The 57,671-nt window shown below is 71.9% G+C and carries 52 protein-coding genes (1 of these 52 running past the window's edge); 15 read left to right on the top strand and 37 right to left on the bottom strand.

What is annotated here, in order from left to right:
- From ACFQUZ_RS28120 to rimP, 13 genes are all read right to left on the bottom strand, one after another.
- Window positions 1–525, bottom strand: partial view of a bifunctional riboflavin kinase/FAD synthetase gene (locus tag ACFQUZ_RS28120; RefSeq protein ID WP_377447537.1) — the 5' portion only. The gene continues 423 nt to the left of window position 1, outside the view; the window shows 525 of its 948 coding nt (coding positions 1–525); its start codon is at window positions 523–525; the stop codon falls past the left edge of the window.
- A gap of 105 nt (window positions 526–630) precedes the next feature.
- The gene (gene truB / locus ACFQUZ_RS28115; protein WP_377447535.1) at window positions 631–1,518 is read right to left on the bottom strand and encodes a tRNA pseudouridine(55) synthase TruB; all 888 of its coding nucleotides are present in this window, start codon (window positions 1,516–1,518) and stop codon (window positions 631–633) included.
- A gap of 108 nt (window positions 1,519–1,626) precedes the next feature.
- Entirely contained in the window at window positions 1,627–2,931 is a 1,305-nt protein-coding gene (locus ACFQUZ_RS28110) for an MATE family efflux transporter (protein WP_377447564.1), read from the bottom strand.
- A 586-nt stretch (window positions 2,932–3,517) separates the two neighbouring features.
- Window positions 3,518–3,730: a DUF6186 family protein gene (locus ACFQUZ_RS28105; protein WP_377447562.1), complete on the bottom strand. Its 213-nt coding sequence runs from the start codon at window positions 3,728–3,730 to the stop codon at window positions 3,518–3,520.
- Between the two features lie 22 nt (window positions 3,731–3,752).
- Window positions 3,753–4,157, bottom strand: coding sequence for a hypothetical protein (locus ACFQUZ_RS28100; RefSeq protein WP_377447533.1), 405 nt, complete (start codon window positions 4,155–4,157; stop codon window positions 3,753–3,755).
- Window positions 4,158–4,198: 41 nt separating this feature from the next.
- Window positions 4,199–5,245, bottom strand: a complete 1,047-nt coding sequence (locus tag ACFQUZ_RS28095; RefSeq protein WP_377447560.1) for a bifunctional oligoribonuclease/PAP phosphatase NrnA — start codon at window positions 5,243–5,245, stop codon at window positions 4,199–4,201.
- A gap of 80 nt (window positions 5,246–5,325) precedes the next feature.
- The gene (rbfA, locus tag ACFQUZ_RS28090; protein ID WP_377447531.1) at window positions 5,326–5,829 is read right to left on the bottom strand and encodes a 30S ribosome-binding factor RbfA; all 504 of its coding nucleotides are present in this window, start codon (window positions 5,827–5,829) and stop codon (window positions 5,326–5,328) included.
- Between the two features lie 129 nt (window positions 5,830–5,958).
- The gene (locus tag ACFQUZ_RS28085) at window positions 5,959–6,252 is read right to left on the bottom strand and encodes a DUF503 domain-containing protein (RefSeq protein ID WP_377447529.1); all 294 of its coding nucleotides are present in this window, start codon (window positions 6,250–6,252) and stop codon (window positions 5,959–5,961) included.
- Between the two features lie 136 nt (window positions 6,253–6,388).
- The gene (locus tag ACFQUZ_RS28080) at window positions 6,389–7,435 is read right to left on the bottom strand and encodes a TRM11 family SAM-dependent methyltransferase (protein ID WP_377447527.1); all 1,047 of its coding nucleotides are present in this window, start codon (window positions 7,433–7,435) and stop codon (window positions 6,389–6,391) included.
- A gap of 77 nt (window positions 7,436–7,512) precedes the next feature.
- Complete coding sequence (gene infB / locus ACFQUZ_RS28075) at window positions 7,513–10,548, bottom strand: translation initiation factor IF-2 (protein WP_377447525.1); 3,036 nt, start codon at window positions 10,546–10,548, stop codon at window positions 7,513–7,515.
- 82 nt (window positions 10,549–10,630) lie between these two features.
- Window positions 10,631–10,897, bottom strand: a complete 267-nt coding sequence (locus ACFQUZ_RS28070) for a YlxR family protein (RefSeq protein ID WP_377447558.1) — start codon at window positions 10,895–10,897, stop codon at window positions 10,631–10,633.
- Between the two features lie 93 nt (window positions 10,898–10,990).
- Window positions 10,991–12,046, bottom strand: a complete 1,056-nt coding sequence (gene nusA / locus ACFQUZ_RS28065) for a transcription termination factor NusA (RefSeq protein ID WP_377447523.1) — start codon at window positions 12,044–12,046, stop codon at window positions 10,991–10,993.
- Complete coding sequence (gene rimP / locus ACFQUZ_RS28060) at window positions 12,043–12,774, bottom strand: ribosome maturation factor RimP (RefSeq protein ID WP_377447521.1); 732 nt, start codon at window positions 12,772–12,774, stop codon at window positions 12,043–12,045. Before rimP ends, nusA begins: the two co-directional genes overlap by 4 nt.
- 280 nt (window positions 12,775–13,054) lie before the next feature.
- Here rimP and ACFQUZ_RS28055 point away from each other — a divergent pair, with 280 nt between their 5' ends.
- The 3 genes from ACFQUZ_RS28055 to ACFQUZ_RS28045 all read left to right on the top strand — a co-directional run bounded on the left by ACFQUZ_RS28055 (window position 13,055) and on the right by ACFQUZ_RS28045 (window position 14,765).
- Window positions 13,055–13,564, top strand: a complete 510-nt coding sequence (locus ACFQUZ_RS28055) for a hypothetical protein (RefSeq protein ID WP_377447519.1) — start codon at window positions 13,055–13,057, stop codon at window positions 13,562–13,564.
- Window positions 13,565–13,572: 8 nt separating this feature from the next.
- The gene (locus ACFQUZ_RS28050; RefSeq protein WP_377447556.1) at window positions 13,573–13,983 is read left to right on the top strand and encodes a ferritin-like domain-containing protein; all 411 of its coding nucleotides are present in this window, start codon (window positions 13,573–13,575) and stop codon (window positions 13,981–13,983) included.
- Between the two features lie 263 nt (window positions 13,984–14,246).
- Entirely contained in the window at window positions 14,247–14,765 is a 519-nt protein-coding gene (locus ACFQUZ_RS28045; RefSeq protein WP_377447555.1) for a nitroreductase family deazaflavin-dependent oxidoreductase, read from the top strand.
- 14 nt (window positions 14,766–14,779) lie between these two features.
- Here ACFQUZ_RS28045 and ACFQUZ_RS28040 read toward each other — a convergent pair whose 3' ends face one another.
- Window positions 14,780–15,493, bottom strand: a complete 714-nt coding sequence (locus ACFQUZ_RS28040; protein ID WP_377447517.1) for a VIT1/CCC1 transporter family protein — start codon at window positions 15,491–15,493, stop codon at window positions 14,780–14,782.
- A complete protein-coding gene (map, locus tag ACFQUZ_RS28035; protein ID WP_377447515.1) occupies window positions 15,490–16,347 on the bottom strand; it encodes a type I methionyl aminopeptidase in 858 nt (285 codons plus the stop codon). The genes ACFQUZ_RS28040 and map overlap by 4 nt, the downstream gene beginning before the upstream one ends.
- Window positions 16,348–16,479: 132 nt before the next feature.
- Between map and ACFQUZ_RS28030 the strand changes: the two genes are divergently transcribed.
- The gene (locus ACFQUZ_RS28030) at window positions 16,480–16,794 is read left to right on the top strand and encodes an STAS domain-containing protein (protein ID WP_377447513.1); all 315 of its coding nucleotides are present in this window, start codon (window positions 16,480–16,482) and stop codon (window positions 16,792–16,794) included.
- Window positions 16,795–16,909: 115 nt separating this feature from the next.
- On the opposite strand, the gene ACFQUZ_RS28025 is transcribed toward ACFQUZ_RS28030, so the two are convergent.
- The 4 genes from ACFQUZ_RS28025 to ACFQUZ_RS28010 form a co-directional block, all read right to left on the bottom strand.
- A complete protein-coding gene (locus tag ACFQUZ_RS28025) occupies window positions 16,910–20,587 on the bottom strand; it encodes a SpoIIE family protein phosphatase (RefSeq protein ID WP_377447511.1) in 3,678 nt (1,225 codons plus the stop codon).
- Window positions 20,588–20,727: 140 nt separating this feature from the next.
- Window positions 20,728–21,495, bottom strand: coding sequence for a 3-oxoacyl-ACP reductase (locus tag ACFQUZ_RS28020; protein ID WP_377447509.1), 768 nt, complete (start codon window positions 21,493–21,495; stop codon window positions 20,728–20,730).
- Between the two features lie 2 nt (window positions 21,496–21,497).
- Window positions 21,498–22,841 (bottom strand): aldehyde dehydrogenase family protein, encoded by a 1,344-nt coding sequence (locus ACFQUZ_RS28015; protein ID WP_377447553.1) that lies wholly within the window; start codon window positions 22,839–22,841, stop codon window positions 21,498–21,500.
- A gap of 37 nt (window positions 22,842–22,878) precedes the next feature.
- Window positions 22,879–24,255 (bottom strand): glutamine synthetase family protein, encoded by a 1,377-nt coding sequence (locus ACFQUZ_RS28010; RefSeq protein ID WP_377447507.1) that lies wholly within the window; start codon window positions 24,253–24,255, stop codon window positions 22,879–22,881.
- Between the two features lie 79 nt (window positions 24,256–24,334).
- Between ACFQUZ_RS28010 and ACFQUZ_RS28005 the strand changes: the two genes are divergently transcribed.
- Entirely contained in the window at window positions 24,335–24,793 is a 459-nt protein-coding gene (locus ACFQUZ_RS28005) for a hypothetical protein (RefSeq protein ID WP_377447505.1), read from the top strand.
- Here ACFQUZ_RS28005 and ACFQUZ_RS28000 read toward each other — a convergent pair.
- A complete protein-coding gene (locus tag ACFQUZ_RS28000; RefSeq protein WP_377447503.1) occupies window positions 24,744–26,348 on the bottom strand; it encodes an amino acid permease in 1,605 nt (534 codons plus the stop codon). The genes ACFQUZ_RS28005 and ACFQUZ_RS28000 overlap by 50 nt on opposite strands.
- Window positions 26,349–26,470: 122 nt before the next feature.
- On the bottom strand, window positions 26,471–27,367 hold the full coding sequence (locus ACFQUZ_RS27995; RefSeq protein WP_377447501.1) for an aldo/keto reductase: 897 nt from the start codon (window positions 27,365–27,367) through the stop codon (window positions 26,471–26,473).
- Window positions 27,368–27,495: 128 nt separating this feature from the next.
- Here ACFQUZ_RS27995 and ACFQUZ_RS27990 point away from each other — a divergent pair, with 128 nt between their 5' ends.
- Window positions 27,496–27,963 carry a DUF1707 domain-containing protein gene (locus ACFQUZ_RS27990; RefSeq protein WP_377447499.1) on the top strand — a complete coding sequence of 156 codons (468 nt, stop codon included), beginning with the start codon at window positions 27,496–27,498 and terminating at the stop codon, window positions 27,961–27,963.
- A gap of 166 nt (window positions 27,964–28,129) precedes the next feature.
- Here the strand turns inward: ACFQUZ_RS27990 and ACFQUZ_RS27985 are convergent, their stop codons facing one another.
- From ACFQUZ_RS27985 to pcaF, 3 genes are all read right to left on the bottom strand, one after another.
- A complete protein-coding gene (locus tag ACFQUZ_RS27985; protein ID WP_377447497.1) occupies window positions 28,130–28,891 on the bottom strand; it encodes an MBL fold metallo-hydrolase in 762 nt (253 codons plus the stop codon).
- Between the two features lie 27 nt (window positions 28,892–28,918).
- On the bottom strand, window positions 28,919–29,419 hold the full coding sequence (locus ACFQUZ_RS27980) for a DUF456 domain-containing protein (RefSeq protein WP_377447495.1): 501 nt from the start codon (window positions 29,417–29,419) through the stop codon (window positions 28,919–28,921).
- Between the two features lie 196 nt (window positions 29,420–29,615).
- Window positions 29,616–30,821, bottom strand: a complete 1,206-nt coding sequence (gene pcaF, locus ACFQUZ_RS27975; protein ID WP_377447493.1) for a 3-oxoadipyl-CoA thiolase — start codon at window positions 30,819–30,821, stop codon at window positions 29,616–29,618.
- 111 nt (window positions 30,822–30,932) lie between these two features.
- Between pcaF and ACFQUZ_RS27970 the strand changes: the two genes are divergently transcribed.
- From ACFQUZ_RS27970 to ACFQUZ_RS27960, 3 genes are all read left to right on the top strand, one after another.
- On the top strand, window positions 30,933–31,697 hold the full coding sequence (locus ACFQUZ_RS27970; RefSeq protein ID WP_377447491.1) for a DUF998 domain-containing protein: 765 nt from the start codon (window positions 30,933–30,935) through the stop codon (window positions 31,695–31,697).
- A 224-nt stretch (window positions 31,698–31,921) separates the two neighbouring features.
- Complete coding sequence (locus tag ACFQUZ_RS27965; RefSeq protein WP_377447551.1) at window positions 31,922–33,214, top strand: dicarboxylate/amino acid:cation symporter; 1,293 nt, start codon at window positions 31,922–31,924, stop codon at window positions 33,212–33,214.
- A gap of 68 nt (window positions 33,215–33,282) precedes the next feature.
- Window positions 33,283–34,350 carry an NADH:flavin oxidoreductase/NADH oxidase gene (locus ACFQUZ_RS27960; RefSeq protein WP_377447489.1) on the top strand — a complete coding sequence of 356 codons (1,068 nt, stop codon included), beginning with the start codon at window positions 33,283–33,285 and terminating at the stop codon, window positions 34,348–34,350.
- A 195-nt stretch (window positions 34,351–34,545) separates the two neighbouring features.
- Here the strand turns inward: ACFQUZ_RS27960 and ACFQUZ_RS27955 are convergent, their stop codons facing one another.
- The 4 genes from ACFQUZ_RS27955 to ACFQUZ_RS27940 all read right to left on the bottom strand — a co-directional run bounded on the left by ACFQUZ_RS27955 (window position 34,546) and on the right by ACFQUZ_RS27940 (window position 40,768).
- A complete protein-coding gene (locus ACFQUZ_RS27955; RefSeq protein ID WP_377447549.1) occupies window positions 34,546–35,106 on the bottom strand; it encodes a DUF5872 domain-containing protein in 561 nt (186 codons plus the stop codon).
- Between the two features lie 221 nt (window positions 35,107–35,327).
- Window positions 35,328–38,990 (bottom strand): ATP-binding cassette domain-containing protein, encoded by a 3,663-nt coding sequence (locus tag ACFQUZ_RS27950; protein WP_377447487.1) that lies wholly within the window; start codon window positions 38,988–38,990, stop codon window positions 35,328–35,330.
- A gap of 117 nt (window positions 38,991–39,107) precedes the next feature.
- Window positions 39,108–40,397 (bottom strand): RNA polymerase sigma factor, encoded by a 1,290-nt coding sequence (locus ACFQUZ_RS27945; protein ID WP_377447485.1) that lies wholly within the window; start codon window positions 40,395–40,397, stop codon window positions 39,108–39,110.
- Window positions 40,394–40,768 carry a YciI family protein gene (locus tag ACFQUZ_RS27940; protein ID WP_377447483.1) on the bottom strand — a complete coding sequence of 125 codons (375 nt, stop codon included), beginning with the start codon at window positions 40,766–40,768 and terminating at the stop codon, window positions 40,394–40,396. Before ACFQUZ_RS27940 ends, ACFQUZ_RS27945 begins: the two co-directional genes overlap by 4 nt.
- Before the next feature lie 108 nt (window positions 40,769–40,876).
- Between ACFQUZ_RS27940 and ACFQUZ_RS27935 the strand changes: the two genes are divergently transcribed.
- Window positions 40,877–41,380, top strand: coding sequence for a GNAT family N-acetyltransferase (locus tag ACFQUZ_RS27935; RefSeq protein WP_377447481.1), 504 nt, complete (start codon window positions 40,877–40,879; stop codon window positions 41,378–41,380).
- A gap of 67 nt (window positions 41,381–41,447) precedes the next feature.
- Here ACFQUZ_RS27935 and ACFQUZ_RS27930 read toward each other — a convergent pair whose 3' ends face one another.
- The 7 genes from ACFQUZ_RS27930 to ACFQUZ_RS27900 form a co-directional block, all read right to left on the bottom strand.
- Window positions 41,448–42,287, bottom strand: a complete 840-nt coding sequence (locus ACFQUZ_RS27930; RefSeq protein WP_377447479.1) for a GNAT family N-acetyltransferase — start codon at window positions 42,285–42,287, stop codon at window positions 41,448–41,450.
- 107 nt (window positions 42,288–42,394) lie between these two features.
- Window positions 42,395–43,618: an MFS transporter gene (locus tag ACFQUZ_RS27925; RefSeq protein WP_377447477.1), complete on the bottom strand. Its 1,224-nt coding sequence runs from the start codon at window positions 43,616–43,618 to the stop codon at window positions 42,395–42,397.
- A 97-nt stretch (window positions 43,619–43,715) separates the two neighbouring features.
- A complete protein-coding gene (gene ispG, locus ACFQUZ_RS27920) occupies window positions 43,716–44,888 on the bottom strand; it encodes a flavodoxin-dependent (E)-4-hydroxy-3-methylbut-2-enyl-diphosphate synthase (RefSeq protein WP_377447475.1) in 1,173 nt (390 codons plus the stop codon).
- An 8-nt stretch (window positions 44,889–44,896) separates the two neighbouring features.
- The gene (locus ACFQUZ_RS27915; protein WP_377447474.1) at window positions 44,897–46,147 is read right to left on the bottom strand and encodes a M50 family metallopeptidase; all 1,251 of its coding nucleotides are present in this window, start codon (window positions 46,145–46,147) and stop codon (window positions 44,897–44,899) included.
- The gene (gene dxr / locus ACFQUZ_RS27910; protein ID WP_377447472.1) at window positions 46,147–47,358 is read right to left on the bottom strand and encodes a 1-deoxy-D-xylulose-5-phosphate reductoisomerase; all 1,212 of its coding nucleotides are present in this window, start codon (window positions 47,356–47,358) and stop codon (window positions 46,147–46,149) included. The genes ACFQUZ_RS27915 and dxr overlap by 1 nt, the downstream gene beginning before the upstream one ends.
- Before the next feature lie 51 nt (window positions 47,359–47,409).
- The gene (locus ACFQUZ_RS27905) at window positions 47,410–48,129 is read right to left on the bottom strand and encodes a Uma2 family endonuclease (RefSeq protein WP_377447470.1); all 720 of its coding nucleotides are present in this window, start codon (window positions 48,127–48,129) and stop codon (window positions 47,410–47,412) included.
- 157 nt (window positions 48,130–48,286) lie between these two features.
- Window positions 48,287–48,847, bottom strand: a complete 561-nt coding sequence (locus ACFQUZ_RS27900) for a GNAT family N-acetyltransferase (protein WP_377447468.1) — start codon at window positions 48,845–48,847, stop codon at window positions 48,287–48,289.
- A 212-nt stretch (window positions 48,848–49,059) separates the two neighbouring features.
- Here ACFQUZ_RS27900 and ACFQUZ_RS27895 point away from each other — a divergent pair, with 212 nt between their 5' ends.
- Complete coding sequence (locus ACFQUZ_RS27895) at window positions 49,060–50,031, top strand: YhjD/YihY/BrkB family envelope integrity protein (RefSeq protein WP_377447466.1); 972 nt, start codon at window positions 49,060–49,062, stop codon at window positions 50,029–50,031.
- Window positions 50,032–50,042: 11 nt separating this feature from the next.
- Here the strand turns inward: ACFQUZ_RS27895 and ACFQUZ_RS27890 are convergent, their stop codons facing one another.
- On the bottom strand, window positions 50,043–52,223 hold the full coding sequence (locus ACFQUZ_RS27890) for an MMPL family transporter (RefSeq protein ID WP_377447464.1): 2,181 nt from the start codon (window positions 52,221–52,223) through the stop codon (window positions 50,043–50,045).
- Window positions 52,224–52,356: 133 nt separating this feature from the next.
- Between ACFQUZ_RS27890 and ACFQUZ_RS27885 the strand changes: the two genes are divergently transcribed.
- From ACFQUZ_RS27885 to ACFQUZ_RS27875, 3 genes are all read left to right on the top strand, one after another.
- Window positions 52,357–53,097 (top strand): TetR/AcrR family transcriptional regulator, encoded by a 741-nt coding sequence (locus ACFQUZ_RS27885; protein ID WP_377447462.1) that lies wholly within the window; start codon window positions 52,357–52,359, stop codon window positions 53,095–53,097.
- 11 nt (window positions 53,098–53,108) lie between these two features.
- Window positions 53,109–54,710 carry a phytoene desaturase family protein gene (locus ACFQUZ_RS27880; RefSeq protein WP_377447460.1) on the top strand — a complete coding sequence of 534 codons (1,602 nt, stop codon included), beginning with the start codon at window positions 53,109–53,111 and terminating at the stop codon, window positions 54,708–54,710.
- A gap of 67 nt (window positions 54,711–54,777) precedes the next feature.
- Window positions 54,778–55,260: a hypothetical protein gene (locus tag ACFQUZ_RS27875; protein WP_377447458.1), complete on the top strand. Its 483-nt coding sequence runs from the start codon at window positions 54,778–54,780 to the stop codon at window positions 55,258–55,260.
- 123 nt (window positions 55,261–55,383) lie between these two features.
- Here ACFQUZ_RS27875 and ACFQUZ_RS27870 read toward each other — a convergent pair whose 3' ends face one another.
- Window positions 55,384–56,970 carry a Rieske 2Fe-2S domain-containing protein gene (locus ACFQUZ_RS27870; RefSeq protein WP_377447457.1) on the bottom strand — a complete coding sequence of 529 codons (1,587 nt, stop codon included), beginning with the start codon at window positions 56,968–56,970 and terminating at the stop codon, window positions 55,384–55,386.
- Window positions 56,971–57,291: 321 nt separating this feature from the next.
- Between ACFQUZ_RS27870 and ACFQUZ_RS27865 the strand changes: the two genes are divergently transcribed.
- Complete coding sequence (locus tag ACFQUZ_RS27865; RefSeq protein ID WP_377447455.1) at window positions 57,292–57,513, top strand: DUF2631 domain-containing protein; 222 nt, start codon at window positions 57,292–57,294, stop codon at window positions 57,511–57,513.
- Window positions 57,514–57,671 lie beyond the last annotated feature (158 nt).

Below are 57,671 nucleotides of genomic sequence, written 5' to 3'. Positions count from 1 at the left end.
TCCGGCGTCCACGCAGGACCGGATGTACGTGGAGGAGAACACGGTGCCGTCGGCCGCCACCAGCGGCCCGCCCTCCACCCCGAAGCCGAACGTGCGGCCCAGCCGTTCCAGCAGGGCCACGTCTCCGGCGGCCCGGTGCCCGAACCGGAAGTTCTCCCCCACCACCACGACCGCCGCGTGCAGATGCTCGACGAGGATGTCGTGCACGAATTCCTCGGCGGGCAGTCGAGAGAAGTCGGGGGTGAACGGCACCACGCAGAGTACGTCCACGCCGAGCGCCTCGATCAGTTCGGCCTTGCGTGCCGGCTCGGTCAGCATCGCCGGATGTGATCCGGGACGGACCACCTCGGACGGGTGCGGGTCGAAGGTGACCACGACCGACTGCACGCCCAGATCCTTCGCCCGCTTCACAGCGTGCCCGATGGTGGCCTGATGACCCCGGTGCACCCCGTCGAAGACCCCGATGGTGACCACCGAGCGTCCCCAGCCTCGCGGAATCGCGTCGAACCCCCGCCACCGCTGCATGTCTCCTCCAGTCCCGCCAAGACACCCGACAACCCACTGCGACTACCAGCCACCGGCGACCGCCGAGGGCTCACTTACGCCGACCGGCCGGTGACGGTCCGGCCGTCACTGGGCCGGCGCCACCACGATCTCCGGTCGGGCGCGTCCTTCCCGCTCGCTGACGATAGCGACCAGCCGCCCGTCACCGCCGGTCACCGCGTACGGGCCGGCGATGCCGACCGCGGTCAACGGCCCACCGTGACCGAGCACCCGTTCCTCCTCCGCTGTCGCTTCGCGGACCGGCAGGAACCGGGCGGCGGCCGCGGCCATCGGCAGGTCCACCACGTCGGGAGCGACCTCGGCAAGATCGTCCAGGGTACGCGCCTCGGCCAGCGTGAACCCGCCGACGGAGGTCCGGCGCAGCGCGGTGAGGTGGCCGCCCACCCCGAGCGCGGCACCGGCGTCCCGGGCCAGCGCCCGGACGTATGTCCCGGAGGAGCAGGTGACGTCCACGTCCACGTCGACCAGATCGGTGGCCGTCCGGCGGATGGCCAGCACGTCGAGGCGGGAAACGGTCACCCGGCGGGCGGCCAGCGCCACGGCCTCGCCATCGCGGACCCGCTTGTACGCCCGCTGCCCGTTGATCTTGATCGCGCTCACCGCGCTCGGTACCTGGTCGATCTCGCCGGTCAACCGGTCGAAGGCGGACAGTACCGCGCTGTCCGCCAGGTCACCGGCCGGCACCGAGCGGACCACGTCTCCCTCGGCGTCGTCGGTCACCGTGGTCTGGCCGAGCCGGACGGTGCCGAGGTAACTCTTGTCCGCCCCGATGACGTAGGTGAGCAGCCGGGTCGCCCGACCCACCCCGATCACCAGGACTCCGGTGGCCATCGGGTCGAGGGTGCCGCCGTGCCCCACCCGGCGGGTACGCGCCAGCCGGCGCAGCCGGGCCACCACGTCATGCGATGTCATGCCGGCCGGCTTGTCCACCACGATCAGACCATCCGCACTCACGGCCGCCAAGCCTGCCAGATCCGTCCGACCGACAGGCGTCCGCCCGTCGCCTCGCGGGCGGGAGGCCGGCAAGCGCCGACGGCTGCCGACCCGCCGCCGCTCCCGGGCTCAGCGGACCGCGCCGGTCACCGCCCAGCGTCCTGAACGCAACCGCAGCAGCAGCGCGACCAGCCGGATCACCACGAACAGGGTGAGGCCGGCCCAGATGCCGCCGAGCCCGAGGTCCAGGGCGTAGGCCGTCCAGATCGCCGGCAGGAATCCGCCGAAGGCCGCGACGATTGTGAGGTTGCGCAGGTACCGCACGTCGCCCGCGCCGATCAGCACGCCGTCCAGGGCGAACACGACGCCCGCGGCCGGTTGCATCGCCGCGAACCACGGCCAGGCGATCATGGCTTGTGCCCGGACCTGCGGGTCGTCGCTGAACCAACCCGGCACCACGCCGGCTCCTGCCCCGATGACCGCCGCGAAGGCGATCCCGCAAACCGCTCCCGCCACCGCGATCCGGCGGGCGAGTTGCCGGGCGTATTCCCCGTCGCCGGCACCGAGCGCGGCACCGACAAGTGCCTGCGCCGCGATGGCCAGCGCGTCGAGCACCAGGGCGGTGAAGAACCACAGACTTATCGCGATCTGGTGGGCGCCCACGACGGCGGTACCGAACCGGGCCGCGACCGCGGTCGCCGAGAGGAAGCTGGCCTGAAAGGCCAGCCCGCGCGCCAGCAGGTCCCGACCCAGCACCAACTGCTGGACGATCACCTTCGGGCGGGGGCGCAGCGACACCCGCTCGGCGATCAGGGCGCCGACGAACAACACACCGGACAGCGTCTGCGCGGTGGCGTTTGCCACCGCCGACCCCACCAGGCCGAGACCCACTGGATAGACAAGCACCGGGCACAGCACGGCCGACAGCAGATTGGGACCGAGTACGAAGTAGAGCGGCCTGCGGAGGTCCTGCACCCCGCGTAGCCAGCCGTTCCCGGCGGCGGCGAGCAACAGCCCGGGAGCGCCGAGGGCGGCGACCCGGAGCCATTCGGCGACCGCGGCGGTCACCGCGGGGTCACCGCCGGACAGCGCCCGGCCCAGCGGAAGGGCGGTGATCTCGATCAGCAGGGTGATCAGCAGGCCGGCGGCAAGCGCCAGCCAGGACGCCTGGATCCCCTCGGCCACCGCGGCGGCGCGGTCGCCCGCGCCGTACCGGCGGGCGGCCCGGCCGGTCGTCCCGTAGGCGAGCACGGTGCCGAGCCACGCGGCCATCGTCATCACCGTGCCGCCGAGAGCGACCGCCGCCAACGGCACCGATCCGAGGTGGCCGACCACCGCGGTGTCGACAAGCACATAGAGGGGTTCCGCCGCGAGGACCACCAGGGCGGGCAGGGCGAGGGCGGCGATGCGGCGCGCGGTGGCGGTGCCGGTCAGCCGAGGGTGGTCGCTCGTGTCCGCGCGGGTCTGGTGGCTCACAGAGCCCGATCCTGGCACGTCACGCGTAAGGAACGCAATGCCACGTATCGCTTACTGACGCCTCGCGTTCCGGTGGCGGCGACGGTGGGTGGGCGGGGGACGCCAGATGCGGGAACGCGGTCCGGACGAGTACGTCCGGACCGCGTTCACCGGTCGAGAGTCACTGCCGGGTGTCCATGGAGGTCTGCAGCGCGCGCCGCATCTGCTCGCGGGCCTCGTCCGTGGTGTCCGACTTGGGCTTGCTCGGCATCGGGATGCTCCTTCCAGGGTGCGTCAGGCCGCGTCGAGCGGCCCGCCGCTGGGCGGTCCTGCTGAACGCTCTCGAACGGCGTCCCGGGATCGCCGGGGTCCGTCCGCGAGCAGCGTGAGCCCGGGTCGGTCTGACCCTGGAGGCAGTCGGTGGCTGGTCGGCCACCCGCGCCACGACACGTCTGCCGGGCACGTCGCGCACTTCACCCAAGTTATCGTTCAGGTCCACATCGTGCCCAGCGTTCCCGCGATCCGGGACGGCGAGCCGCCGACCAGCGGAAACCGGACAGCCCGCTCATCGGGCGAAGAAATGCCAGCCGACCCACCACCAGAAGCCGAACAGGCCGATCCGTCCTACCGGCACGTTGCCCACCTCGTACCGCATGACATAGGCGCACGCCTCACCGAGGGTCGGGATCCGGGACCCCTCGCGCCGCGCGGCCCACTCGACCGCCGCGAACAGGAGCAGAGCCACCGTGAAACCGCCGATGGCGAGCAGCCGGGTCACACTCACCGAATCCCCCCGTCAGTCATCGCCGCGCCAACGCCCAGAACGCCGACAGCCATCCGAAGTAGGCCGCCGACCGGGCGAGTTCGTTCTCCAGCACCGGATCTGCCAGCCGGGAGAAGGTGGGAATCTCGTCGGTCGATCCGAGGACGAAGGTGACGCCCTCGACCACGCCGAACGCCGCCACCGGAAGCACCCACCAGATCACCCCGGCCCCGACCCGGCGGACCGGACGCCGCGCAACCCGGTGCGACAGGCCCATCCAGATCAACGCGCCACCGGTGCCGAGGGCGTAGACGTTCGCCGCCACCGAGAACGACGGCAGGCTCCCACCGACGAAAGACATGACGACCAGCACCGGCACCGACACGACCGGTCGGTCCCAGGCCCGCGGCGCCTCGGTGACGATCTCCGTGGGTTGCTCCATCCCCCGATTGTTGCCGGTGGTCACGAGGAGCCGAAAGGGCATTACGCCCCGGAGTTACCCCTGATCTCCACGCCCGTGGGCAACCGGTCCAGCTCACCACGGATCGCTGCGACCACGTCATCGACCGAGCCGCGGCCGGTGAACCCGGCGGCCGAGCGGTGCCCGCCGCCACCCAGTGCGACCGCCACCCGGCTCACGTCGGTGTCCCCCTTACTCCGCATGGAGACCGCCCACTCCCGCTCGGCGACCTGCTTGACCACGCAGCTCACGTCCGCCTCGGCGGTGCACCGGACCGAATCGATAAGCGGTTCCAGGACGTACGGGCGCTGCTCGTGCCGCTCCAGGTCGGCCAGGGTGGCATAGGTCCAGACCAGGCCGCGGCCGGCCGCGGCGGCGGGTTCCAACCGGGTACGGGCCAGCACGTCACCGTAGAGTCGGACCGCCCCGAACGGGCGGGTGTCGAAGACCCGCCGGGATATCTCCCCCGGGCGCAGACCGGTGGAGAGCAGCCGGGCCGCCAACTCGTGCACGGCCGGGGTAGTCATATCGAACCGGAACGAACCGGTGTCGGTGGTCAACGCGATGTAGAGGCACTCGGCGATCCGCTCGTCCAGCGGCACGCCGAGCCGGGCCAGCAGGCCCTCGGCGACGACCGACGTCGCGGCCGCCGTGGGATCCACCAGATGGATGCCGCCGAACCGGGTGTTGGAGGCGTGATGATCCAGCACCAGGGCCGTACCCGACCGGTCCAGCCGATCCAGCAACTCCCCCAGCCGCGACTCGCTGGCCGCGTCGAAGCAGACCACCAGGTCGGCCTCCGGCCACGCCTGCTCCGCGGGCACCAGCAGTTCCTGGCCCGGCATGCCGCGTAGCGGCTCGGGCACCTCGAACCGGCCGGGAAAGGTCGCCTGCATCCGGGTCACGCCCAGCCGGCACAACCCCAGGCCGAAGCCCAACATGCTGCCCAACGCGTCACCGTCGGGGTTGACGTGACAGATCAGCAGCACCCGCCCGTCGGCGGGCAGGCCCTGGATCGCGGCGACGGCCGTCGCCCAGTCGTCCGGCGTGGGACCGACCGGGCCGTCCAGCACCGCCGGGCCCGAGCCACGGGCACTCGGCACGGCCGGCGACTCCCGCCAGCTGGGCCGGGCGTCGCCGGGGTCGCCGGTCACCGCCGATCCCCGCCCGGCTGTCCACCGACCACATCGGCGTCGGTTTCGACGTCGGTCTCGGTCTCGGCGTCATCCTCGGCCTCGTCGTCGAGCCGGTACGGCTGGGCCTCGCCCGCGTACCGAGCGGTGGCCGCGCGTCGCTGCACCTCGGCGTCCGCGTTGCGCGCGGCGGTGAGCAGCTCGTCGATGTGCTTGGCCTGGTCCTGCACGTTGTCCAGGACGAAGGTAAGGGTCGGCGAGTGGCGCAGGCCCAGGGCCTTGCCTACGGTGCTGCGCAGCATCCCCTTCGCGCTCTCCAGGGCGGCAGCGGTGGACGCCTGTTCCGCGGCGTCACCGAGCACCGTGTAGAAGACCGTGGCGTCGCGCAGGTCGGCGGTGATCCGGGCGTCGGTGATGGTGATCATGCCCAGCCGAGGGTCCTTGATCTGGGTACGCACCACCGAGGCCACCAGCTCCCGCACGCGTTCCGCGTGCCGGCGCACCCGGGCCGGGTCCGTCATGTCCCACCTCCACGCCGATCCTGCGTCCGCCGCCCCCTTGTGGCGGGCTGACGAGCCAACGTCTGGAAACACTACCCGCGCCGAACCGGGCAGGCGGGGCAGGCCGCCGCTTGCCGGCGAGGTTAACTGTCAGTCGTCGGCACCGTACAACCGGCGCCGTACCGAGAGCAGTTCGACCTCGGGGCGGCCGGCGACCAGCCGTTCACAGGAGTCGAGCACGTCCCGCACGTGGCCGCTCTCCGCGGCCACCACCGCCACGGCGAGGTGCGCCCGGCCGTGCAGGTCGAGCGCGCCCACCTCGGCTGCCGAGACCTCGAACCGGCGCAACGCGGCCACGATCGGGCGGACGTAGGACCGCTTCGCTTTCAACGAGCGGGAGTCGGCGGGAAGGAGGACGTCGAAAAGGGCGGTTCCGGTGTACACGGCGGGACAGCGTACGCGGTAGAGATCGCCGATATCACCCACAATTCGCCCGACCGCCCGCTGTGGCGCGTTGATCCGCCCAGCTCGTGGGGATTCGGGGAGTTGGCGAAGCCCGCGAACCACGACCCGCCGCAGATCACGTGGGTGCCACCGCCACCAGCACGTCGCGCTCGATGCCCTGGTCGACCCGATGGCACAGGTCCCGGTAGCCCGGCCCGTCGGCCACCCGTAGTCCGTTCGCGGCGAGCACCGCGGCGGCCTCCTCCCGCGGCGCCACGTGGGTGTTCCACGAGATGCCCAGTGCGCCGCCCGGTCGCAGCAGTCGCACCCACCCCGGCACGGCCGCGGTGAGCAGGTCCAGCGGCCTGCGCGACAGCTCCCCGCCGGCACCCCGACTGCCGTGCGCGACCCCGTACGGGGCGTCGGTGACGATGACGTCGGCACCGGCGGATCGCAACAACCCGCCGACCTCGATGGTGTCGGCGTGCAGCACGGTGACCCGCTGGGCGGACCCGGCCTTCAACTGCTCCCGGGACGCCGCCACGGTCGCCTCGAATCGCCGGGCGACGAGCCGACGGTTCCGGCGCACCGGCACCGTCTCCGCGCTGTGCTTGAGCCGCTTGCGCTTGAGCCAGGTACGCAGGAAGGCCGAGTACGCGTCGACGTCCTTGCCGTCCCGTTCCACGCCGATGCCGTCATAGCCGTACATCAGGGCCTGGTTGAGCGTGGTGCCCCGGCCGCACAACGGGTCGAGCACCACCAGCCGTCGATCGAGCATGGCCGGAGCCGATGCCGAGGCGAGCAGCGTCACGTTGAGCAGCAACCGGGTGAACTGCTCGTTGGTCTTGCCGGCGTACTTCGGAATGGTGATCAGGTCCGAGTCGAAACGGGCCAGCGGGCGCAGCTCCACCGGGCGCAGCAGGTCGTCCACCCGCTCATACAGCGCGTAGGCCGCGGAGAGGTTTGACAGGTGCGCCACATCGCGCTCGGTCAGCCCCTCCCCCGGCACCGAGAAGGTCAGGTACCCAACGCCGCCGATACGCTCCTCGGCCAGCTCGACCGGCCGGGCGGTCAGCACGCCGGAGCCGGCGAAGATCACCAGCTCGGCCCGGGAGAGCCGGCCGGCGGCATCGGCGTACACCCGGTTGGCGGACGGGGCGAGCAGCAGCGCGTACCTGGTCACGCGGGGGATTCTCGCACCGCCGCCGAACGCGCGACGGCCGGGACCCGTCCGGGCCCCGGCCGTCGACGCACCGCGCGTCAGGCGCGCGGCTTCTCGCGCATCTCGAAGGTCTCGATGGTGTCGCCGACCTGAATGTTGTTGTAACCAGTCAGGGTCAGACCACACTCGAAGCCCTCGCGCACCTCGGTCGCGTCGTCCTTGAACCGCTTGAGCGAGCTGATCGTGAGGTTGTCCGCCACAACCGCCCCATCGCGGATGAGCCGCGCCTTGGCGTTGCGCCGGATGAGCCCCGACCGGACGATACAACCGGCGATGTTGCCGATCTTGGAGGAGCGGAACACGTCGCGGATCTCCGCGGTGCCCAGCTCGACCTCTTCGTACTCCGGCTTGAGCAGCCCCTTGAGCGCCGCCTCGATCTCCTCGATGGCCTGGTAGATGACCGTGTAGTACCGGATCTCCACGCCCTCGCGATCGGCGATCTCCCGGACCTTGTTGGCGGCCCGGACGTTGAAGCCGATGATCGTGACCGCCTCGGACGAGGCACTGGCCAGCATGACGTCGCTCTCGGTGATCGCACCGACGCCCCGGTGGATGATCCTGAGCTGGACCTCCTCGGGGATGTCGAGCTTGAACAGCGCGTCCTCGAGAGCCTCCACGGAACCGGACCCATCGCCCTTGAGCACCAGGTTGAGCGAGGTCTTCTCGCCCTCCTTGAGCTGCTCCATGAGGGTTTCGAGGGTGGCCCGGCCACGGGAGTTGGCGAAGCTCGCCGCCCGTCGCCGCGCCTGCCGCTGCTCGGCGATCTGGCGCACCGTGCGGTCGTCCTCGGCCGCCAGGAAGGTGTCACCCGCCCCGGGAACCGCGGTCAGACCGAGCACCATGACCGGACGCGCCGGACCGGCCTCGCTCACCTGCTTGCCGTTCTCGTCGAGCATCGCCCGGACCCGTCCGTGCGCCCCGCCGGCGACGATCGAGTCGCCGGCCCGCAGGGTGCCCTTCTGGACCAGTACGGTGGCCACCGCGCCGCGACCCTTGTCCAGGTGTGCCTCGATGGCGACACCCTGCGCGGGGCCGTCGATCGGAGCGGTCAGCTCCAGCGACGCGTCGGCGGTCAGCAGGATCGCCTCCAGCAGTTCCTCGATGCCGATCCCGGGCTTGGCCGCCACGTTCACGAACATCGTGTCGCCGCCGTACTCCTCGGCGACCAGACCGTACTCGGTCAGCTGCTGGCGGACCTTGTCCGGATTGGCCTCCGGCTTGTCGATCTTGTTGACCGCCACCACGATCGGCACATCGGCCGCCTTGGCGTGGTTGAGCGCCTCGATCGTCTGCGGCATGACGCCGTCGTCGGCGGCGACCACAAGCACCACGATGTCGGTGACCTGCGCACCACGGGCCCGCATGGCGGTGAACGCCTCGTGACCCGGGGTGTCGATGACGGTGAGCGCCCGGTCCTCGCCCTCGTGCGGCACGTGCACCTGGTACGCACCGATGTGCTGGGTGATGCCGCCGGCCTCGCCCTCGACCACGTTCGCCTTCCGGATCGCGTCGAGGAGCTTGGTCTTACCGTGGTCGACGTGACCCATCACGGTCACCACCGGCGGTCGGCTGACCAGTCGGTCGGAAGCCACCTCGGCGTTGAGGTCGATGTTGAACTGCGCGAGCAGTTCGCGGTCCTCGTCCTCCGGGCTGACGATCTGCACGTCGAAGCCGAGGTGCTCACCCAGCAGCAGCAGGGTCTCGTCGGAGCAGGACTGGGTAGCGGTGACCATCTCGCCCAGGTTGAACATCTCCTGGACCAGCGAACCGGGGTTCGCGTTGATCCTGTCGGCGAAGTCGGAGAGCGACGCGCCGCGCGACAGCCGGACAACCTGCCCCTGACCCCGGGGAGCACCCGAGCTCATGGTCGGCGCCGACAGGTTGTCGAACTCCTGTCTGCGCTGCTTCTTGGACTTGCGGCCACGCGTCGGCCGGCCGCCCGGACGCCCGAAGGCACCGGCGGCACCGCCACCGCGACCACGGCCACCGCCACCGGGACGGCCGCCACCACCGGCGGGCGCACCCGGCCGGAAGCCGCCGCCACCACCGCCGCCGGGACCGCCGCGGTAACCACCGCCGCCGCCACCACCGCCGGGACCGCCGCGGTAACCACCGCCGCCGCCACCGCCACCGGGACCGCCGCGGTAACCACCGCCGCCGCCACCGCCACCGGGACGACCGGCGCCACCACCCGGGCGACCGGCGCCGCCGGGTCCGCCACCGGGACGACCCGGCCGCTGGCTCGGCATCGACGCCGGGCTCGGCCGCGGCGGCATCGACGCCGGGCTCGGCCGCGGCGGCATGTTCGCCGGGTTGTTGGGCCGCGGGCCACCGGGCGCCGACGGCCGCTGACCACCGGCGGCCGCCGGGCGTTGCCCACCGGGCGCCGACGGCCGCTGACCACCGGAGCTGATGCCGAACGGGTTGTTGCCGCCACGGGCGGGCGGACGACCACCCGGACGCGGCGCGCCCTGACCGCCACCCGCCGGGCCTGGCCGGTTGGCCGGCGCGCCGGGACGCGGCATGCCCGAGGGACTCGGCTTGGGACGCGGCGCGCCACCGTCGGTCGGAGGCTCCCGCCGAACGGTCTCGCGCTGCTGCTGCCGGGCGGCCTGGGCCGCCTTGACGGCCGCCTCCTGCTCCGCCTTCAGGGCCGCGGCGCGTGCCTCGGCCGCCGCCACCTCGATGTCGTGCGCGCTCGCCGGCTTCGCCACCGGAGTCGCCGGCGGCGGTCCCGGCACCGGACCCTTGGGTCGCGCCGTCGGGGTCGGTGGGGCCGGAGCCGCGGCCGGTCGCCGCGGCGGGGTCGGCCTCGCCGCGACGCGCGGGTCACTGGGACCGGGACGCGGGGCGCTCGTCGGGGGCGCCGGCGGGGCCGCCGGGGCCGGGGTCGGCGCGGCCGCCGGCGCGTTGCCGGCGACGAACGCGTTGCGCAACCGTCGGGCGACGGGCGCCTCGACGGTGCTGGACGCTGACTTGACGAACTCGCCCATCTCCTTGAGCTTGGCGAGAACGGTCTTGCTCTCGACCCCGAGCTCTTTTGCCAGCTCGTGTACGCGGGCCTTGCCTGCCACTGCACTCCTCACTCCGAGGCCGTGCGGGCAGCACCCGCAGCGACCTCACTCGTGCACTTGAAGCCTGGTCATTTCAGGGACTTCATCGTGTGCTCATGTTGGTCGTCCTACCTTGCTTGCGACCCTCGACCCGGTCGGGCTGACCGGACGTAGGGAGTGACGCATCGATGTACTCGGCGAGCACGTCGGTGTCGAGTTGCCCACCGACTCGCAACGCCCGCCCGAAGGCGCGGCGCCGCTGCGCTAGCGCGAGACAAGCCGGATCCGGGTGCACGTGTGCGCCCCGACCCGGCAGCCTGCGGCCCGGATCGGGTCGGAGGCTGTAACCAGTCTCGTCGCCGACCGCCACGATCCGCAACACCTGATGGACCGGCGAACGTTGCCGGCAGCCCACGCAGGTGCGTACCGGGGTCGTCCGTCGTACCACTGAGAAAGTTTACCCCTAGCCGCCCGAGATCGCTCCGCCCGGTTCCGGTACGTGATCAGCATTGCTCCGCGGACCGGGAGACGGCGCCCCGCCCTCCGGCTCGTTGTCCGGCCTGATGTCGATCCGCCAACCCGTCAGTCGGGCGGCAAGGCGGGCGTTCTGCCCTTCGCGGCCAATCGCCAGGGAGAGTTGGAAATCCGGCACGGTGACCCGGGCGGTGCGGGTGGCCGCGTCGATGACCTCGACGCGCAGCGCCTTGGCCGGGGAGAGCGCGTTACCGACGAATGTGGCCGGATCCTCCGACCAGTCGATAATGTCGATTTTCTCACCATGCAGCTCACTCATCACCGCCCGGACCCGCTGACCCATCGGTCCGATGCAGGCCCCCTTGGCGTTCACCCCGGAGACGGTCGACCGTACCGCGATCTTGGTGCGGTGTCCGGCTTCCCGGGCGATCGCCGCGATCTCCACGGTACCGTCGGCGATCTCCGGCACCTCCAGCGCGAAAAGCTTCTTCACGAGGTTGGGGTGCGACCGGGACAGCGTGATCTGCGGGCCGCGGAAGGTCTTGGCGACGTGCACCACCACGCACCGCAGCCGCTGCCCGTGCGGGTAGCTCTCCCCCGGCACCTGCTCGGCCTGGGGCAGCACCGCCTCCACCTTGCCCAGGTCGACGCTGATAATGCCCTTCTCGCTGCGCGCCTCGTGCGCCTGGACGACGCCGGTGACCAGGTCACCGTCGCGGCCGACGTACTCGCCGAAATGGGCCTCGTCGGTGGCCTCCCGCAGCCGTTGCAGGATGACCTGCTTAGCCGTCATCGCCGCGATCCGGCCGAAGTCGTGCGGCGTGTCGTCCCACTCCCGGACGACGGTCCCCTCGTCGTCCAGTTCCTGGGCGTACACCAGGGCGGCACCGGTCTTCCGGTCGATCTCCACCCGGGCGTGCGACTCCGCGCCCTCGGTGTGCCGGTAAGCGGTAAGCAACGCGGTCTCGATCGCCGCGAGGATCGTGTCGAACGGGATCTCCCGCTCGCGCTCCAGGGCGCGCAGCGCCGCGAGGTCGATGTTCACCTCTCCTCGTCCTCCACATCCTCATCCTCGTCGGCCCCCCGGCCGACCAGCTCGTCATCATCGTCAGCCGCCGGACCGACCAGTTCGTCGTCGTCGACGGTCGAATCGTCCTCGGTTGTCTCGTCCTCGTCGAGCCGGGTGAACTCCACCTGCACCCGCCCGGCGCCCAGCTCCGGATAGGTCCACCGGGCCCGCTCACCGGACAGGTCGAACTCCACCCCGTCCTCGTCCGCCGCGAGCACCCGGCCGGTCACCTGTCGCTCGGTGGCCGGCACCGCGCCGGCCCGGGGCTCTGCGTCGCGCTGTGCCGGCGCCCCGGCGGTGACCTTCGCGGTCACCTTCACCAACCGGCCGACGTTGCGGCGCCAGTGCCGGGGCAGGGTGAGCGGGCGGTCCACGCCCGGGGAGCTGACCTCCAGCTGGTATTCCCCGGCGACCAGGTCGCCACCGGTCTCCTCGGCCCGGTCCAGCGCCTTGGAGACGCTGCGGGACACGTCCGCGACGGCGTCCAGGCTGACTCCCGCGTCACCGTCGACAATGACCCGCACGACGTGTCGCCGGCCGGCCCGCGACACCGACAGGTCCTCCAGGTCGTAGCCGGCATCCGCGATCACCGGCTCGATCACGGCCCGCAACCGCTGCCGGCGGGCGGAGAGATCGCCACGCGGTCGGTCCCCGCTCCGCGGGCCGGCCGTGGACCGACCGGACGCGCGACCACGCTGCGTCATCTCGACACCCCTCCTGATCTCCCGCCCACCTTGCGGCGACCAAAGCAGCACGCCCCCGGGCTGAATCGCGCCCGGCGGCTGCGCAGAGCGTAACGCGCGGAGCCGGTGCCGGCCCGGTCGGCGCACCGACTCGTCGTCGCCGGTCGGATCGGAGGCCCACCGTGGCTGATCGAGGCTCTCGTCGCGGTTCGGCCGGCTCCGTGGCGCAGCTTCGATCACGACGATCGGAGAGGCAGCCCCCCGCGGCCAGTGGCGGATGGTGTTGACTGGCTGGGTGCGCGTGGACGAGACAGCCCGGACGGACGATCTGGCCCGCTTCTCCCGACGTCGGGTGCTGCGCGGGGCGGCCTTGCTGGCCCTGACCGTCGGCGCCGGATCGGCGACCGGATGCGGTCTGCTGGACGACGACCCGGCACCCGAGCCGACGCCGGACGCGCTGCTGCCGCTGCTCGCCGAGGCGCTCGACCTGGCCGGACGGCACGAGACGGCCGCCGCGGCGTTCGGCGCCCTCGCCGCCCGGCTTGGCCCGATCGCCGAGACGCACCGCGCGCACGCCGACGAGTTGGCCAGGCTCACCGGGACCCCACCGCCGAGCGGCGGTCCGAGCGGGACGCCCACCCCGGCACCGCCAGCCGGCTCCGCCGCCGCGGCCCTCGCCGACCTGCGGGCCGCCGAGCAGCGGGCCCGTTCCACGGCGGCGGAGGCGTGCCTGGCCGCGCCGGCGGACCGGGCGGCTCTGGTCGGCTCGATCGCCGCCGCGCGCGCCTGCCACGCGGAGGTGCTGCGGTGAGCGAGCAGATGGCGGCGGCACTCGCCGCCGAGCAGGCGGCCATCTTCGCGTACGGGATACTCGGGGTACGGCTGACCGGGTCGCTGGCCAGCGAGGCACGGGCCGCCGAGAAGGTCCACCGGGACCGGCGGGACCAGATCGTGCTGCGGTTGGCCGGGCGGAACGCGACAGCGCCCCCCGCACCGGCCGGCTACGCCCTGCCGTTCCCCGTCACCGACCGGGCGAGCGCGTTGCGGCTGGCGGTGGAGGTGGAGGACCGGACGGCCGCGGTCTGGCGGTCCGCCCTGCCCGCCACCAGCGGGGACGAGCGCCGGCAGGCGCTGGATGGGTTGACCGAGTCCGCCGTCCGGGCCGTCAAGTGGCGCCGGGCCGCCGATTCGGCCCCGCTGACCCTTCCTTACCCCGGCCGCCCGGCTTGACGGCAGCGGCCGCTTCTCCTGCGTTCCGCATGGAAGGGTCCTTCTCGGAGCGCCCGGAAGGACTCCGCGAGTGCCGCCAGTTCGGCACCGCGATCATCTTCGCGTACGACGAGGGTTGCCGCCGGACCTGGCCGGTGCAGGCGCCGTACCCGTTCGCCGTGCCGTGGTCGGTACTCGCGGTCCCTGTGGTGGTGCCGCTGGGCACACCCCCCGCGCGGGAGCCGGGGGTGTGCCGACCGGCATCAGCCGGCACACTGGAGCGCATGTCGCCGCTCGGAAGGTTGGCCCGCCGGCTCGGGCACGAAGGCTGGTTCGCCGCGGCGGCCCGGCTGCTGGTTCCCGCCGACCGGTTCGTCGGCAAGCTCACCCGGGGGCGGGTGCTCGCCCTCGGCCTGATCCCGTCTTTGATCCTCACCACCACCGGCCGTCGCTCCGGCAAGCCACGCAGCAACCCCCTGCTGTACGTGCCGGATGGTGACGCCTACATCGTAGTCGGCTCCAACTGGGGTCAGGCGCATCAGCCCGCGTGGGCGTTGAACCTGCTCGCCGACCCGGCTGCCACGGTCACCGCGAAGGGCGTCGTGGTGCCGGTACGCGCCCGGGTGGCCACGGGTGCCGAGCGGGATCGCCTGTGGCGCAAGCTGGTCGCCGAGTGGCCGCCGTACGAGACGTACGTCCGCCGGGCCGGCGGCAGGGAGATCCGGGTGTTCCGACTGGAGCCGGTGCAGGACGCCCTTGGCGCAGCCAGCCTCGGTGGTGACCGCCCGACGCCGGCCGGCTGACGTGCCGTCCCGGCTCAGCCGACTATGCCGACGCCGATCAGCCGGCCGACCAGATAGGTGACCGCGGTGGCGGCGGCGCCGAGCAGCAGCTGTCGCGTCCCGCTGACCCACCACCTCCGGTTGGTGAACCGGGCCACGACGGCGCCGGCCGTGAACAGGCCGACCCCGCCGACCGCCAGCGCCAACCACAGGCTGGTGAAGCCGACCAGGTAGGTCAGCAGCGGGACCAGCGCACCGATCGAGAAGCAGAGCAGCGAGGAGAACGCGGCGGTCCACGGGCTCGGCTGCTCGTCCGGGTCCACGCCCAGTTCCTCGCGAATGTGGACGCGCAGCGCCTCGTCGGGATTGCTCCGGACCGCGTTCGCCACCTGCTCGGCCAGGTCCCTGGGCAGTCCCCGGCTCACCCAGGCGGCGGCGAGTTCGCGCGCCTCAGCCTCGGGATGGCGTTCCAGTTCCCGGCGCTCCTTGGCGACCTCGGCGGCCAGTTGTTCGTTCGCCGCCTTGACGCTTGTGTACTCGCCGAGACCCATCGAGATCGCGCCGGCCACCAGACCGGCGACGCCAGTCAGCACGATGGTCCTGGGCGCCACCCCACCGCCACCCACCCCGGCGATCAGGGCGATATTGGTGACCAGGCCGTCCATCGCGCCGAACACGGCGGGCCGCAACCATCCACCCGACACGTCCGCGTGGTGCGCCTCGCGCAGCGCCGCCGGCGTCTCGGTCATGGCAGGGTGAGGATCTCGTGACCGTCCTCGGTAACCACGATCGTGTGCTCGAACTGGGCCGTCCACCTGCGGTCCTTCGTGACCACCGTCCAGCCGTCAGCCCAGATGTCGTACTCGTGGGTGCCGAGGGTGATCATCGGCTCGATGGTGAAGGTCATCCCCGGTTCCATCACATCCGTGGGCCGAGGGCTGTCGTAGTGCGGGATGTAGAGCCCGCTGTGGAAGGCCTCCCCGATGCCGTGGCCGGTGAAGTCGCGGACGACGCCGTACCCGAACCGCTTGGCGTACGACTCGATCACCCGGCCGATGACGTTGATCTGCCGTCCCGGAACGACTGCCCGGATCCCGCGCATCATGGCCTCGTGGGTGCGCTCCACCAGCAGGCGGGCCTCCTCGTCGACATCGCCCACGCAGAACGTGGCATCCGTGTCTCCGTGCACCCCGTCGATGTACGCCGTCACGTCGACGTTGACGATGTCGCCGTCGGAGAGCACCGTCGAGTCGGGGATGCCGTGGCAGATCACCTCGTTGAGGCTGGTGCAGCAGGACTTCGGGAAGCCCTTGTAGCCCAGCGTCGACGGGTAGGCGCCGTGGTCGACGAGAAACTCGTGCACCACCCGGTCGATCTCGTCGGTGGTGACGCCGGGCTTGCAGTGCTCCCCGGCGAGCTGGGTCGCCCGCGCCGCGAGCCGGCCGGCGACCCGCATCTTCTCGATCGTCTCCGATGTCTGCACATGCGAGCCACGCCACGGCCGCGGCTGCTTGCGGCCGACGTATTCAGGACGGACGATCTCGGGCGGCACGGCTCGCCACGGGGACAGCGTGCCGGGGGTGAGCGGCGCACGGACGGTCATGGTTCCAGCCTATCGCCGTTGGATGACTGTCCCGCGCCTCGGTGGCCCACGTCGCCAACCGCCTCGTGGCCGGCACCACACCGCCGCCGTGGCCTTGTTGCTCCTCCTGTCAGCCTGTGCCATCGTTGGCCCGTGGATCACGAGGATCCGGACTCCTACTTCGCCGCCACCACCGAGGTGGAAGGCGATCACCTGCGTGTGGTCGTCTCCGGTGAGGTCGACCTGTCCACGGCCGACAGCATGGTGCGGGCCGCCACCCTCGACGGAGCCCGGCGGCTCACCCTCGACCTGCGTACGGTGACGTTCTTCGACTCGGCGGCGGTGCAGGCGGTGGTCCGGCTCGCCGAGCGGTTCCCCAGCCGGCTGGACGTACTGCCGTCCCGTCAGGTACGCCGCGTACTCGACATTTCGGGCCTGGGCGAACAGCCCTGGATCCGCCCCACCTGACCCCCCATCCTCGCGTCGATCTAGGGCAGATGGTCGTGAGTTGATCTCTAATCACGACCATCTGCCCTAGATCGACGGGGTCAGGGGTGGGGGGTGGGGGTGGGGTAACGGGGGTTTAGGGGCGTTGGGTTAGCTGGCGGCGCAGGGTGACCGTGGTGCCGTGGGGGGTGGGGCGCACGGCCAACTCGGCCAGTGCCTCGATCAACGCCAGTCCGCGACCACGGAAGCCGGAACTGGTCGCCTCCCGCCACTGGCCGCTGTCCCGGACGGTGGCCTCCAGCACCCCGTCGGTCAGGGCGAGCGCCACCTCGATGAACGGTTCCCGCGGCGTCCGCGGGTGCTCGATCGCGTTCGCCGCGGCCTCGGACACCGCGACGGTCACGTCGAACCGGTCCGCCTCGTCCACGTCGTGCGCGATGAGGAAGTCCTCCAGCCGGCGGCGCAGTACGGTGAGCCGGGTCGGTTCCGCCGGCAGCCGCAGCGCCAACCGGTCCGGGTCGGCGAGTTCGACGGCGAGCAGGGCTACGTCGTCCCGCCGCCGCCAACCGGCCACCTGGTCGAGCAGCCGGCCGACCAGGTCCTCCACGTGGTCGAACGGCCCACTGGCGGCGGACCGCAGCCACTCGATGCCCCCGTCGATGCCGCTGCGCCGGTCTTCGATCAGGCCATCGGTGTAGAGCAGCAGCCGCGTTCCCGTCTCCAGGCGCACCTCCCGGGTGGAGTACGCCGTCTCCGGCAACGCGCCGATCGGCGGTCCGAGCGCCCGGTCGTACAGGTAGCCGACGCCGCCCTCGGGCGCGATGACAAGCGGCGCCGGGTGGCCGCCGCTGGCGTACCGGATCAGTCCGCGGCCGGGGTCGAGGAACAGGCAGGCGACGGTGGCGAAGGACCTGCGGCCACCCGAGGTGACCAGCCGGTTGAGCCGGCTCAACGCCTGGCCCGGGTCGAAACCCTCCAGCAGGTACGCCCGAAGCGCGTTGCGCAACTGGCCCATCGAGGCCGCAGCCACGACACCCTTGCCCACGACGTCTCCGATGACCATCGCGAGACCGCCCCCTGGTACGACGACCACGTCGTACCAGTCACCCCCCACCTCGATGTCGGCGGTGCCCGGCAGGTAGCGGCTGGCCAGAATCGTCCCCGGCACCCGGGGCAGCGACTCGGGCAGCAGGCTGTGCTGCAGGGTGGTGGCGATCTGGTGCTCGGTCTCGTAGAGCCGCGCGTTCTCCAGCCGCACGCCGACCAGCCGGGCCAACTGGGCCAGCGCCGCGTCCTCGGCATCGGTGTTGCCGCCCGGACGGGACCACACCAGCAGTTCCCCGAGCCGTTCCCCGGCCGTGCCGGTCAGCGGCACCTCGATCGATCCGTCCGCGGGTGACTGGCCGCCGCCGTCCGCCTCGTACCGGGCACCCGGCACGCTGGCCACCACCCGGGCCGCTCGCACCAGTTCCTGGGCGTGCCGGGCGGCGACCCGCAGGACGTCCGCCGTGCTGCGGGCGGTGTTGATCGCCACGGCCGCGTCCGCGAGCCCCCGCATCCGCTGGATGATCTGGCCGCGCAACTGGCCCAACTCGACGTTGGCCCGGACCCGGGCCACCAGTTCCTGCCCAGAGAACGGCTTGACCAGGTAGTCGTCGGCTCCGGCGGCGAGCCCGGCCACCGCGTCGGAGGCACCGGCCCGGGCGGACAGCATGATGATCGGTACGTGCCGGGTGGCCGCCTCGGCCCGCAGCCGCCGGACCAGGCCCACCCCGTCCAGACGGGGCATCATGACGTCGGTCAGCACCAGGTCGAACGGGCTGCGCACGGCGGCCTCGAAGGCCGACACGCCGTCGGCCGCGGTGACCACGTCCCAGTACGGTGACAGCAGGCGGTTCACGTGGTCCCGCAGGTCGGCGTTGTCGTCGACCACGAGCACCCGCCCGGCCACCGAGTCGGTCGTCCGGCCGGCCACCTCCTCGGCGTCCACGTCCGGTTCCGCACCCAGCCACCAGGTGCTCTCCTCCAGGTAGAGGTCGGCTCGCCCCAACTCCGCGGGTGAGCCGTCGCCCACGGCGATCCGCTCCGGTGCCAGGTGGTCCGTGCCCAGCGGGACGGTGACGGTGAACACCGTTCCCCTGTCGAGCCGGCTGTGCACGTCGACCGAGCCGCCATGCAGCTCCGCCAGTTCGCGAACCAGGGCCAGGCCGATGCCGGTCCCCTCGTGGCTGCGGGACCGGGTGCCCGGCACCCGATGGAAGCGGTCGAAGATCTGCGGCAGCTCGACCGGGTCGATGCCCACTCCGGTGTCGGTCACGGTCAACGTCGCCCGGCCGTCGGCGGCCCGCAGCGCGACGGTGATCTCCCCGTCGAAGGTGAACTTCAGTGCGTTCGAGAGCAGGTTGAGAACGATCTTCTCCCACATCTCCCGGTCGACGAACACCGGCGCGGGCAGCGGCGGACAATCGACCCGGAGCCGCAGCCCGGCCCGCTCGGCCGCCGACCGGAAGGTGCTGGCCAGCCGCCGGGTGTAGTCGGCGAGATCGGTGGGTTGATAGCTGGCCGTGGCCCGGCCACTCTCCAGCCGGGAGAAGTCGAGCACCGTGTTGACCAGCTTGAGCAGGCGTACCGCGTTGCGGTGCATCATCGCCAACGGTTGCTCGTATCCCACCGGCAGGTCGGGATCGCCAAGCGCGGTCTCCAACGGGCCGAGGATCAGCGTCAGCGGCGTACGAAACTCGTGGCTGACGTTGGCGAAGAAGTTGGTCTTGGCCTGGTCCAGCGCGGCCAGTTCGGCGGCTCGTGCCCGCTCCTGCTCGTACGCCCGCTGGATGGCGAGCGCGTGCGAGATCTGCCCCGCCACCAGGTCGATGAAGGCCAGGTATTCCGGGGTGAGGGCGAGCCAGACGCTGCTGCCCACCACGAGGGCACCGGCGACGCCCGCGGTGGTGGTGATCGGCACCACCACCGCCCGGTCGTTGGCGTCGTCCGGCACGGTCGACAGGAAGTCGGTGGCCGGCACGGCCCGCGAGGCACCCTCGGCGATCACCTCCGTCAGCGCCACCGGCACGCCGGAATGCAGGTCGGCGGGCCCGACCCGGTCGAGAGCGGCAAGTGTCGGTTCGCCCGACGCCTCGTCACGGAGATAGATCAACGTGTACGGGAGGTCGGCCCGGTGCCGCGCCAGCACCGTGGTCGCCGCCCGGGCCAGCTCGGATCCGCTGCCGAGTCCGGACAGCTCGGAGCCGAGGTCGGCCAGGGCACGCAGCCGGCGCTCACCGATCACCCGGCCGGTGGTCTCGCTGACGATGCAGTAGATCCCACCGACCGTGCCGTCAGCGACCCGGATCGGGTCGTAGGACACGTCGAAGTACGTCTCCTCCAGGAAGCCGTGCCGGTTCAACCGGAACAGGTGGTCGGTGCCGTGGAACGGCCGGCCGGTCCGCCGGATCTCGGCGAAGATCGGTTCGAGGAAGTCCCAGATCTCGGGCCAGAGCTGGCTCGCCGGCTGGCCCAGCGCGGCGGGATGTTTCACCCCGATCACCGGCATGTAGGCGTCGTTGTAGAGGGAGATGTGATCATCTCCCCAGAACAGGACGATCTGGGCGCTGGAGGCGAGCATCATCTCCGCCGACTGGCGAAGCTCGGGCGGCCACGTGGCGGGCGGACCCAACGCACTACCGGTCCAGTCGCGGTCGCGCAGCCGGCCGCCCATTTCGCCACCGGCGACGAACGCGGCGACGAGCCCGACCGGCACCGGCAAGCCGGCATCGGTGGGCGGATCGCTGTCGCTGGCCCTGCGGGCCGAATCCATGGAGCCTCCTGCGCGGACGGTGCCACCGGCGGCCGGCGCGACCCGTCCGTCGTGCGCCCCCTCCTACCCTGACCGCGCCGGAATTTAACCCCTCCAGGAAGAGCCCTAATCAACGCACAGCGGCAGCGAGGGCTCTTACTTCACAATGGGGTCACGTAGGCACCGGTGATTCCGCCGTCGACCACGAACTGGCTCGCGGTCATGAAGGACGAGTCGTCGCTGGCCAGGAAGGCCACCGCGGCGGCGATCTCAGCCGGCCGACCGAACCGACCCATGGGTACGTGCACCAGCCGGCGGGCGGCCCGCTCGGGATCCTTGGCGAACAGGTCGGTGAGCAGCGGCGTGGCGATCGGACCCGGACACAGCGCGTTGACCCGGATCCCCTGGCGGGCGAACTGGACGCCCAGCTCCCGGGTCATCGCGAGCACCCCACCCTTGCTCGCCGTGTACGCGATCTGCGAGGTGGCCGCCCCCATCAGCGCCACGAACGAGGCCGTGTTGATGATCGAACCGCCGCCGCCGCGGAGCATGTGCGGAATGACGTACCGGCAGCACAGGTAGACGCTCGTGGTGTTGACCCGGAGCACCCGCTCCCAGGCGTCCAGCTCCGTGTCCAGGATCGAGTCGTCCTCCGGCGGGGAGATGCCGGCGTTGTTGAAGGCGACGTCGATCCGCCCGTGCCGCGCGGCCACCCCGTCGAACAGGTCCCGCACCGCGGCCTCGTCGGTCACGTCGCAGGCGACGAACTCGCCCCCCACCTCCTCGGCCGCCGCCCGGCCGGCCTCGACCGCCACGTCGACGCAGACCACCCGGGCGCCCTCGACGGCCAGCCGGCGGGCGGTCGCCAGCCCGATGCCGCTGCCCGCCCCGGTGACCACGGCCACCCGGTCCGCCAACCGATCCCGCACCTCTACTCCTCCGTGGCGATGAAGACGTTCTTGACGTCGGTGAACGCGTGCAGCGCGTCCGGTCCCAGCTCGCGGCCGAACCCGGACCGCTTCATCCCGCCGAACGGCGTCCAGTAGCGCACCGACGAGTGCGAGTTGACGCTCAGCATGCCCGATTCGACCGCGCGGGCCACCCGCAAGGCTCGGCCCACGTCCCGGGTCCAGATCGAGCCGGAGAGGCCGTACTCGGTGTCGTTGGCCAACGCCACGGCCTGCGCCTCGTCGTCGAAGGGCAGCACCGACACCACCGGACCGAAGATCTCCTCGCGCCAGTGCCGGTCGGCGGTCGAATCGGCCAGCAGCACCGTCGGGGCGTACCAGAAGCCGGGCCCGTCGGGGCAGCTTCCGGTGTACGCGACGCGGGCGCCGGCCACCCGCTCCGCGACCGCCGCCCGTCGCGCCGCGGAGATCAACGGTCCCATCTCGGCGGACTCCCGGGCCGGGTCCTCCACCCGGAACGCCCGCACCGCGGGCTCCAGCAGCTCCAGGAAGCGGTCGTGGACCGAGCGCTCGACCAGGATCCGGGACCGGGCGCAGCAGTCCTGGCCGGCGTTGTCGAACACCGCGTACGGCGCGCTGGCAGCCGCCCGCTCCAGGTCGGCGTCCGCGAAGACCAGGTTCGCGCTCTTCCCGCCCAGCTCCAGGGTGACCCGCTTCACCTGGTCGGCGCAGCCCGCCATGATCCGGGTGCCGACCTCGGTGGACCCGGTGAAACACACCTTCCGCACCGCCGGATGCTCGACGAAGCGGCGGCCCACCACGTCACCGGCGCCCGGCAGCACGGTGAACACGTCCGGCGGCAACCCGGCCTCAACCGCCAGTTCGGCGAGCCGGATGGCCGTCAGCGGAGTGCGCTCGGCGGGCTTGAGCACCACCGTGTTGCCGGCGGCCAACGCCGGGGCGAACCCCCAGGCGGCGATCGGCATCGGGAAGTTCCACGGCACGATCACCCCGACCACGCCGAGCGGCTCGTGGAAGGTGACATCCAGCCCGCCGGACACCGGGATCTGCCGCCCGGTCAGGCGTTCCGGCGCACCCGCGTAATAGTCCAGCACGTCGCGGACGTTGCCAGCCTCCCAGCGGGCGTTGCCGATGGTGTGCCCGCTGTTGCGTACCTCCAGGGTGGCCAGCTCCTCGCGGTGCTCGTCCACCACGGCGGCGAACCGGCGCAGCAGCCGGGCCCGGTCGCCCGGCGCCACCTCCCGCCACGCCGGGTAGGCGGTGGCGGCCCGGTCGATCGCGGCGTCGGCCCCATCGGCGGTGGTGGCCGGCACCGTGGCGAGCAGCTCGCCGGTGGCCGGGTTCAGGATCTCGGTGCCACCGGCCGGTCCGCCGCCTCCCCGCTCAGAGGCGTTCGAAGCCACGAACCAGTTCCCAGTCGGTGACCGCCGCGTCGAACGCGGCCAGCTCGACCCGCGCGTTGTTGGCGTAGTGCTCCGCCACCTCGTCGCCGAACGCGGCCGGCACCAGCGGCGACTCCGTCCAGCTGGTCAGTGCCTCGCGCAGCGTCGCCGGCACCCGGGGCGCCTCCGGGTCGGTGTAGGCGTTGCCCGCGCACTCCGGCTCCAGGTCAAGTTCCTCCTCGATGCCCCGCACGGCGCCGGCCACCAGGGCGGCGAGCGCCAGGTACGGGTTGACGTCCGCACCCGGCACCCGGTTCTCCACCCGGGTGCTGGCCCCGTGCCCCACCACCCGCAACGCGCAGGTGCGGTTGTCGATGCCCCAGCGCAGTGCGGTCGGCGCGAACGATCCGGGCTGGTAGCGCTTGTACGAGTTGACGTTCGGCGCCGAGAACAGGCTGAACTCGCGCATGGTGGCGAGCAGTCCGGCCAGCACCCGCTGACCGGTGGTCGACAGTCCGCCCGGCCCGTCGCCCGCCATGGCCGACTCCCCGTCAGCGGTACGCAGCGAGAAGTGGATGTGGCAGGAGTTGCCCTCGCGTTCGTTCGGCTTGGCCATGAACGTGATCGACATGCCCTCCTGGGCGGCGATCTCCTTGGCCCCGTTCTTGTAGATGACGTGGTTGTCGGCGCTGGTCACCGCGTCGTCGTAGCGGAACCCGATCTCGTGCTGGCCGAGGTTGCACTCGCCCTTGGCGCTCTCCGGGGTGAGGCCGGCGCCGGCCATCTCGACCCGGATCCGGCGCAGCAGCGGCTCCACCCGAGCGGTGCCGAGCAGCGAGTAGTCCACGTTGTACAGGTTGCTGGGGGTGAGGTCGCGGTAGCCACGCCGCTGAGCGTCCTCGTACGAGTCGCGGTAGAGCACGAACTCCAGCTCGGTGCCCGCGTACGCGGTGAGGCCGTGCCGGGCGAGCCGGTCGAGTTGGCCGCGGAGGATCTGCCGGGGCGAGGCGGCGACCGGACCGGAGCCGTCCAGCCATTCCAGGTCGGCCAGTAGCAGCGCGCTGCCCGGCTGCCACGGCACCCGGCGCAGGGTCGCCAGGTCGGGGCGCATGGCGAAGTCGCCGTAGCCGCGTTCCCAGCTCGACATCGGATAACCGTCGACCGTGTTCATGTCGACGTCGACGGCGAGCAGGTAGTTGCACCCCTCGGCGCCGTTGCGGACCACCTCGTCGAGGAAGAACGGCGCGTGGAACCGCTTGCCCTGCAATCGGCCCTGCATGTCGGTAAGCGCGAGGACCACCGTGTCAATCTCTCCGGCGGCCACTGCGACCCGTAGTTCCTCCATGCTCAGCGGCGGGCCGGCCGCGGGCATGGTCATCGGCGCTTTCCCATGCAGCAGGTCTACCCGCCGGTTCGGGGCCCGTCAATCCCGGGGGCCCGGTTGCTAACCTGCGACGGTGAGCGAACACGCCGCGAATGTGGCACACCGAGCCGAGCGCTGGCCCGGTGCCGTCCCGGTGAGCCGGTTTCCGTACCTGCTCGGCATGGCCTACCTGCTCGGAGCGATCGGCAACCTGGCGATCGCCGCGATGCACACGGGCGACTGGGCGGGCCTGCTCGACCCGAGCCTGGGACGCTACGGCGACCCGAAGGACCATCTCACCCCGATCGGCCCGAACTCGCTGTGGAACCCGCTGACCTGGCTTTTCGGGCTGGCGCACACGGCGGCCCTGTTCGTCGTCCCGCTCGCTGTCGTCGCGGTCGTCGCGGGCGCGGCGTATGCCTTCGATCCGGCCCTGCGCACCGACCGGCCGGCGCTACGCCGACTCCTGGTGGGCACGGCGATCGGGGTCGCGCTGCTGGCGGTCAGTCTGTCTCCGTACGGTCGGCAGCTTCAGCACTGGCTGCTGGACTGACCTCGTCGGTGGGCTGGTCGACGGTGCGGCGCGGACCGGTGAACCAGTGCCGCGCCGACGCGTACCACCAGATCGCCACCCCGGCGAGCACGCCGCCCACCGCGATCGGCGCGTAGTTCACCGAGGACCAGGTGAAGTCCGGGTTGCCCGGCACCCCGGCCGGCACGATCGGCAGCACGAAGTAGATCGAGATGATGGCGATCTCGACGACCGCGATCCAGCCCAGCAGCTTGTACCTGCGGCCCAGGTTCCACGGGCCGGGCCGGAACGCGTCACCCATCCGCAGCCGCAGCGCGATCGGGATGAGGAAGGACAGGTACAGACCAATCACCGCGACCGACACGACGGCGTAGAAGGCGACCGGCACCCCGGCCGGGCTGCTGTAGAGCGCGGGCAGGGTGAGTACCAGCCCGGCCAGCGTGGTGCCGATGATCGCGTTGCGCGGCGTGCCGTTGCGGTTGACCTTCGACCACAGCCGCCAGCCCGGCACCGCGCCGTCCCGGCTGAACGCGTACGTCATCCGGGAGGTGCTGGTGACGCAGCTCGCCCCGCAGAAGAACTGGCCGATCGTCGAGATGATGATGACGACCTTGAAGAAGAACGGGGTGAGCGCGCTCTCGAAGATCGCCCCGGAGAAGCCGCCAGCCTCGTTGACGGCGTCCACGTCGGTGGCCGCGAAGAGGAAGGCGAGCAGCAGGATCCAGCCGCCGATCGCCGAGTAGAAGATCGATTGCCACAGTCCCCGGGCGGCGCTCAGCGAGGCGCCCCGGGTCTCCTCGGAGACGTGCGCGCAGGCGTCGAAGCCGGTGATCGTGTACTGGGTGAGCAGGAAACCCAGCGGCAACACGTAGATCCAGAAGGTCCAGCCGCTGGTGGCGCCGTCGGCGAACCCCGAGTTGTTGAACCGCTCGGTGAAGACGAACTCGAAGCTCTGGTGGCGGTCGGGCACCAGGATGAGGATCAGCACCACGGCGGCGGCGCCGGCGACGTGCCACCAGACCGAGACGTTCTGCAGCAGGTTGATGATCCGATGCCCGTAGATGTTGATCAACCCGTGTGCCGCCAGGATCAGCACGAAGAGCAGGAACGTCTGGCGCAGCGTGCCGTCCCAGCCGTCGACCGTGGCGGTCAGGGTCAGGTTGAGGAAGGTGGCGCAGCCATAGTCCACGGACGCGGTCACCGCGACAAGGCCGATCAGGTTGAGCCAGCCGGTGAACCAGCCGTGCACCGGCCGGCCCATCTTCGCCGCCCACCAGTAGATCCCACCGGCCGTCGGGTACGCGGAGACCAACTCGCTCAGGGTGAACCCGATGATCAGGATGAACAGCGAGATCAGCGGCCAGCCCCAGGAGACGGCGACCGGTCCCCCGTTGTTCCACGCCTGGCCGAAGGTGGTGAAGCAGCCGGCCAGGATCGAGATGATGGAGAACGAGATGGCGAAGTTGGAGAAGCCGCTCCAGGTCCGCCGCAGCTCCTGCTTGTAGCCGAGTTCGGCGAGCCGGCGGCTGTCGTCATCGGCCGGCGGACCGGCGGTTTCCGCTGGCCTGGTGGTCACGGCGCACCTCCAACTCAACCGGGGTGATGCAGTCTCCACCCATCGATCAACAATGGTCAATCCCCTGATCGGGTTCGGCGCCGGCAGCCCACGCGGAACACTGCCGCCCGACGTGGGCGCGGTCAGCCGAGCCGGGCCAGTTCCTCGGCGGTGAGCCGGATGGCCCCGGCCGCGACGTTCTGCTCCAGATGGTCTGGGTCGCCCGTGCCGGGAATCGCCAGCACGTGCCTTCCCCGATGCAGGGTCCAGGCCAGGCGTACCTGATGGGGGGTCACGGCGTGCGCGGCCGCGACGGCGCGGACCGCCTCGTCATGGTCGGTGCCGGCGCCCGCCTCCCGGCGCGCGCCGGCGATGGCGAAGAACGGCACGTACGCCACCCCGCGCTCGCCACAGATCCGCAGCAGCTCGTCGTCGCCTCGGTTGTTGTCAAGCGCGTAGGTGTTCTGCACGCAGACGACGGGGGCGACGGCCCCCGCCTCGTCGAGGTGGTCGGCGCGGACGTTGGACAGGCCGAGGTGCCGGATCAGTCCGGCGTCCCGCAGCTCCGCGAGGGCTCCGAACCGCTCCGCCACCGAGTCGCGGCCCCGCCGCTTCACGATCCGCAGGTTGACCACATCAAGGTGGTCGCGGCCGAGCCGGCGTAGGTTCTCCTCCACCTGCGCGCGCAGTTCCGCCGGGGTGTCGGCCTCGACCACCCCGCCCGCCGGGTCCACCGCGAAGCCGACCTTGGTGGCGATGACCAGCTCGTCCGGGTACGGCGCGAGGGCGCGCCGGATGAGGTCGGTCGCGTACCGCGGGCTGCCGGTGCCGACCCCCAGGGTGCCGCCCGGGGAGACGTAGAAGGCGGCGGTGTCGATGTGGTTGACGCCCAGGTCGAGAGCCCGACGCAGCACCCGCACGGCGCGTGCCGGGTCCGGATCGGCGGTGAGTCGCATCGAGCCGAAACCCATCCGGTTGGCGGTGCGGTCGCCGAGGCTCCAGGTGCCCGCGGCGGCCGCGGTGATCTTGTCGGTAGGCATCCGGCGAGGGTAGGAGACAGCCTCTGAGCTGCGCAGTCGGTCAAGCGCCCGATACCGGTACGCCCCGATCACTGCTAGTTTTATCGTGCCAGGTCAACGCTTTGATGATCGCGATACGATCGTCGACCGTGGAGGACGCCGCGCTGTCGAAACCAACCCATCAGCCAGTCGAGCTGCGGATCGGAACACCGGAACGGGCCCGCGCCGAGGACGCCCTGGCCGAGCATCTCGCGGCCAAACGGATCGACCCCGCCGAGTTCGAGCGGCGGGTGGCGGCGTGCCGGGCGGCGGGCACCCGATCGGAACTGATGGCGCTGTTCGCCGACCTGCCCGCACCCCATCCCTCGTTTGCCGAGCCCTCCGACGGCACGGCCCCGGGGACGGAGGCGACCAAGCCGACCAGCAGCGACTCGAAGCTCTGGAACAACGTGGTGTTCTACGGGCTGCTGCTGTTCTATTCGTGGCTGACGCTGAACGCGGTCGCGATATGGGGCTGGTGGGCGCTTCTCGTCATGCCGGTGGCGCTGGCGGTCGTCTCCCTCATCGGTGCCTGGATCGTCGTCCTGGTGCGCACCAGGCGTCGCGGCGGTCGCTGACCACCGCGACCGGCCGCACCGGCGCTCGGCATGCGGCATCTCGCGGGTTGACGGGACAGGATCCCGCGACATGCCGCACACCGAGTCGATCACGTGACCGGGTGGGCGGCGGCGTCGAGCGGTTGCCGGGCCGCGGTGCGGCGCCGGGCGGCCGGCGGCGTCGCTATCATGTCGTGGTCGCCGGCTCGTCCAGGTCGACAGTGAGGCCCGGCGCGGCCACCGACACCGGCCCGTCGTACGCCTGCCGCGCGGCGGTGAGTAGCGTCTCCGGATCCGTACCCGGCCAGCGATGGGCCAGCACCACCCGGCGTGCTCCCGCCTCGGCCGCGTACCGGCCCACCTCGGCGGCTGTGGACAGGTAACCGGCGTGCCGCTCCGGCATCTCGTCCGCGTACGTCGCCTCCGCGATCAGCAGGTCGACATCCCGGGCCAGAACAACCAGGTCGGGACTCGGGCCGGTGTCACCGGTCCAGGCCACCGTCGACCCGTCCGCCTCGAACCGCACCCCCGCGTTCGGCACCCAGTGCGGCAGCGACCAGGTCGTGGCGCGCAGCCCACCAACCGACAACTCCGCACCGGGTTCGAACTCCCGCAGCTCGTACGCGGGGTCGAGCATCCCCGGCTCGTCGATGGCGAGCAGGGGGCCCAGGCTGCCCACGGGGGCGTACACGGGAAGGGCCGGACCGGAGCGGTCGGTGAGCACCCGGACGCGTAGCAACGGCTGGAGGTCCGCGCAGTGGTCGGGGTGGCCGTGGCTGACGTAGACGGCGTCGATGCCGGCGGCCGGCATCCGGGCCTGCAGGCCAGCGAGCGTGCCGTAGCCCGGGTCGATCAGCACCCGCTGTCCACTGTGCTCGATCAGGAAGCCGCAACAGCCCTCGTCGGCGGTGGGAAACGCGCCCAGACCACCCAGCATGATCACCCGCATGCCGGGCAGCGTAGCCAGACCCGGCGGTCAGGTGAACACGAGCCCGAGCACCCAGACCACCGCGATGGCCAGCCCCGCCGACACCTCGATGAGCACGGCCAGGCCGGCCGCCTTCACCGCGTTCCAGGTCGACGGCCAGGCCAGCCCGGCGTCGCCGAGCCGGTGCAATTCGGCGAGGAAGATACCCACGACGAATCCGATGATCAGACCGACGAACGGGATCACGAAGAAACCGACAATGCCGAGCACCGCCCCGGCCAGCAGCGAGAGGTTCGGCACCCCGCTGCGTTTCAGACTGCGCCCCGGCAGCAGAAATTTGATCACTGTGCCGCCAACGGCCAGCACGGTCGCCGCGGCGAGCACCAACCACCGGCCGGGTCCGGCATCGGCGAGGATCGCCCAGATCAGCACGCCGCCCCAGCACAGCGGCAACGCCGGCAACCCGGGCACGATGATGCCCGCGAGGCCCAACACAATGGCCGCCCCTGCGACGAAGGTGGCCACGGCTTCGGTGTCGGTCAGTTCCACCCGGTCAGCCTGCCGCACCGGCGGCGGCGTGGCTACCGGACGGCGTCCCCGCGCCCCCCGCGCCCCCCGCGCGCCCCCGCGCGCCCCCGCGCGCCCCCGCGCGCCCCCGCGCCGATCTAGGGCAGATGGTCGCGAATAGAGGTTAACTAGCGACCATCTGCCCTAGATCGCGGGGAGGGTGGCCCGCGGGGGGCGGTTAGTCGGCGGACTCCAGGAGCATCGCGATGCCCTGGCCGACGCCGATGCACATGGTGGCCAGCGCGCGCGAGGCGCCTCGGCCGCACAACTCCGTGGCGGCGGTGAGGGCCAGCCGCGCGCCGCTGGCGCCGAGCGGGTGGCCCAACGCGATCGCGCCGCCGTTCGGGTTGACGTGCTCGGCGTCCTCCGGCAGGCCCAGTTGGCGCAGCACCGCGACGGACTGCGCGGCGAACGCCTCGTTCAGCTCGACCACGTCGACGTCGGCGAGACGCACGCCCAGCCGGTCGAGCAGCCGGCTCGTGGCCGGTACCGGCCCCATCCCCATGATCCGTGGCGGCACGCCGGCCGCCGCCGTGCCGGCGATCCGGGCCAGCGGCGTCAACCCGTACCGGGAGACCGCCGCCTCGCTCGCCACCAGCAGCGCCACCGCACCGTCGTTGACACCTGAGGAGTTGCCGGCGGTCACGGTGCCGCCCGCGCGGAACGGAGTCGGCAGTGCCGCCAGCTTCTCCAGCGACGTCTCCCGGGGGTGCTCGTCGACCTCCACGAGCCGGGTGCCGCGCCGCCCCTCCGGCACCTCCACCGGCATGATCTCCTCGGCCAGCCGGCCGTTCGCCTGTGCCTTGGCCGCCCGCTGCTGGGAACGAAGGGCGAACGCGTCCTGCGCGGCCCGATCGACGCCGAACTCGGCGGCCACGTTCTCCGCGGTCTCCGGCATCGAGTCCGTGCCCCAACCGGCCTTCATCAGTGGGTTGACCAGCCGCCAGCCGATCGTGGTATCGACAATCTCCGGGGTACGCGACCACGCCGCGCCCGCCTTCGGCGTCACGTACGGCGCGCGGGTCATGCTCTCCACGCCGCCGGCGACCACCAGGTCGGCCTCCCCGGCGACGATCGACCGAGCCGCCGTGGCCACCGCGTCCAGCCCCGAGCCGCACAGCCGGTTCACCGTGCTGCCGGGCACCTCCTCGGGCAGCCCGGCGAGCAGCGCGGCCATCCGGGCGACGTTGCGGTTGTCCTCACCGGCCTGGTTGGCACAGCCCAGCACCACATCGTCCACGGCCGCCCAGTCGACCGCCGGGTGCCGGGCAACCAGCTCACGGATCACCAGCGCGGCGAGGTCGTCGGGGCGGACGCCGGCAAGCGCGCCGCCGTACCGGCCGATCGGGGTGCGGACACCGGACACCAGGTACGCCGTGTTCATCGACCGATCCTCCGGGGGTGAGTGGACGCGGGGTGCGCGGACGAGGGGCGAGCCGGGACGGATCGCGCCAGGGCTCGCCGGCCAGGATAACCAACCCGATAGGTTGGGTCCGTGATCCAGTCGCCGTCCCGGTCGCGTACCAGGGTCACCTGGCAGCGGTACGTGGCGGCCGCTTCCGCGGTGTGCGCGGTCACCGGCGCGGTCGCGATCGTCGTCGCGGTGGTCGGCGGACCCGGGCCGGGCCTCTCCGGCTACGTGAGCGAGGCCGGCATCTCCAGCAGCCCGTACGCCGCCGTCTACCGGGGTGGCGTGTTCGGGTTGGCCGCCTGCCTGCTGATGCTCGCTGCCGCGCTGCCGGCCGCGCCCGCCGACGAGCTGCCGGGTGGCGCCGTCCTGGGAAGCCTGATGTCGAGCCGGCTACCGGCCGTGGTCAGGTCCGCCGCCCAACTCCCGGTCGTCCGGTTGATCATCGGACTGCTGACCGGGGCCCGGGCCGCGAGCGCGCTGCTCGTCGCGGGTGCCGTCGCCACCGCCGTCTCCGGGACGGTGAGCTGTTCCGACGGCTGCCCCCTGCCGCCGTACGACCGGGTCACCGTCGCGGACCTGGTGCACGGCGGGGCGAGCATCGCCGCGGTCGCCGCCTGCGTCTTCGCGATGCTGGCGGTGGCGCTGACGACGGTCGACCCGGTACGACTTCGGGTGTCCGTGACTGCCGCGGCGGTGGCACTGCCGCTGTCCGCGGCGGTCGGGCTGGCCATGCTCACCCAGGGCCGGGGCACCACCGTGGGCCTGCTGGAACGGCTACTGCTCGCCGACATCGTGTGGTGGGCGGTATGCCTCGCCACCGTACTTGCCCTGTCCCGGAGCCGGCCGTAAGGAGCGTCACGGTCACCGATCCTTCCCGTCCGGGGCGCGACCGGCGTATCGTCGGCCGGCGATGACAAACATCTGGGGCCTCACCGTGCGCCTGTACGTCGATCTGCGACGGCAGGCCAGCGGCGTCTGTCCGGGCGACCCGACCCGCTGACCGACGCCCACCCACGGCGGACCGAAGACACCTCCGCCGGCCAGCTCCCGTGGACCCCATCATGCTTACCGCGCTGCGCAGAATCCCCTTCTCCGTACAGATCCTCGCCGGCCTGCTGCTCGGCGTCGCCCTCGGCTACCTCGCCCGGTCCGGCGACGTCGGCTGGCTGTCCAGCACCCTGGACACCACCGGCAGCCTCTTCGTCCAACTCCTCAAGCTCGCCGTACCGCCGCTGGTCTTCACCGCGCTTGTGGTAAGCGTGGTCAGCCTGCGCGGGGTCGCGAACGCCGCCCGGCTGGCGCTGAAAACCCTGCTCTGGTTCGGCATCACCGCGCTGCTCGCGGTCGGTGTCGGCATCGGGCTCGGTCTGCTGCTCGACCCGGGCCGGGGGGTGAACCTGGACATCGCCGGCGCCAAGGCGCCGGAGCGGACCGGCTCGTGGACCGACTTCCTCACCGGCATCGTGCCGACCAACCCCGTCGGGGCGTTCGTCGAGGGCAACGTCCTGCAGATTGTCTTCCTGGCCATCGTCGCCGGAGTGGCGGCGCTGCTCGTCGGCCAGGCCGCCGAGCCGTTCGTGACCGTCAACAAGGCCGTCCTGGAGATCGTGCAGAAGGCGTTGTGGTGGGTCATCCGGCTCGCCCCGCTCGGCACCCTCGGCCTCATCGGACACGCGGTCGACTCGTACGGCTGGGACCTGCTGGCGCCGCTCGCCCGCTTCACCACCGGCGTCTACGTCGGCTGCGCCATCGTGCTGTTCCTGATCTATCCGGCGGTGCTGGCCGTCGCCGGTCGGCTCAACCCGGTGCGCTTCTTCGCCGGCGCCTGGCCGGCGATCCAGCTCGGGTTCGTCTCCCGGTCCTCGGTGGGCACCATGCCGGTGACCCAGCGCTCGGTGGAGCGGCTCGGCGTGCCCCGGGAGTACGCGTCGTTCGCGGTGCCGTTCGGCGCCACCACCAAGATGGACGGTTGCGCGGCGGTGTACCCCGCGCTGGCGGCGATCTTCGTGGCCCAGGTGTTCGGCCTCTCCCTGCGCCCGGTGGACTACCTGTTGATCGCCTTCGTCTCGGTGGTCGGCTCGGCCGCCACCGCCGGACTCACCGGCGCGCTGGTGATGCTCACCCTCACCCTGAGCACGCTGGGTCTGCCGCTGGCCGGCGCCGGCCTGCTGCTGGCCATCGACCCGATCCTGGACATGATCCGGACCGCCACCAACGTCGCCGGCCAGGCGTTGGTGCCGACCGTGGTCGCCGCCCGCGAGGGGGTCCTCGACCGCACCGCGTACGACTCGGCCGGTCGCCGGGAGCCGGCCGAGCCGGCGTCCGCGCCGGAACCGGCCCGCGCGCCGGCACCCACCCCCGCCTGAACGTGCGGAAGGGGCCCTGACCCGGGGGCCCCTTCCAACGGTTCCCGCTACCGCCAAGGAGGCGTCCCGTGACTGTCCTGTTCCGCCCGCTCGACCTGCGCGCGGTGACCCTGCCGAACCGGGTCGCCATGGCGCCGATGTGCCAGTACAGCGCCGGTCCCGACGGGCTGCCGAACGAATGGCACCGCATCCACCTCGGCACCCGCGCCGTCGGCGGGACGGGCCTGGTGCTGACCGAGGCCACCGCGGTCCTGCCCGAGGGCCGGATCAGCCCGCAGGACACCGGACTCTGGTCGGGCGCGCACGTCGACGCCTGGCGACCGATCACCCACTTCATTGACGCCCAGGGCGCCGTACCGGCGGTGCAGCTCGCACACGCCGGCTTCAAGGCGTCGACGTACCGGCCGTGGGCACCGCGATCCGGCGGCGTGCCCGACACCGAGGGTGGCTGGACCCCGGTCGGCCCCGGCGACGAACCGTTCGTCCCGGCGTACCGGGTGCCGACCGCGCTCGACGCGGCCGGCATCGGCCGGGTGGTTTCGGCGTTCGCCGACGCGGCCGGCCGGGCGATGGACGCCGGCTTCGCGGCCGTCGAGATCCACGCCGCGCACGGTTACCTGCTGCACGAGTTCCTCTCCCCGCTGACCAACCATCGAAACGACGGGTACGGCGGTGACCAGGGTGGCCGGATGCGGCTGGCCCTGGAGGTGGCGCGGGCGGTGCGGGCCACGGTCGGCGACGACGTCCCGGTGCTCACCCGGATCTCGGCCACCGACTGGGTGGCGGGTGGCTGGACCGTGGACGACAGCGTGCTGCTGGCCAAGGAGTTGGCCGCCGCCGGGGTGGACCTCGTCGACTGCTCCTCGGGCGGGGCGGCCCCGCGGGCGGAGATTCCCATCGGGCCCGGCTACCAGGTGCCGCTCGCGGCCCGGGTCCGCCACGACGCCGGCGTTCTCACCGGCACGGTCGGACTGATCAGCGAACCAGAGCAGGCCGAGGAGATCGTCGCGTCCGGTCAGGCCGACCTGGTGCTGCTCGGCCGGGAGTTGCTACGCAACCCGTACTGGCCCCGGTACGCCGCAGCGCGGCTGGGGGCCGAGCCCGGCTGGCCCAGCCAGTACCTACGCGCCACCTGACCCGTCTCACCCGCCGCTAGCTCGTGGTCACCACTTTGGATCTTGGACGGATTCCGTCGTATTAGAACGGAATCTGTCCAAGATTTCGCCGACCGCCGGTTACGGCGGTCGCGGCGGTACGGCGGTCGCGGCGGTACGGCGGTCGCGGCGGTCAGCGACGGACGGCGGTTGCGGCGGTTGCGGCGGTTGCGGCGGTCAGCGGCGGTCGAGTTCGGACTCCAGGCGACGGATCAGGGTCTTACGCGCCCGGCCGCGACGTTCCACCCGCAGAGCGGCCCTGAGCTGAGCGGTGTCGAGGCGGCGGGCCAGGTCGATCGCCTCGGCCACCGTGAGGTCGGACAACATCTCGACCGACTTCCCGGAGGTGACGCCGCGGCGCGCCCGTTTCGCCGGTCCCGTGTTGGCGACGTACTGCCTGCCGGTCCTGGAGACCTGCCGCTTGCGGGTGTCGGTGGCGTGCCGTTCCTCCTCGGAAAGCCGTTCCCAGGCTCGCTTGGGCAGGTAACGACGGGTTTCGCCGTTCTGCCGGGCCCGGGACGCACCCTGCCTGGTCTGCCACCTCTCGTCTCCCCAGCGTTGCAGGGACCGCTGCCGCTCGTCCTTCGGTCCGACGAAGCCCCCGCCGCGCTTCTTGTACTCGTTGGTGAGCAGTTGCGACTTACGCGCCGACCACTGCCCCGGTCGGCCGCCCTTGTCGGAGGCCTTGATTTCCGCCTTGATCCGTTCCCGGAGGTCGGGCTTCGTGTACCGCGCCATGCCCGCCGTTACCCGGCCCGACGCGGCGTGAACGTCAAGCAGACCCTTCATCCAGCCCCAGGCCGGGCCGAGCCAGGCCGGGCCGAGCCAGGCCGACCAGGCCGGGCCGAGCCAGGCCGACCAGGCCGGGCCGAGCCGGGCCGAGCCGGGCCAGGCCGAGCCGAGCCGAGCCGAGCCGGGCCGAGCCGAGCCGGGCCGAGCCGAGCCGGGCCGGGCCGGGGTCACCCGGCGAGGTGACCCCAGTCATCCTGCAGCGTCCGCCACGGTCCCTGGGCGGCGACCCGGCCGCCGATCAGCACGACCACGTGGTCGGCCCGGTTCAGCGCGGCCCGCTTCGAGGTCGAGCCCACCACCGTCACCCCGTGGTCCCGCAGCGCCCGCCACAGGTCCAGCTCGGTCGTGACGTCGAGGGCGGACGACACGTCGTCGGCGATCAGCAGTTCGGTACGCGGTGCCAGCGCCCGGGCCAGGGCGAGTCGCTGCAACTGCCCACCGGAGAGCCGGGTGCCCTTGTGCCCGATCATCAAACCGAGTCCGCCACCGGCCGCCCCGCCACCCGCGGCGGCGAGGTCGTGGTCGAGTTGCGCGGTCGACACGGCGCCACCCGCGTCCACCTCGTGCCCGAGCCGGATGTTGTCGGCCACCGTGCCGGACAGCACCCGGGGCAGCTGACCCACGTACCCCACCTGGTTGGGACGCAGGAACAGTTCCGGCTCGGTGACCGGCCGACCGTTCCAGCGCAGCGACCCGGTGTGGTGCACGATCCCGGCCAGCGCCCGCAGCAGCGACGACTTGCCCGACCCGACCGGGCCCACCACGAGCACGAGCTGCCCCCGTTCCACGGTCAGGTCAACGTCCCGTACGGCGACCGTCCCATCCTCGTGCACCGCTGTGAAGCCGGACAGTTCCAGCTTCCGCAGCGGATGCCGGGGCGCGACCGGCGGCGCGGGCGCCGTGCCGGTGACGATGTCGACGCCGGGCACCGCGGCCGCGTACCTCGCCACGCCTGTCATCGCCACCGTGCGCCTCGTCCACACGCGGGCCGACGGCAGTTGCGAAACCAGCGACGCGGTGGTCCAGGCGAACCAGCGCGCCGAACCGAGCACCGACACCGCGACGAGGGTGGCCCCGGCGGAGAGCGTCCCGGACAGGAACAGCACCCAGGCCCCGATCGGCAACAGTCCGCTCGTGACGGCCGGGGTCGACCGGGCCCACACCTGGATGGAGATCTCCCGCCGCTGCCGGTCGCTGCGGATCGTGTCGAGCCGGGCCAGGTGGGCCAGTACGGGTCGGGTCGCGCCGGCCAGTTTCACGGTGCGGGCCGCCGACAGCGACGACACCAGCGCGGTGGCGAAGCTGGCCCGCGCCGCCACAGTGGCCCGCGCCGACCGTTCGAGCTTCGGCCCGAACAGGGTCGCGGACAGACCGGAAAGCAGCATCGTGCCGACGAAGAACATCCCCGGCACCCACGAGCCGGAGACGACCGTCATCGACACGAGGACGATCAGGGCGATCGACTGGTCGATGATGTTGTCGGCGAGGATGACCACCCGCTCGGTGTCTCCGCCCTGGGCCACCACCTCGGCCGGGGTGTGCTTGCTGATCCGGCGCGGCCCGGTCTGCCCGTGCACCAGGCGCAGGCTGATCCGCAGCATCTGCCGCACCCACCAGTGCGGGAACAGGTATCCCGGGAAGTACGAGATCGGGATGGTGATCACCAGTGCCGCGGCGATGCCCACCGCCGGCCACAGCGGGTCGCCGAGCCCGTCGACCACGTCGGCCCACAGCCACGGCAGCACTGACCCGTCGAGCCCCAGCACCTGGAGGGCGGCGAAGACGGCGACCGCGGTCAGCCCGTACCGGGGATCGTTGACGGCCAACCGGAAGATCTCGCGCAGGGTCCGGGCGGGCGGCCGCTCGGGCAGCGGTGGCGGGTCGGCCTTGGCCGCGGCGGGGGCGCCGACCGGCACGTCGGGCAACGGCCGAGTGGCCGGCCGGTCCGGCTGGGATCCGCTGGTCAGGCCGTCCGCCAGCGACGACGTGCCGTCCGCGGCGCCGCCCGGCGCGTCGGTCGCCACGCCGCCCGCGGCCCCGCCGGCACCGACCGCGGCCCCGGTCCCGCCGGTCCCGACCGCGACCCCGGCCCCGCCGGTCCCGGCCGCGACCCCGGCCCCGGCCGCGACCCCGACGAGGTCACCGGCCGGGTACGCCTCGACCGAGCCGCTGGCCAGCAGCTCGGCGAACCGGGTCGAGGTGCGCAACGGTCCCACCTCGATGACCCGGCCGTCGGCGAGCACCACCACCTCGTCGCACCGGCGCACCGAGGAGAGCCGGTGCGCGATGACGATCCCGATCCGGTCGCGCAACAGCCGTTCGGTGGCCCGTTGCACCCGGGTCTCGGTCACCGGGTCCATCCGGGCGGTGGCCTCGTCAAGGATCACCACGTGCGGGTCACGGACCAGGATCCGGGCGAACGCCACGAGCTGCTCCTGGCCGGCTGAGAGTACGTACCCGCCGTCACCCAGCCTGGTCGCGATCCCGTCCGGCAGCTCCGCCACCCAGGAGTCCAGGCCCAGTTCGCGCAACGCCCCGGCGGCGGCGTCGAGCAGCTCCGGGTCGAACAGGGCGATGTTCTCGGCGAGGGTCCCGGCCAGGATCTCGGTCCGCTGCGGCACCACCGCGATCCACCGGCGAAGCCCCTCGACGTCGAGGTCGAGCAGGTCGACGCCGGCCAGCGACACCGTGCCGCGCGGCACCTCCACGGCCCGGGTGAGCACCTTGGTCAGGGTGGACTTGCCGGAGCCGGTCCGGCCGATCAGCGCGTACGAGCGGCCCCTGGCGAAGACCAGGTTGACATCGTGCAGGGCCGGTCCGCGCTCGCCGTCCGCCCCGGCCGCGGCGTAGCGGAAGGTCAGGCCCCGGATGACCAGGTCGCCGTCGCGCGGCTCCGCACCACCGACCGGCTCCTGGCGGGACGACTGGAGCAGTTGCACGCGGGCCCAGGCACCGAACGCGTACTGCATCTCGGGCACCATCCGGGCGCCGTGTTCGACGATCGCCCCGAAGCCGATGATGAGCAGCCAGACGGCGGTGAGCCGGGCGGCGTCGATTCGCCCGGTCGTCAGCGCCCAGACGCCGCCGAGCGCCACGGCCGCGATCCCGGTCCGCAGCACGCCGGCGGCGATGGCGGTGACCTTGCTCGACATGGCCCAGACGCGTTTGCCGCGGCCCAGCACCTCGCTGGCCCGGCGGGCGAACAGCCGCAGGACGTACGGCCGGGCCAGGCTCGTCCGCACGTCGTCCTGGCCGTGGATGGCCTCCTCCATCACCGCGGCGAGGTCGGACCAGGCCTCCTCCTCGTGCATCCGGGCGGGGCCGATCTTCCCGGTGGGTTTACGCAACCCCACCACCAGTACGGCGGTCAGCAGCACCATCCCGACGCCGGCCGGCCACCAGACGAACAGCGCGATGAGGATCGACAGGACACCGGCGGCCAGCATCTGGGCGAGCCGGACGCCCCGGTTCCGCAGCTCGCTGGCGACCTGGTATACGTCGTTGTCGATCCGGTCGAGCAGCTCGCCGACCGGGGTGGTCTCCAGGGTGGGCAGGTCCTGGCCGAGGGCCACCTTGCACAGCCGACGACGCACGTCGGCCGCCCAGTCCGCGGTCAGGCCGGCCGCGATCAGGCTCACCGCGAGGTCGGTCAGCACCGCCGCAACGAGGGCCACCGCGAGCAGCGTGAACAACGGCCAGGACCGGTGTACGAGCACCGGGCCGGCGGCCGCGGCGGCCGACGCCTGCCCGGCGGCACCCAGCAGGATCAGGCAGAGCATGACGCCGGTGCGGCGTGGCGACGTCGTCCAGAGGTCTCGGAACAGCCGCATGAAGGATCCCCCCGGAAACGATGGCGAGGTTCCAGCCTGGCCGGATGGGCCCGGACACTCAACGCATTTACGCCACCGGCAGAGTGGGGTGGGCAGGCGTTGGCCGCGCGCACCGGTTCACCCGTCGGTGGACCGGCTCGCCGAGTCGAGCGCCGCGCACCGGGCGGCGAGGAAGGCACGCTCGGCCGCGTTGTCGGTTTCCGCGATGGCCGTTCGGTAGGCGCGGACCGCTTCGTCCCGGCGGCCGAGCCGGCGCAGCAGGTCGGCTCGGATCGCGTGGATCAGGTGATAGCCGGGCAGGTCGAGCCGGTCCACCTCGGCCAGCGCCGCGGCCGGGCCTCGGACCTCGGCCAGCGCCACCGCCCGGTGTAGCGCCACCACCGGCCCCGGCGTGAGGGTCAGCAGATGGTCGTACAGCCGGAGGATCTGGGCCCAGTCGGTGCGCGAGGCTTCCGCGGCATCGGCGTGCACGGCCTGGATGGCGGCCTGGATCTGGTACGGCCCGGGCCGGTCGCGGCGCAGGCAGCGCCGGACGATGGCCTGGCCCTCGGCGATCAACTCCCGGTCCCACCGGTCCCGGTCCTGGTCGGCGAGGGGCACCAGGCCGCCGGCCGACGTGGTCCGCGCCGCCCGGCGGGACTGGATCAGCAGCATCAGCGCGAGCAGACCCAGCACCTCCGGCTCGTCGGGCATCAGGCCGGTCAGCAATCGGCCGAGCCGGATCGCCTCGGCGCACAGGTCCTCGCGGACGAGCAGGTCACCCGCGCTGGCCGTGTAACCCTCGTTGAAGATCAGGTATATGACGGCCAGCACCGAGGGGAGCCGGTCGGGCATCTCGGCCTCGCCGGGCACCCGGTACGGGATCCGGGCCGCCCGGATCTTTCGCTTTGCCCGTACCAACCGTTGCGCCATTGTCGCTTCGGGCACCAGGAAGGCGGCCGCGATCTCGGTGGTGGTCAGTCCGCCGAGCAGCCGCAGTGTCAGCGCGACCCGCGCGGTGGGGGCGAGCGCGGGGTGGCAACACGTGAAGATCAGCCGAAGCCGGTCGTCGGGCACCGCGTCCGCCCCCGTTCGGTCGCCGTCGACGCCCTCGATGTCCACGGTCCGGATGTCCGGGGTCGCGGCGGCGTCCGGTTCGTGCAGCAGCGCCGCCTGCGCGTGCCGGTCGGCTCGGGACGCCTCCCGGCGCAACCGGTCGATTGCCCGCTTCCGGGCGGTCACGATCAACCAGCCGGCCGGGCTGGGCGGCGGGCCGGTGACCGGCCACCGGCGGGCCGCCTCGGCGAAGGCGTCCTGGACGGCGTCCTCGGCGAGGTCCAGATCACCGAGGACGCGGGCCAGCACGGCCACCGCCCGGCCGTACTCGGTCCGGAACACCAGGTCGAGGTCCACCGGGTCGCCCCTCACTGGAACGGCCGCACCTCGATCGGCAGGGTGGTCGCCGCGGCGAGTTTTCCCGCCCAGTCCAGCGCCACGTCGAGATCCGGGACGTCGACCACGGTGAAGCCGCCGATGAACTCCTTGCCCTCGGCGTACGGACCGTCGGTGGTGAGGGCCTCGCCGTCGCGGACCCGGACCACGGTGCTCGCCTCCGGCTGGTGCAGCCCGCCGGAGAACACCCACACGCCGGCGTCCCGCAGCTGCCGGTCCACCTCGGACACGTCCCGCATCACCACCGCCATCTCGTCGTCCGGCAGCGGGCCACCGACCGGCTGCATCACGTTGAGCAGGTAACGGGCCATCGTCAACTCCTTGTCCTCGTCCTCTACCACGTACACGAACGGTCTCCACCCGATTCGACACCCCGTCGCGGATTCTCCCCACCCTCCGCCGGCGGTCGCGGGAAACAGTTGGCTGTCGACGTCGCGATTGGGCATGCTCGCCGCGTGCTGGAACTACGCGAACTCACGGTGGACGACTGGACGATCTGGCGGGAGCTGCGGTTGGCGGCCCTCGCGGAGGCACCGTACGCCTTCGGCTCCACGCTGGCGGACTGGCAGGGCGACGGTGACCGCGAGGAGCGGTGGCGCGGCCGGCTGGCCCTCCCCGGGTCGTACAACCTGGTTGCCGTGCTCGACGACCAGCCCGTCGGGATGGTGAGCGGGATCCCCGTTGACGGCGCCGACGGGATCGCGGAGTTGATCTCGATGTGGGTGAGCCCCGCGGGACGCGGCCGGGGAGTCGGCGTCCGGCTGGTCGAGGCGGTGGCCGACTGGGCCAGGCGGCGCGGGGCCCGGGTGCTGCGCCTGGCGGTGATGTCGGACAACGCGGCGGCCATCGCCCTCTACGAGCGCGCCGGCTTCCGGCACGACGCCCTGCTGGGCAGTTCCCCACCGAACAGTGCCAAACGCGAGGTGATCATGACCATGCCCCTTTCCCCGTCGATCTAGGGCAGATGGTCGTGACTGGATCTCCATTCATGACCATCTGCCCCAGATCGACGGGGCGAGGAGGGAGTTAGAACAGGACGGTGGCGAAGGTGCCGACCGGGCGGAAGCCGCACCGGGCGTACACCCGGCGGGCCGGGGCGTTGAAGTCGTTCACGTACAGGCTGACCGTCGGCGCGACCCGGGCCAACGCGTCCCGGACGACGGCGGCCATGGCGGCGGCGGCGATACCGCGGCCGCGCCAGGCCGGCGCCACCCACACTCCCTGCACCTGGGCGGTACGCCTGGTCACCACCGCCAGTTCCGCCTTGAACACCACCTCGCCGTCGACGATCCTGGCATAGGCGCGGCGTCCCCGGACCAACTCCATGACCCTGCGGCGGTAGCTGCGCCCGCCGTCGTCGGCCAGCGGTGACGTCCCCACCTCCTCGCTGTACATGGCCACTGCCGCCGGGAAGAGCAGGTCCACCTCGCCCGTGCGGACCAGCCGCACGGCCGGGTCCGGCGCGATCGGCGCCTCGGTCTCGGTGGCCAGCAGCGGCTGGTTGGGCCGGACATCCCGGGCCGGACCCCACGACGAGGACAACCGGTCCCACAGGCCGAGCACCGCGTCGGCCCGACCCACCAACGACGAGCAGGTCCGCTCCTCGCCCCCAAGTTGTTCGGCGAAGGCGTCGATCGCCGGCGGCGAGGCGAGCACCGGTGTCAGGTGCCCGCCGAGCCAGCACAGCGCCTCGACCTGGCGGCGGGAACCGTAGCCGAGGATCCGACCGTCGGCTCGCCACCACGACAGGCCGCGGGCGGCCACCCGCTCGGCGACCTGAGCCGCCGCGAAGGGGTCACGGTCCAGGATCCGCTCCACGGCCGATCGCTCGGCCTCCCCGAGTTGCCGCACCGGAACCGTCAGCACGCCTACCAGCCTGCCAGATCATCTGGCGGTCCGACCGGCCGACCGGCGCCCCGGGAGGGCTGCGTCAGAGCCCCTGGCCGGGCCTGCGGCGCGGCTTTCCACGGGCGCTAGCGCGCCGCGGCCACCTCGACGGTCGGCACCGGCCGGTGGCGCTCGGCCCACCGGCTCACCGGGGGCACGAGGGCACCGAGGGTGGCGAACAGGACACCGAGCACCAACCATCCCGGAAGTCCCCAGCCGACCGCCAGGGTGGTCACCACGACGGGCGCCAGCATGCTCCCGACCTGCATGCCCATCGCGTACGTCCCCTGGTACTGCCCGTGGGCGTGCTCCGGAGCCAGACCGAAGGAGATGCCCCACCCCGCGGCCGAATGCCAGAGTTCCCCCACCACGTGTGCCAGCGCGCCGGCGAAGAGCAACGCGATCGCCACCGCCGTGGGCACCGAGCCGCTGACCGCGAACAACGCGCAGGCCGCCGCGATGGCCACGCCAGCCCGGCGGGACGCCGCCGCCGCGCCGGTGATGCTCTCGGTGCCGCGGGAGGCCCGGACCTGGAACATCACCACCATCGCCGTGTTCACCAGCATCAGCGCGGAGATGAGCCAGCGCGGGGCGGCGGTGTGCCCGGCGATCCACAGCGGCAGTGCGATGTTGAGCAGGCTGAAGTGCATCGACATGAGCCCGTCGAGCAGGGTGAAGACGAGGAACGGCCGGTCCCGCAGGGCCAGCAGTCGAGGCCCGCTCGTGGGAGCGGGGACCGGCGGCACCGGCGCGAGCCGGGTGAGCACGAGGGCCGCGAGGAGGAACGTGGTGGCGTCGGCCAGCACCAACGCGACGTACGCCTGCCGGGTGTCGGCGGCGATCCCGAGACCCGCCACCACGGCACCCACCGAGATGCCCACGTTTGTGACGGAGCGCAGGTAGGCGCGGGTGCGTACTCGGTCGGCGACTGGCACCACCCCGGCGATCAGTGCTCCCCGGGCCCCTCGATTCGCCGCGTCGGCGAGGGCGCTGGCGGCGCCGACCAACAGGAAGGCCGGCAGCGAGCGGACGGTGACCAGGGCCGCAGTGAACCCGGCGGCGGCCAGCGTCGCGGCGATCTGGATGCCACGGGGGCCGTACCGGTCGGCGAGATAGCCCATCGGGCTGCTGGCGACGAGGCTCACCAGAGCGGTCACCGTGAGCCCGATGCCCACCTCGGTGACCGTCAGCCCGACCGCCCGGGTCAGGAAGAGGGCACTGGCGGTCAGCCAGATCCCCCGCCCGACCGTGTTGATCAACGTGGCCACGGCAAGGACCCGGGTCGGTCCGGGTGCGGGGAGGATGCCCATGATCCAATCAAACAATACGTACGTACGGTTTGAGAAGGGCCGGGTGAGCTGTCTCACCTCGCGCGCCGGGACGGTCGCCGTCGGCGCGCGTCGATCGTCAGTGGACGGTGACCGTGGGCCCAGTGATCATGCCGCGCAGCTCCTCGGGCAGCTCGGCACCCATCTCGTCGGCGAGCCGGAGCGCCTCCTCGATCAGCGTCTCCACGATCTGCGCCTCCGGAACGGTCTTGATGACCTGACCCTTCACGAAGATCTGGCCCTTGCCGTTGCCGGACGCCACCCCGAGGTCGGCCTCCCGAGCCTCACCCGGACCGTTCACCACACAGCCCATCACCGCCACCCGCAGCGGCACCGGCAGACCTTCCAGCCCGGCGGTGACCTCCTCGGCCAGCTTGTACACGTCCACCTGGGCCCGGCCACAGGACGGGCAGGAGACGATCTCCAAGCCGCGCTCGCGCAGCCCCAACGACTCCAGGATGGCGGCGCCGACCTTGATCTCCTCGACCGGCGGCGCGGACAGCGACACCCGGATGGTGTCCCCGATCCCCTCGGCCAGCAACGCGCCGAACGCCACCGCCGACTTGATGGTGCCCTGAAACGCGGGGCCGGCCTCCGTGACGCCCAGGTGCAACGGATAGTCGCACTGCTCAGCGAGTTGCCGGTACGCGCGGATCATCACCACCGGGTCGTTGTGCTTGACCGAGATCTTGATGTCCCGGAAGCCATGCTCCTCGAACAGCGAGCACTCCCACAGCGCCGACTCGACAAGCGCCTCGGCGGTGGCCTTGCCGTACTTGGCCAGCAGCCGCTTGTCCAACGATCCGGCGTTGACACCGATCCGGATCGGCACGCCCGCGTCACCGGCCGCCTTCGCGATCTCCTTGACCTTGTCGTCGAACTGCCGGATGTTGCCCGGGTTGACCCGCACCGCGGCGCAGCCCGCGTCGATCGCGGCGAAGACGTACTTGGGCTGGAAGTGGATGTCGGCGATGACCGGGAGCTGCGACTTCTTGGCGATCGCCGGAAGCGCCTCCACATCGTCCTGGGACGGCACCGCCACCCGGACGATCTGGCAGCCGGACGCCGTCAGCTCGGCGATCTGCTGGAGGGTCGCGTTGATGTCGGCGGTCAACGTGGTGGTCATCGACTGCACGGACACCGGCGCGCCGCCGCCGACCGGCACCGAGCCGACCATGATCTGCCGGCTCGCCCGGCGCGGGGCCAGGGGCGGCGGCGGCACGGCGGGCATGCCCAGACTGACAGCGGTCACGGAAGCACTCACCTCGAGAACAGCGTGATGGGATTGACGACGTCCGCGGTGATGGTGAGCAACATGAAGGAGCCACCGACCAGGATCACCGCGTATGTGAGGGGCATGAGCTTCAGGTAGTCGACGCGGCCCGGGTCCGGCTTGCCGAGCCGGGCGTACACCCACGACCGGACCCGCTCGAACCACGCGATCGCGATGTGCCCGCCGTCCACCGGCAGCAGTGGCAGCAGGTTGAACACCCCGATGAAGAAGTTCAGTGAAATGAACAGGAAGACAAGCATCTGCCAGACGCCGGCCTCCAGCGCCTCCCCGCCCAGCCGGCTCGCGCCGACCACGCTGATCGGGGTGTCGACATCGCGCTCCGCGCCGCCGATCGCGGCGAACAGGGCGGGAACCTTCTCCGGGATGCGCTGGATGGCGCGGACCGTCTCCACCGCCATCGTGCCGGTGAAGTCGGCGGAGGCACCGACCGCGTCGATCGGGCCGTAGGTGAGGGTGCCCGGGGTGGTCGGCAGCAGCCCCACGCCGAGCGCGGCCACCGGGCCGACGGGGCCCTTCGGGTCGTCCAACGGCGGTCGCCGCATCTCGCCCATGGTGACATTCGCCACCCCCGGGCTGCCATCCCGCTCGTACCGGATGGTGACCTTGTCGCCAGGCTGGGCGCCGCGCAGCGCAACGAGCAGGTCGCCGTAGTTGGTCACCGGCTTGCCGTCGAACGAGGTGACCCGGTCGCCGTCGCGCAACTGGGCGACCCCGGCCGGGCTCGCCGGATCGCCGGGCTGGCATGCGGTCCGCGCCGGGTCGGCGGGCAGACACGGCCCGACCGCGATCACAGCGGGCTCCTGGCGAGCCTCGGCGTCGGTGTCCGGATACGCCGGGTTCGGCAGGCCCACGAACATCGCCGCCATCCAGGCGCCGATGATCGCCAACGCGAAGTGCGCCGCCGACCCGGAGGCCATCACGACTGTGCGCTTCCAGACCGGATACCGCCACATCACCCGGTGCTCGTCCGCGGGGTCGACATCGTCGTCCTGCGGCGTCATTCCGACGATCTTGCAGAAGCCGCCGAGCGGGATGCCCTTGATCCCGTACTCCGTCTCACCGCGCCGGAACGACCAGAGCGTGGGGCCGAAGCCGACGAAATACTTGGTGACCTTCATCCCGAACGCCTTGGCGGTCAGCAGATGACCGGCCTCGTGCAGGCTCACCGAGATGAGGATCCCCAGGGCGATCACCACGACCCCGAGCACGTACAGCATCAATGTCCTTCCACCGAACCCGAGATGAGTTCCTGCGCGTACCCCCGCGCCCAGGACTCGGCGGCGAGCACGTCCTCGACGTTACCCGGTTCGGCGAAATCCGGAGTGTCCTCCAGCACCCGCTGGAGGGTGTCGACGATGCCGAGGAACGGCAACCGACCGGCGACGAAGGCCGCCACGCACTCCTCGTTCGCCGCGTTGTAGATCGCCGGCCGGCACCGGCCGGCCTCACCCGCCGCCTTGGCCAGCGCGACGGCCGGGAACGCCTCGTCGTCCAGCGGGGCGAACTCCCAGGTGTGGCTCGCCGTCCAGTCCACCGCGGCCGCCGCGTCGGGCACCCGGTCCGGCCAGCCCAGGGCCACGGCGATCGGCAGCCGCATGTCCGGTGGGCTGGCCTGCGCGATCGTCGAGCCGTCGACGAACTCGACCATCGAGTGGATCACCGAGGTCGGGTGAATCATCACGGTGATGTCCCGGTACGGGACGTCGAACAGCTCGTGCGCCTCGATCACTTCCAGGGCCTTGTTCACCATCGTCGCTGAGTTGATCGTGACGACCGGCCCCATGTTCCAGGTCGGGTGGGCGAGCGCCTGCTCCGGTGTGACGTCGGTCAACTCGTCCCGCCGCCGGCCCCGGAACGGTCCGCCGCTGGCGGTGACGATCAGCCGGCGCACCTCCGACCGGCTGCCCGACCGCAGGCACTGGGCCAGGGCCGTGTGCTCGGAATCCACCGGGACGATCTGCCCCGGCCGCGTCACCGCGGCCTTCACCACCGGGCCGCCGGCCACCAACGACTCCTTGTTGGCCAGGGCGAGGGTACGCCCGGAGCGCAGCGCCGCCAGGGTGGGCGCCAGACCGCGGGAGCCGACGACCCCGTTGAGCACCACGTCACACGGCCACTCGGCCAGGTCCGTCATCGCGTCCGGGCCGGCGAGGATCTTCGGGATCTTGAACCCGCCGGTCGGGTAGCCGCGCTTCTGCGCCTCGGCGTAGAACGCCAGTTGCAGGTCCTGCACGGCGGACGATTTCGCCACGCCGACCACCTCGACACCCAGTTCCAGCGCCTGGGCGGCCAACTCGGCGATGTTGCCGCCCCCGGCACCCAGCGCCACCACCCGGAACCGATCCGGGTTGCGGCGGACGATGTCCACCGCCTGGGTGCCGATCGAGCCGGTGGAGCCGAGCAGGACGAGATCACGGGGAACGGTCACGCCACCATTGTCCCCGAGCGCCGCTGACATCCCTCGGCAGCCCGCCCATGATCAGTTGACCGGGTCGGCGGCGTCCTCCGTCGCGACGGACTCCGTTGTTTCGATCTCCGCCGTCCCGGCCTCCGCTGGCTCGTCGTCACGCAGGTCGGCCTCCGCCGGCTCGTCGTCGAGCAGCTCGGCCGGATCGATGGAGAACTCGAAGGGTTCCCGCATCACGAAGGTGTTGCCCGCCGCCGCGGCGGCCACCGGCCGATATTCCCCCTCGACCAGCTCGAACAACGCGATCGCCGGCACCCGGTTACGGAGATCAACCCGGAGGAAGAAGGGCACACCGGCGGCGGCGTACTGCCGAGGGCGGTCGATCACGTCCTTGCGTCGCGTACCAGCGGACACGACTTCCGCCAGCAGGACCGCCTCGGTGATCTTCACTGACGAGCGACCACCTCCCGGCGCGCGGAGGACGGCGATATCAGGGATGAACAGGTCGCTACCTGAGACGACATTGATCTCTGGATAGACCCAGTAACCGGCACGACGAGCCGCCCGATGCAAGACGTAGGGCAGCTCTCGTTCCACCGCTTGGTGGTCCGTTCCCGCATGTGGTGTCACGATCACGCTTCCGCTCAGGACCTCGATCCGGGGGCCATTGGTCTCCGGTAACAGATCGAGGGCGAGGCGGGCCGTCCACGGCTCATCGTGCCAGCGCAACGCGTCGAACGACGGCTCGCCCGGCTCCGGCGCCGGATCCGGCGTGGTCACCGGCTGTGCCATCCCCATCACCCCCTGCGCGGGACATCCTGCACCGCTCAGCCTATCGCCGCAGCCCCGCTCGGGCTGGCGTCGCACACCGAGTGCGACGCCGGCGCCCGGCGGCCGGCCGGCGGCGGGTGGCAGGCGGCGGGCGGTGGTGTTGACAGGGGGCCCTTTCCTATATGGAAAGCGATAACAAGGGGGCCTTCCTCGCCACGAAGGCGTCCACCTCAGCACCGTCGTACCAGTCTGTGCGGCGGCCGAGCGGGGTCATGCCGAGCCGCCGGGTCACCGCCTCCGATCGGGTGTTGCCGGGCCAGATCACCGCGTAGATCTCCGGCAACCCGGCCGCGAAGCCGCGCACCAGCGCACCCCGGGCGGACTCGGTGGCGTAGCCGTGCCCCCACGAGTCCGGGTGCAGGTGCCAGCCGACCTCGACCTGATCGGTACGCGCCATCCCGGCTCCGGGCATCGGCAGCAGCAGGACCGTGCCGACAGCCAGGCCGGTCTCCCGGACCCGGACCGCCCAGATGCCGTACGGCGGGCCGTGCTCCGCGTTCCGGGCCCGCCAGCGACGGATCCGGCCGGCCGCCTCGACCTCGTCCGCGAGCGGCGGCGCGCCGCCACCCAGCCAGCGGATCACCTCGTCCCGGGAGTACGTGTCGAGGAAGCGCGCCACGTCGGCCGGCTCCTCGGTCCAGTCGTCGACCACCAGCCGCTCGGTTTCGAACACCGCCATGGCCGGCGAGCATAGTGAACAGTGGCGGGACCGCCTCGCCGAGCCGGCCGGCGGCGTCGGGCCCCGCGCCGGGGACGCCGCACCAGGCCGGGGGCCGGGGCTCCCCAGACCGGGGACACCGCCCCAGACCGGGGACGCCCCAGACCGGGACGCCACCCAGACCGGTGACGTCCGCCACCACCGATGGGCCGGATCGACCGGCGTCCCCACGCATGCCGCTCGGCGACCCGGGGAATGGGATCACCGTGAGTGGTGCGTGGAAGTCGACCAAACAAATCGTGAGCACCGCTTTCCGGCCGGTGCGGGGACGGGACCTCTCCCTGCACGCGGCGGCGATCACCTTCTTCGGGGCGATCGCCGTGGTGCCGATCGCGCTGCTCGCCATCTGGTTGACCGGGTTGGCCGCCGGAGCCGACCGGGTGCGCCGGCTCTCCTCGTACGCCATCGAGACGCTGCCCACCGAGATCGGTGCTCCCCGGGCGGTGGCCGCCCTGGTCGACGCGGGGTTGACCCTCACCCCGTTGCTGGCGCTCGCCTCGGTGCTGCCCGCCTCCCTGTACGGCGAGGGGCTGCGCCGGGCGATGGTGTCGGTGTCCCTACGGAAGGAGTCGGGCGCCCTGGTCGGCTGGCGGGGGCGGCTGCTTCTGCTGCCGCTGCTGGCGCCGGCCCCGGCGCTGCTGCTGTCCATCCTGATGGCCCTGCCCACCACCACCCGGCTGGTCCAGCAGGGTGGCCTGGCCGGCGCGCTCGGGGTGGTGCTCTCCTTCCTGGCCGTCTGGTTGGTGCTGACACCGGTGCTGCTCTGGGTGTTCCGGGTCGTCGGACCGGCCTCACCGGACTGGCTGTCCGCCCTCGGGATGGGCTCGTTCACCGCGGCGAATCTCTCCGGATTCCTGCACGGCTTCGTGCTCTTCTGCTCGCTGCCGCTGGACCTCGGGGTCCCGTTCGGCGGCTTCGACGAGATCGGCGCCGGGGTCGCGGTGCTGCTCTGGCTGTATCTGTTCCACGTGATCGTGCTGGCCGGTTACTCCGCCACCCTCGCGTTGAGTCGCTGGCGGGCCACCCGGACCGCCGCCCGGACCGATGACCCGACGACCGACGACCGGCCCGCCGACGACGGACCCGCCAGCCAGCTCGACGACCGGCCCGCCGAGCCGCCGGCCAGCCGTCCTGAGCCGGCCTGAGCCGGCGTCGGTCACAGCCGGGCTGGCAGCGCGGGATCGGCACGCGCCGCGGAATCAGCGACAGCGGCCGACCCCGGGTCCGCCGACTCCCGGATGCCGTAGCGGCGGTAGAACCGGCCCAGCGGGCCCGGCGCCCACCAGTTCCACCGGCCGAGCAGCCGCATGGTGGCCGGCACCAGTAGCACCCGGACCAGGGTGGCGTCCACCACGACCGCCACGACTATGCCGATCCCGATCATCTTGATGTACGACATGTCGCCGGTGGCGAAGCCGGCCACCACGATGATCAGCAGCAGAGCGGCGGCCGTGATGATCCGGCCGGTGTGTTGCAGTCCGACCGCGACCGCGGAGGTGTTGTCATGTCCGGCGTCCCACTCCTCCCGGACCCGGGACAGCAGGAACACCTCGTAGTCGGTGGCCAGGCCGAACAGCAGGGCCAACATGAGGATCAGGTTGCTCGGCTCGATGAACCCGGTGGGGGTGAACCCGAGCAGCCCGGAGAGGTGTCCGTCCTGGAAGATCCAGACCACCACCCCGAACGAGGCGCCGATGGAGACCAGGTTCATCAGCACCGCCTTGACCGGCAGCAGCACCGACCCGAAGGCGAGGAAGAGCAGCAGCAGGGTCGCCGAAGCCATGATCAGTGCCATCCAGGGCAGGTGGGCGCCGAGGCTGTCGACCAGGTCCGCGTCGGCGGCGGGCCGGCCGCCGACCAGCACGTCCGCCCCGGCCGGGGCGGGCAGGTCACGGATCGCCCGGACCGCGTCCTGGGCCACGTCGCCGGTCGGCTGCCCCTGGTACGCCACCGAGAGCAGCGTCGAGGATTCCCCGGTGGCCGCCACCTGCACCCCGGTCACCCCCGGCAGTTCGGCGACCCGGGTGGCGAACGCCTGAGCCCGCTCGGCCGGGACACCGGAGACCAGGACGTCGATCGGGGCGACGGTGCCGCCCGGGAAGTCGGCGCGAATGGTGTCGGCGACCACCCGGGGGGTGGCTTCCGCCGGCATCACCCGCTCGTCGAACCCGCCAAACTCGGTACGCAGGAACGGTCCCGCGAGCCCGCCGAGCACCAGCAGCACACCGACCAGCACGAGCACCGGCCGGCGCATCACGGCCCGCGCTATCCGGGCCCAGGCGCCTCCGGTAACCAGCGCCGCCGGCCCGGTCCGGCGCGCCGCACGCCGGCGCCCCGGCAGGCGTACGCGGGCCGCGTCGATCCGCGGGCCGAGCACCGCCAGCAGGGCCGGTAGTACGGTGAGTGAGGCCAGCATGGCGACCAGGACGGCGGCCATGCCGCCCAGTCCCATCGACATCAGGAACACCTGCGGGAAGATCAACAGGCTGCCCAGGGCGAGCGCGATGGTGAGGCCCGAGACCACCACGGTGCGACCCGCGGTCACCATGGTGCGGCGGAGTGCCTCCGGGGTGTCCCGGCCGGCGGCCAGTTCCTCCCGGAACCGACTGACGATGAACAGCGCGTAGTCGATGGCCATGCCGAGCCCGAGCAGCGTGATCACGTTGATGGCGAAGACCGACACGTCGATGACGGTGGTCAACAGCCGGACCGCGATGAACGCGCCGAGGATCGCCAACCCGCCGACGAGCAACGGGGTGACCGCCGCGACCAGCCCGCGGAAGATGAGCACCAGCAGCACCAGCAGCACCGGAACGGACAGCATCTCGGCCCGGACGATGTCCCGGGTGGTCTGCTCGTTCGCCTCGTGCAGGAACGGCACGGTGCCGCCGACCTCGGTGCGGACGCCCGGGGCGTCGAGCGTCGGCCGAAGCGCCTGGTACGCGGCGATCCGCTCGTCCTCGTCGGCCGCCGCGAGCCGCACCAACGCGTAGGTGGCCTTCCGATCGGTGGCCACAAGTGTGGGCGCCTGGGTTTCGTACCAACTCGTCACGGCGACGACCTCGGGACGCTCCCGAACCCGCTGGAGGGCGGCCGTGACCGGGTCACGGAACGCCGGTTCGTCGGCCATGGCGGCATCGCTGGAATAGAGCACCAGGATGTCGACGTCCTGCCGGCCCAACTCGGCGGTGATCCGTTCGGCGGCCCGGTGCGCCTCCCGCCCCGGGTCGTCGAAGCCTCCCCCGGTGAGCTGCCCGAAAACCCCGACTCCCCAGGTCACCCCGAGCGTCACGAGCAACGCGGCCACGGCCAGCACGGCCCACCTGAGCCGCACCACGGCCCCTCCCCACCACGCGAACATCACACGCCCCCCGTCAGCGGCTAGAGTCGGCATCTGTGATAGCTACTCAGTAGCGTGAACGTCGTTTACTCTTGCAAACGACGTTCTTCTCAGTCAAGGGGGTTCTCGGATGACTGTCCCGACCCGGCGGGAACGCCTGCGTACGGCGACGGTCGCCGAGATCAAGCAGGCTGCCCGGCGGCTACTGGTGGACGGTGGCATTGAGGCCGTCTCACTACGCGCCATCGCCCGGGACATGGGCATGACCGCCCCCGCCATCTACCGTTACTTCCCCAGCCTGGAAGCGCTGGTGGTGGATCTGGCCGGCGACCTGTACGACGAGCTGCGCACCGCCGTCGAGGCCGCCCGGGACAGCGCCGGCCCGGACCCGGCCGCACAGCTACTGGCCATGGCCCGAGGCTTCCGACGTTGGGCGCTCGAGCACCGGGCCGAGTTCGGCCTGGCCTTCGGCCCACCCGTTCCGGGCATGGCCGAGTTCATGGCCCGATGCGTGGACGAGAACCACCCGGGCGCCCGCCTCGGAGCCACCTTCATCGCGCCCCTGCAAACACTGGCCGAGAGCGGAACACTCCGCTACCCGCCGCCAGAAACGGTCGGCCAGGGCTTCACCGAGCAACTCGGCCCGCTACGCCAGCGGGTCGTCGCCGCAGACCTTCCCGCCGAACTGGCGTACGTCTTCCTGGCCTGCTGGACCCGGCTCTACGGATTGGTCGCCATGGAGGTCTTCAACCACCTCGACTGGGCACTCACCGAACCGGTGGCACTGTTCGACCGCGAGTTGGCCGGCATGGTGCGCGATCTCGCCGCACCGCCCGTCCACCCGCCGGTAGCGCCCACGCAACCCGGCTAGGCTGCATCCACATGGACGCTGAGCTGCCCACCCGGGCGGACGTGGTGATCATCGGAGCCGGGCACAACGGTCTGGTCTCCGCCGTGCTGCTGGCCCGCGCCGGCCTCGACGTGCTGGTGCTCGAGGCCGCCGACGTGATCGGCGGTGCCACCCGCACCGAACGTCCGTTCGGCACCGTGCCCGAGCTGCGCCACTCCACCGGCTCGTACCTGCTCGGTCTGATGCCGCCGGAGCTGCTCGCCACGCTCGACGTACAGATCCCGGTGCTGCGCCGCGACCCACACTACTTCCTGCCCACCCCCGGACCGCTCGGCTCCCCGTACCTGCTCTTCGGCGCCGACCGGGCGGCCACCCGGGAGCAGCTCACCGCGTTCTTCTCGGCCGCCGACGTGGCCGCCGACGACGCCATGCAGGCCGAACTCGCGGCCCTGCGGGACGACCTGGCGCCGGCCTGGCTCGCCGAGCCGCTGCCGGTCGAGGAGACCGCCGAACGGTACGTCCGGCCGGCCCTTCGACAGCACTTCGTCGACCTGGTCCGCGGCTCGGTCGCCGACTACCTGGCCCGCTTCGACTTCCGCTCCGAACTGCTGATCTCGATGTACGCGGTGACCGACGGGCTGTCCGGGCTGACCGCCGGCCCCGATGACCCGGGCACCGGGCACAACTTCCTGGTGCACAACATGTGCCGGCTGCCCGGGTCCGACGGCACCTGGATGATCGCCGAGGGCGGCATGGGAACCGTGTCCCGGACCTTCGCCGACGCGGCCCGCACGGCCGGCGCCCGGATCGTCACCGGCGCGCCGGTCGACGCGGTCACCCTGGACGGCGGCGCGGCCAGCGGTGTGGTGCTCGCCGACGGCAGGTCCATCACCGCGCGGACGGTGCTCGGCGCCTGTGACCCGTACCGGCTGATCAACCTGTTGCCCGACGGGGCGCTACCGGACGCGGTGGCCGACCGGCTGGCGACCGCCCGCCGCTCCGGCACGACACTGAAGCTCAACCTCGCGCTGCGAGACCTCCCCCGGTTCTCCTGCCTGCCGACGGACGCGGCCAGCCCGTTCGGGTCGACAATCCATCTGCTGCCCGGCTCGGCCACGCTGGTCGCCGGCGCGGACGCCAGCGCATCGCCGATGGCCGCGCTGCGGGGCATGTGGGCGGACGTGCGGGCGGGTCGGTTGCCCGACGAGCCGACGATCGAGTGGTACGTGCACACGACCGTCGACCCCTCGCTGCGGGACGCCGCCGGACACCACTCGTCGGCGCTGTTCGTCCAGTCGGTGCCGTACCAGCCGGCGGGCACCACGTGGGACGAGGCGCTGCCGGGGTACGTGGAACGCCTGCTGGCCATCTGCGAGCGGTACGCGCCAGGCACCGCCGACCTGGTCACCGAGGCCGTGCCACTCACGCCACCCGGAATCGAGGCGCACTTCGGCATCTCCGGCGGGCACATCCACCACGTCGACAACACGATCTCGTTCACCGACCGGATGCCGTACGCCACCGGGATCGACGGGGTGTACGCCGGCAGCGCCGGCTGCCATCCGGCCGGGAGCGTGATCGGCGCTGCCGGACACAACGCGGCCCGGCGCATCCTCACCGACCTCGGCCGTTGACAAGGACCCCCGCATCAACGCGCCGGACCCGCCGTCGACCGGGTACGACCTGCTGTCCTCACGTTTCGTGACCGCGGACGAGCTACGTTGCTTCCTGCGGGACTGCTTCGCGGTGACCGACACGGAACTGTTCGTCGGTCACGGCGCACGGCTCGACGACGACCTCCGGGACGTGGGGGACGAGGTGCGGTTCGCCGCGTTCTGCACCTACGAGGAGGGCACGGGGGACTTCGCCATGCGCCTCAGCGTCGGGATCGAGGGCCGCCTCGTCGCCCGCGTCGACCGGCTGGAGTTCGCCCGCCGGTTCGCCGCGCGGTTCGACTCGTACCTGCTCTACGGCGACAACGAACCCGAGCCGTGGCTGTGGACGGTGATCCGGCCCGACGGCGACCGGCTGTACGCCGTCATGGCCGGTGACGAGGACCGGCTCCGGCTGGAAGCCGCCAGCGGCCCGATCTCCGGTCTGCCCCGGCTCCGGGTGGACCCGCGCCTGGGCCCGCCGACGTACGGCAGGTGGTATCTCGACCACGACCGGTCCCCGAAGCGGTAACGGCGCGGCGGAGTCAGCCCACGGTGACCGGGGTGCCGGCGGCGGGACGCCGGGCGGCGGTGGTTGGGGCGGGCGTCAGCCGGCGGTGGCCGGGGCGTCGGGCGGCGGTGGTTGGGGCGGGCGTCAGCCGGCGGTGGCCGGAGCGTCGGGCGGCGTCGGAACCTCGGCGTCGGCCCGGCGGGCACGGATCTTGTGACCGACCCCGGTCAGGCAACGGCCGCTGGACAGGTCGAACCGCCACCCGTGCAACTGGCAGGTGAGCTGATCACCCTCGACGATGCCGAACCGGGTGAGGTCGGCCTTGAGATGTGGGCAGCGCCGCTGCACCACCCAGTCGCCCAACCGGATGTCCTCCGCGTCGCTGGTCCGCTCGTGTTCGTCGTACCACCCCTCGGCGTACTGCAGCCGCTCCTCGGAAAGGCACTTGAAGAAGGCGTAGACGAACTCGTTGTACTGGCCGATCCGGGCTGCGGAGAAGCGGCAGGACAGGAAGAGCGAGTTGACCCAGTCCACCTCACCGATGTGCAACAGGTGCTCGATCAGCGCCCGCTCGGTACGGAACCGGTAGCGCACCTTCTCGTCGGCGTACGGCCGCACCTGCTTGCCCGGGAAGTCGACCACGATCGACTCGATCGACTCTCCGTCGTAGCTGACCAGGTCGAACCGGACCGGGCCGCCGACCCCCTTGGCCAGATAGATCGACTCGTCGAGCAGCGGCTCGATCCGGCGCTGCATCTCCTTGAGTACGTCGATGTCGGGATGCCGCCACGACGCCTTCTCCGCTTCGATGATCGGGCGCTTGCGCTCGCGCATCTCCTCGAGGTGGGCGACCTTGTTGGCGAAGAACTCGTCCACCGGCACCGGATGGTTGGTGACGCAGTCGTCCTGACTGACCTCCGCCACGCTGCCGGGCAGCAACACGACCCCGTTGGTGCCGCCGACCTTGGCGTACTCCCGCATGAAGACCGACTGGTCGGGGAAGATGTTGCCCTCGTCGCCGAAGATGTCGTTGAACTGCCACAGCTCGTCGTCGAGGAAGCACGGCGGCCCGGCGATCGGGAAGACGTACGACGCTTTCAGGTCGTCGATGTAGCGCCAGGTGCGGTCGAACTGCCGGTCCCGCTTCTGCTTGCCGAACGCGGTCTTCGCCGCGTTGGGAAGTTCGTACACCATCGGGTACCAGATCGCGCCGGAGAACTGGAGCAGGTGGGCGTGCACGTGGCCCAGCTCGGCGAAGACGCTGAGGTCCGACGGGCGGGCGTCGTTCTGGTTGAGCAGCCGTACGCCGTCGTACTCCACCCAGAGCGATGAGTCTCCGATCGGACCGTCGGTCGGACTGGTCAGCGCCTGGATCATGACCTTGAGCCCGCCGTCGAGCTCCGTCACCTCGTTGCTGACGGTCTTGACGAACCTGGTGAAGCCCAGCTCACGCAGCTCGTCCTCCAGCTCGGAGGTAGGGTACTCGGGCAGCAGGACCGTGGCCTTCTTGCTGATGAAGCGCCTCAGGTGCGCCGCGTCGAAGTGGTCCCGGTGCAGGTGCGAGACGTACAGGTAGTCCACCTGGCCAAGCGACTCCCAGTCCAACTGTGAGTTGTCGGGAAACGGGAACCAGGAGGCAAAGTAGGCCGGGTTGACCCAGGGGTCGCACAGAATGCTGCCCGCGGCCGTGTCGATCCGCATGCTGGCGTGCCCGGTACCGGTCAATCGCACCGCAGAGTCCCCCTCGCGCGACGATTAAGGCGTACGTGGGAAACCTACAGGAATGTCGAACGGCGTCCGCCCGCGACGCCGACAGTACCCGGACGCACCAGGCGGCCGGCCCATGGAGCGGTCGCGCTGCCCAACGCGGCCCGAGGGGTACGGCGCCACCCCGTTGCAGCCCTCGTCGACGTGTCGCGCCCGCGTCGGGACGGACCCGATTCGTCGGCCCCGCCGGACCGACCGATCGCTCCCGCGTCGGGGCTCCCGGCCGGCCCTCCCGTCGGGCGTGCCAGACTGATCGCAGATCCGATCGCGAGGGAAGGACCGACAGTGGCAGGAAGCGAGCCGGTAACGTCGCCAGATCAGCACAAGCCGGGGCACCGGAAAGCTGGCCGGATCGGCGCCGTGGTCACGGCGGTGGCGATGCTGCTCATGCTGTGCGGCAACCACGAAGGCAACGTCGAGAACATCTGGCTGATCGGGATCGCCGTCACCCTGCTGGTCATCGTCATCGGGGATGTCATCCTCCGGCGTAACGGTCTGCGTTCCTGACCGGTCCCGGCAGCGGAACCAATACCTGACCGCCCTCCGCCGCCCTCCCCCGCTCCCCCGGCCCCCCGCTCCCCTGCTCCGTCGATCTAGGGCAGATGGTCGTGAGTTGATCTCTAATCACGACCATCTGCCCTAGATCGACGGGGAGGGGGACGGAG

The sequence above is a fragment of the Plantactinospora sp. GCM10030261 genome, assembly GCF_042666615.1.
Taxonomy (GTDB): Bacteria; Actinomycetota; Actinomycetes; order Mycobacteriales; family Micromonosporaceae; genus KBS50.
Note: the sequence above shows the minus strand (reverse complement) of the source record. Positions and strands in the feature narration are given on the sequence as shown.

Excerpts from the sequence above, each read along its gene's own strand:
- ACFQUZ_RS28050 (WP_377447556.1), top strand. The coding sequence starts at position 13,573 with ATGGCGGCGGCACTCGCCGCCGAGCAGGCGGCCATCTTCGCGTACGGG.
- ACFQUZ_RS28045 (WP_377447555.1), top strand. The coding sequence starts at position 14,247 with ATGTCGCCGCTCGGAAGGTTGGCCCGCCGGCTCGGGCACGAAGGCTGG.
- rbfA (WP_377447531.1), bottom strand. The coding sequence starts at position 5,829 with ATGACGGACCCGGCCCGGGTGCGCCGGCACGCGGAACGCGTGCGGGAG.
- map (WP_377447515.1), bottom strand. The coding sequence starts at position 16,347 with ATGACCGTCCGTGCGCCGCTCACCCCCGGCACGCTGTCCCCGTGGCGA.
- ACFQUZ_RS27900 (WP_377447468.1), bottom strand. The coding sequence starts at position 48,847 with ATGGCGGTGTTCGAAACCGAGCGGCTGGTGGTCGACGACTGGACCGAG.
- ACFQUZ_RS28100 (WP_377447533.1), bottom strand. The coding sequence starts at position 4,157 with ATGGAGCAACCCACGGAGATCGTCACCGAGGCGCCGCGGGCCTGGGAC.
- rimP (WP_377447521.1), bottom strand. The coding sequence starts at position 12,774 with ATGACGCAGCGTGGTCGCGCGTCCGGTCGGTCCACGGCCGGCCCGCGG.
- ACFQUZ_RS27955 (WP_377447549.1), bottom strand. The coding sequence starts at position 35,106 with ATGGCGCGGTACACGAAGCCCGACCTCCGGGAACGGATCAAGGCGGAA.
- ACFQUZ_RS28010 (WP_377447507.1), bottom strand. The coding sequence starts at position 24,255 with ATGACCATGCCCGCGGCCGGCCCGCCGCTGAGCATGGAGGAACTACGG.
- ACFQUZ_RS27915 (WP_377447474.1), bottom strand. The coding sequence starts at position 46,147 with ATGCTGTACGTGCTCGGGGTCGTGGTGATCGCCCTGGGGATCCTCATC.
- ACFQUZ_RS27925 (WP_377447477.1), bottom strand. The coding sequence starts at position 43,618 with ATGGGCATCCTCCCCGCACCCGGACCGACCCGGGTCCTTGCCGTGGCC.
- ACFQUZ_RS27985 (WP_377447497.1), bottom strand. The coding sequence starts at position 28,891 with ATGCGGGTGATCATGCTGGGTGGTCTGGGCGCGTTTCCCACCGCCGAC.
- pcaF (WP_377447493.1), bottom strand. The coding sequence starts at position 30,821 with ATGAACACGGCGTACCTGGTGTCCGGTGTCCGCACCCCGATCGGCCGG.
- ACFQUZ_RS27880 (WP_377447460.1), top strand. The coding sequence starts at position 53,109 with ATGGACGCTGAGCTGCCCACCCGGGCGGACGTGGTGATCATCGGAGCC.
- ACFQUZ_RS27995 (WP_377447501.1), bottom strand. The coding sequence starts at position 27,367 with ATGCCTACCGACAAGATCACCGCGGCCGCCGCGGGCACCTGGAGCCTC.
- ACFQUZ_RS27885 (WP_377447462.1), top strand. The coding sequence starts at position 52,357 with ATGACTGTCCCGACCCGGCGGGAACGCCTGCGTACGGCGACGGTCGCC.
- ACFQUZ_RS27895 (WP_377447466.1), top strand. The coding sequence starts at position 49,060 with ATGCCGCTCGGCGACCCGGGGAATGGGATCACCGTGAGTGGTGCGTGG.
- ACFQUZ_RS28025 (WP_377447511.1), bottom strand. The coding sequence starts at position 20,587 with ATGGATTCGGCCCGCAGGGCCAGCGACAGCGATCCGCCCACCGATGCC.
- ACFQUZ_RS27950 (WP_377447487.1), bottom strand. The coding sequence starts at position 38,990 with ATGCGGCTGTTCCGAGACCTCTGGACGACGTCGCCACGCCGCACCGGC.
- ACFQUZ_RS27905 (WP_377447470.1), bottom strand. The coding sequence starts at position 48,129 with ATGGCACAGCCGGTGACCACGCCGGATCCGGCGCCGGAGCCGGGCGAG.
- ACFQUZ_RS28040 (WP_377447517.1), bottom strand. The coding sequence starts at position 15,493 with ATGACCGAGACGCCGGCGGCGCTGCGCGAGGCGCACCACGCGGACGTG.